The organism is Bacillus sp. GM2 (assembly GCF_056155945.1).
This window is the reverse complement of sequence record NZ_JBRKSZ010000008.1, coordinates 850,960-908,630: the sequence shown is the minus strand read 5'-3', so window position 1 is coordinate 908,630 and position 57,671 is coordinate 850,960. Positions and strand designations below refer to the sequence as shown.

The 57,671-nt window shown below is 47.0% G+C and carries 46 protein-coding genes, 11 tRNA genes, 6 rRNA genes and 1 pseudogene (1 of these 64 running past the window's edge); all 64 read left to right on the top strand.

What is annotated here, in order from left to right; translation table 11 throughout:
• The first annotated feature begins 15 nt into the window (after positions 1–15).
• On the top strand, positions 16–1,212 hold the full coding sequence (locus tag ACVC9U_RS19305) for a G5 and 3D domain-containing protein (RefSeq protein WP_075752589.1): 1,197 nt from the start codon (positions 16–18) through the stop codon (positions 1,210–1,212).
• A gap of 166 nt (positions 1,213–1,378) precedes the next feature.
• Positions 1,379–1,939, top strand: a complete 561-nt coding sequence (gene rnmV / locus ACVC9U_RS19300; protein ID WP_020449802.1) for a ribonuclease M5 — start codon at positions 1,379–1,381, stop codon at positions 1,937–1,939.
• Positions 1,932–2,810 carry a 16S rRNA (adenine(1518)-N(6)/adenine(1519)-N(6))-dimethyltransferase RsmA gene (gene rsmA, locus ACVC9U_RS19295; RefSeq protein WP_075752591.1) on the top strand — a complete coding sequence of 293 codons (879 nt, stop codon included), beginning with the start codon at positions 1,932–1,934 and terminating at the stop codon, positions 2,808–2,810. The genes rnmV and rsmA overlap by 8 nt, the downstream gene beginning before the upstream one ends.
• Before the next feature lie 159 nt (positions 2,811–2,969).
• Positions 2,970–3,851 carry a sporulation peptidase YabG gene (gene yabG / locus ACVC9U_RS19290; RefSeq protein ID WP_075752593.1) on the top strand — a complete coding sequence of 294 codons (882 nt, stop codon included), beginning with the start codon at positions 2,970–2,972 and terminating at the stop codon, positions 3,849–3,851.
• 224 nt (positions 3,852–4,075) lie between these two features.
• Positions 4,076–4,336, top strand: a complete 261-nt coding sequence (veg, locus tag ACVC9U_RS19285) for a biofilm formation stimulator Veg (protein ID WP_003178187.1) — start codon at positions 4,076–4,078, stop codon at positions 4,334–4,336.
• A 156-nt stretch (positions 4,337–4,492) separates the two neighbouring features.
• A complete protein-coding gene (locus ACVC9U_RS19280; RefSeq protein ID WP_003178189.1) occupies positions 4,493–4,678 on the top strand; it encodes a small, acid-soluble spore protein, alpha/beta type in 186 nt (61 codons plus the stop codon).
• A gap of 358 nt (positions 4,679–5,036) precedes the next feature.
• Complete coding sequence (gene ispE / locus ACVC9U_RS19275) at positions 5,037–5,906, top strand: 4-(cytidine 5'-diphospho)-2-C-methyl-D-erythritol kinase (RefSeq protein ID WP_025809574.1); 870 nt, start codon at positions 5,037–5,039, stop codon at positions 5,904–5,906.
• Positions 5,907–5,962: 56 nt separating this feature from the next.
• A pseudogene (purR, locus tag ACVC9U_RS19270) lies at positions 5,963–6,816 on the top strand (pur operon repressor); the annotation flags it as partial.
• Complete coding sequence (gene ridA / locus ACVC9U_RS19265) at positions 6,814–7,191, top strand: 2-iminobutanoate/2-iminopropanoate deaminase (protein ID WP_003178196.1); 378 nt, start codon at positions 6,814–6,816, stop codon at positions 7,189–7,191. The pseudogene purR and the gene ridA, both read left to right, overlap by 3 nt.
• 179 nt (positions 7,192–7,370) lie before the next feature.
• Positions 7,371–7,664: a septation regulator SpoVG gene (gene spoVG / locus ACVC9U_RS19260; protein WP_003178198.1), complete on the top strand. Its 294-nt coding sequence runs from the start codon at positions 7,371–7,373 to the stop codon at positions 7,662–7,664.
• Positions 7,665–7,968: 304 nt separating this feature from the next.
• Complete coding sequence (gene glmU / locus ACVC9U_RS19255; protein WP_003178200.1) at positions 7,969–9,339, top strand: bifunctional UDP-N-acetylglucosamine diphosphorylase/glucosamine-1-phosphate N-acetyltransferase GlmU; 1,371 nt, start codon at positions 7,969–7,971, stop codon at positions 9,337–9,339.
• A 20-nt stretch (positions 9,340–9,359) separates the two neighbouring features.
• Positions 9,360–10,310, top strand: coding sequence for a ribose-phosphate diphosphokinase (locus ACVC9U_RS19250; protein ID WP_003178203.1), 951 nt, complete (start codon positions 9,360–9,362; stop codon positions 10,308–10,310).
• An 80-nt stretch (positions 10,311–10,390) separates the two neighbouring features.
• Positions 10,391–11,017 (top strand): 50S ribosomal protein L25/general stress protein Ctc, encoded by a 627-nt coding sequence (locus ACVC9U_RS19245; protein ID WP_003178205.1) that lies wholly within the window; start codon positions 10,391–10,393, stop codon positions 11,015–11,017.
• Positions 11,018–11,133: 116 nt separating this feature from the next.
• Positions 11,134–11,700 (top strand): aminoacyl-tRNA hydrolase, encoded by a 567-nt coding sequence (gene pth / locus ACVC9U_RS19240; RefSeq protein ID WP_025809572.1) that lies wholly within the window; start codon positions 11,134–11,136, stop codon positions 11,698–11,700.
• A gap of 56 nt (positions 11,701–11,756) precedes the next feature.
• Complete coding sequence (locus tag ACVC9U_RS19235; RefSeq protein WP_003178210.1) at positions 11,757–11,987, top strand: anti-sigma-F factor Fin family protein; 231 nt, start codon at positions 11,757–11,759, stop codon at positions 11,985–11,987.
• Between the two features lie 64 nt (positions 11,988–12,051).
• Positions 12,052–15,585, top strand: coding sequence for a transcription-repair coupling factor (gene mfd, locus ACVC9U_RS19230; protein WP_441391394.1), 3,534 nt, complete (start codon positions 12,052–12,054; stop codon positions 15,583–15,585).
• Between the two features lie 137 nt (positions 15,586–15,722).
• The gene (gene spoVT / locus ACVC9U_RS19225) at positions 15,723–16,259 is read left to right on the top strand and encodes a stage V sporulation protein T (RefSeq protein ID WP_441391393.1); all 537 of its coding nucleotides are present in this window, start codon (positions 15,723–15,725) and stop codon (positions 16,257–16,259) included.
• 228 nt (positions 16,260–16,487) lie between these two features.
• Complete coding sequence (locus ACVC9U_RS19220; RefSeq protein ID WP_075752603.1) at positions 16,488–18,080, top strand: putative polysaccharide biosynthesis protein; 1,593 nt, start codon at positions 16,488–16,490, stop codon at positions 18,078–18,080.
• The gene (gene yabN, locus ACVC9U_RS19215; RefSeq protein WP_075752606.1) at positions 18,070–19,539 is read left to right on the top strand and encodes a bifunctional methyltransferase/pyrophosphohydrolase YabN; all 1,470 of its coding nucleotides are present in this window, start codon (positions 18,070–18,072) and stop codon (positions 19,537–19,539) included. Before ACVC9U_RS19220 ends, yabN begins: the two co-directional genes overlap by 11 nt.
• 6 nt (positions 19,540–19,545) lie before the next feature.
• Positions 19,546–19,809 (top strand): RNA-binding S4 domain-containing protein, encoded by a 264-nt coding sequence (locus ACVC9U_RS19210; protein WP_003178218.1) that lies wholly within the window; start codon positions 19,546–19,548, stop codon positions 19,807–19,809.
• 75 nt (positions 19,810–19,884) lie between these two features.
• Positions 19,885–20,193 carry a sporulation protein YabP gene (yabP, locus tag ACVC9U_RS19205; RefSeq protein ID WP_075752608.1) on the top strand — a complete coding sequence of 103 codons (309 nt, stop codon included), beginning with the start codon at positions 19,885–19,887 and terminating at the stop codon, positions 20,191–20,193.
• Complete coding sequence (gene yabQ, locus ACVC9U_RS19200) at positions 20,190–20,816, top strand: spore cortex biosynthesis protein YabQ (RefSeq protein ID WP_075752610.1); 627 nt, start codon at positions 20,190–20,192, stop codon at positions 20,814–20,816. Before yabP ends, yabQ begins: the two co-directional genes overlap by 4 nt.
• Before the next feature lie 16 nt (positions 20,817–20,832).
• The gene (locus ACVC9U_RS19195; protein ID WP_003178224.1) at positions 20,833–21,210 is read left to right on the top strand and encodes an FtsB family cell division protein; all 378 of its coding nucleotides are present in this window, start codon (positions 20,833–20,835) and stop codon (positions 21,208–21,210) included.
• A gap of 79 nt (positions 21,211–21,289) precedes the next feature.
• Positions 21,290–21,688 carry a S1 domain-containing RNA-binding protein gene (locus tag ACVC9U_RS19190; protein ID WP_003178226.1) on the top strand — a complete coding sequence of 133 codons (399 nt, stop codon included), beginning with the start codon at positions 21,290–21,292 and terminating at the stop codon, positions 21,686–21,688.
• Between the two features lie 150 nt (positions 21,689–21,838).
• A tRNA-Met gene (locus ACVC9U_RS19185) sits at positions 21,839–21,912 on the top strand.
• A gap of 10 nt (positions 21,913–21,922) precedes the next feature.
• A tRNA-Glu gene (locus tag ACVC9U_RS19180) sits at positions 21,923–21,994 on the top strand.
• Between the two features lie 209 nt (positions 21,995–22,203).
• The gene (gene spoIIE, locus ACVC9U_RS19175) at positions 22,204–24,693 is read left to right on the top strand and encodes a stage II sporulation protein E (RefSeq protein WP_441391392.1); all 2,490 of its coding nucleotides are present in this window, start codon (positions 22,204–22,206) and stop codon (positions 24,691–24,693) included.
• A 76-nt stretch (positions 24,694–24,769) separates the two neighbouring features.
• Complete coding sequence (locus ACVC9U_RS19170; RefSeq protein WP_003178231.1) at positions 24,770–25,507, top strand: vWA domain-containing protein; 738 nt, start codon at positions 24,770–24,772, stop codon at positions 25,505–25,507.
• Positions 25,476–26,510 carry a protein kinase domain-containing protein gene (locus ACVC9U_RS19165; protein WP_009330069.1) on the top strand — a complete coding sequence of 345 codons (1,035 nt, stop codon included), beginning with the start codon at positions 25,476–25,478 and terminating at the stop codon, positions 26,508–26,510. The genes ACVC9U_RS19170 and ACVC9U_RS19165 overlap by 32 nt, the downstream gene beginning before the upstream one ends.
• A gap of 102 nt (positions 26,511–26,612) precedes the next feature.
• The gene (tilS, locus tag ACVC9U_RS19160; RefSeq protein WP_016886275.1) at positions 26,613–28,043 is read left to right on the top strand and encodes a tRNA lysidine(34) synthetase TilS; all 1,431 of its coding nucleotides are present in this window, start codon (positions 26,613–26,615) and stop codon (positions 28,041–28,043) included.
• A complete protein-coding gene (gene hpt, locus ACVC9U_RS19155; RefSeq protein WP_003178236.1) occupies positions 28,027–28,566 on the top strand; it encodes a hypoxanthine phosphoribosyltransferase in 540 nt (179 codons plus the stop codon). The genes tilS and hpt overlap by 17 nt, the downstream gene beginning before the upstream one ends.
• 96 nt (positions 28,567–28,662) lie before the next feature.
• Positions 28,663–30,582, top strand: a complete 1,920-nt coding sequence (ftsH, locus tag ACVC9U_RS19150; protein ID WP_003178238.1) for an ATP-dependent zinc metalloprotease FtsH — start codon at positions 28,663–28,665, stop codon at positions 30,580–30,582.
• Positions 30,583–30,784: 202 nt separating this feature from the next.
• A complete protein-coding gene (locus tag ACVC9U_RS19145) occupies positions 30,785–31,561 on the top strand; it encodes a type III pantothenate kinase (protein ID WP_003178242.1) in 777 nt (258 codons plus the stop codon).
• 11 nt (positions 31,562–31,572) lie between these two features.
• Positions 31,573–32,442, top strand: coding sequence for an Hsp33 family molecular chaperone HslO (gene hslO / locus ACVC9U_RS19140; RefSeq protein ID WP_003178244.1), 870 nt, complete (start codon positions 31,573–31,575; stop codon positions 32,440–32,442).
• A gap of 52 nt (positions 32,443–32,494) precedes the next feature.
• Positions 32,495–33,385 carry a peptidyl-prolyl cis-trans isomerase gene (locus ACVC9U_RS19135; protein ID WP_003178246.1) on the top strand — a complete coding sequence of 297 codons (891 nt, stop codon included), beginning with the start codon at positions 32,495–32,497 and terminating at the stop codon, positions 33,383–33,385.
• A 75-nt stretch (positions 33,386–33,460) separates the two neighbouring features.
• The gene (gene cysK / locus ACVC9U_RS19130) at positions 33,461–34,384 is read left to right on the top strand and encodes a cysteine synthase A (protein ID WP_003178247.1); all 924 of its coding nucleotides are present in this window, start codon (positions 33,461–33,463) and stop codon (positions 34,382–34,384) included.
• 196 nt (positions 34,385–34,580) lie between these two features.
• Positions 34,581–36,014, top strand: coding sequence for an anthranilate synthase component I family protein (locus ACVC9U_RS19125; RefSeq protein WP_003178250.1), 1,434 nt, complete (start codon positions 34,581–34,583; stop codon positions 36,012–36,014).
• Positions 36,011–36,595, top strand: coding sequence for an aminodeoxychorismate/anthranilate synthase component II (pabA, locus tag ACVC9U_RS19120; RefSeq protein WP_003178252.1), 585 nt, complete (start codon positions 36,011–36,013; stop codon positions 36,593–36,595). Before ACVC9U_RS19125 ends, pabA begins: the two co-directional genes overlap by 4 nt.
• On the top strand, positions 36,592–37,452 hold the full coding sequence (pabC, locus tag ACVC9U_RS19115) for an aminodeoxychorismate lyase (RefSeq protein WP_441391391.1): 861 nt from the start codon (positions 36,592–36,594) through the stop codon (positions 37,450–37,452). Before pabA ends, pabC begins: the two co-directional genes overlap by 4 nt.
• Positions 37,453–37,464: 12 nt before the next feature.
• Positions 37,465–38,322: a dihydropteroate synthase gene (gene folP, locus ACVC9U_RS19110; RefSeq protein WP_003178255.1), complete on the top strand. Its 858-nt coding sequence runs from the start codon at positions 37,465–37,467 to the stop codon at positions 38,320–38,322.
• Complete coding sequence (gene folB, locus ACVC9U_RS19105) at positions 38,315–38,677, top strand: dihydroneopterin aldolase (protein ID WP_025805876.1); 363 nt, start codon at positions 38,315–38,317, stop codon at positions 38,675–38,677. The genes folP and folB overlap by 8 nt, the downstream gene beginning before the upstream one ends.
• Positions 38,674–39,174, top strand: a complete 501-nt coding sequence (gene folK / locus ACVC9U_RS19100; protein WP_003178260.1) for a 2-amino-4-hydroxy-6-hydroxymethyldihydropteridine diphosphokinase — start codon at positions 38,674–38,676, stop codon at positions 39,172–39,174. Before folB ends, folK begins: the two co-directional genes overlap by 4 nt.
• A complete protein-coding gene (locus ACVC9U_RS19095) occupies positions 39,126–39,335 on the top strand; it encodes a helix-turn-helix domain-containing protein (protein WP_003178262.1) in 210 nt (69 codons plus the stop codon). The genes folK and ACVC9U_RS19095 overlap by 49 nt, the downstream gene beginning before the upstream one ends.
• Positions 39,336–39,351: 16 nt before the next feature.
• Positions 39,352–40,353: a tRNA dihydrouridine synthase DusB gene (gene dusB / locus ACVC9U_RS19090; protein WP_441391390.1), complete on the top strand. Its 1,002-nt coding sequence runs from the start codon at positions 39,352–39,354 to the stop codon at positions 40,351–40,353.
• Positions 40,354–40,437: 84 nt separating this feature from the next.
• A complete protein-coding gene (lysS, locus tag ACVC9U_RS19085; protein ID WP_441391389.1) occupies positions 40,438–41,937 on the top strand; it encodes a lysine--tRNA ligase in 1,500 nt (499 codons plus the stop codon).
• Between the two features lie 295 nt (positions 41,938–42,232).
• A 16S ribosomal RNA gene (locus tag ACVC9U_RS19080) occupies positions 42,233–43,782 on the top strand.
• A gap of 174 nt (positions 43,783–43,956) precedes the next feature.
• Positions 43,957–46,886: ribosomal RNA gene (locus tag ACVC9U_RS19075) — 23S ribosomal RNA — on the top strand.
• A gap of 136 nt (positions 46,887–47,022) precedes the next feature.
• A 5S ribosomal RNA gene (gene rrf, locus ACVC9U_RS19070) occupies positions 47,023–47,138 on the top strand.
• 20 nt (positions 47,139–47,158) lie between these two features.
• Positions 47,159–47,234 (top strand) — tRNA-Val (locus tag ACVC9U_RS19065).
• 21 nt (positions 47,235–47,255) lie between these two features.
• Positions 47,256–47,331, top strand: a tRNA-Thr gene (locus tag ACVC9U_RS19060).
• A 35-nt stretch (positions 47,332–47,366) separates the two neighbouring features.
• Positions 47,367–47,442, top strand: a tRNA-Lys gene (locus ACVC9U_RS19055).
• A gap of 6 nt (positions 47,443–47,448) precedes the next feature.
• Positions 47,449–47,531, top strand: a tRNA-Leu gene (locus ACVC9U_RS19050).
• 15 nt (positions 47,532–47,546) lie between these two features.
• Positions 47,547–47,621 (top strand) — tRNA-Gly (locus tag ACVC9U_RS19045).
• Between the two features lie 9 nt (positions 47,622–47,630).
• Positions 47,631–47,716, top strand: a tRNA-Leu gene (locus ACVC9U_RS19040).
• 9 nt (positions 47,717–47,725) lie between these two features.
• Positions 47,726–47,802 (top strand) — tRNA-Arg (locus ACVC9U_RS19035).
• Between the two features lie 10 nt (positions 47,803–47,812).
• Positions 47,813–47,889 (top strand) — tRNA-Pro (locus ACVC9U_RS19030).
• 6 nt (positions 47,890–47,895) lie between these two features.
• Positions 47,896–47,971, top strand: a tRNA-Ala gene (locus ACVC9U_RS19025).
• 153 nt (positions 47,972–48,124) lie between these two features.
• Positions 48,125–49,674, top strand: a 16S ribosomal RNA gene (locus ACVC9U_RS19020).
• A 174-nt stretch (positions 49,675–49,848) separates the two neighbouring features.
• Positions 49,849–52,778, top strand: a 23S ribosomal RNA gene (locus tag ACVC9U_RS19015).
• 59 nt (positions 52,779–52,837) lie between these two features.
• Positions 52,838–52,953, top strand: a 5S ribosomal RNA gene (gene rrf / locus ACVC9U_RS19010).
• Together the 16S, 23S and 5S rRNA genes with 9 tRNA genes alongside form the textbook arrangement of a ribosomal RNA operon.
• Positions 52,954–53,128: 175 nt before the next feature.
• On the top strand, positions 53,129–53,593 hold the full coding sequence (locus ACVC9U_RS19005) for a CtsR family transcriptional regulator (protein ID WP_075752574.1): 465 nt from the start codon (positions 53,129–53,131) through the stop codon (positions 53,591–53,593).
• 14 nt (positions 53,594–53,607) lie between these two features.
• Positions 53,608–54,162 (top strand): UvrB/UvrC motif-containing protein, encoded by a 555-nt coding sequence (locus tag ACVC9U_RS19000; RefSeq protein ID WP_075752572.1) that lies wholly within the window; start codon positions 53,608–53,610, stop codon positions 54,160–54,162.
• Entirely contained in the window at positions 54,162–55,253 is a 1,092-nt protein-coding gene (locus ACVC9U_RS18995; protein WP_075752570.1) for a protein arginine kinase, read from the top strand. Before ACVC9U_RS19000 ends, ACVC9U_RS18995 begins: the two co-directional genes overlap by 1 nt.
• On the top strand, positions 55,250–57,671 hold the 5' portion of the coding sequence (gene clpC / locus ACVC9U_RS18990; RefSeq protein ID WP_441391388.1) for an ATP-dependent protease ATP-binding subunit ClpC. 11 nt of this gene lie beyond the right edge of the window; the window shows 2,422 of its 2,433 coding nt (coding positions 1–2,422); its start codon is at positions 55,250–55,252; its stop codon lies off the right edge, out of view. The genes ACVC9U_RS18995 and clpC overlap by 4 nt, the downstream gene beginning before the upstream one ends.

Below are 57,671 nucleotides of genomic sequence, written 5' to 3'. Positions count from 1 at the left end.
TTCATCATACAAAAAATGAAAAAGCTGTTTTCCGTAAAGCTTAGCAAAAGCAGATGGATACTGATTGCTGCTGGACTGCTTGTCGCAGGAAGCGGAACTGCTTACGGAGCACATGAGCTCGCTAAACAGCAAGTCACCATTTCGATAAACGGGAAAAAGCAGGATGTTCGCACGAATGCTGAAACCGTAGGTGAACTGCTGAAAAGCTTAGACATCGAGACGAGGAAAGAAGATCACATCTCTCCCGCTGAAGATACAAAATTAACGGCGAACATGAATGTTGAGTATGTTGCCGCAAAACCTGTTCATTTCGCGGTCGACGGACAGGAAAAAGAAATCTGGACAACAGCGGGTACTGTCGGCAAACTGCTGAAAGATTTAAATCTAGAGTTGGCGGAACACGATCAAATTGAACCCTCAGTTGATAAAGAAATAACGAAAGATATGAAGCTGACTTTGCAAAGGGCTTTTAAAGTAACCGTAAAGGATGCCGGTAAAGATAAAGATATATGGACGACTTCGACTACGGTCGCTGACTTTTTAAAACATCATAAGATCAGCATAAAAGGCGATGATGAAGTTAAGCCTGCGCTTGATAAAAAGCTGACAAAAGATCAGGCGATTCACATTACTCGTATCAAAAAAGTCACCGATGTAGTGGAAGAGAACATCCCTTTTGAAGTCCGGAAAAAAGAGGACGATTCACTTGAAAAGGGGAAAGAAAAAGTTGTACAGGACGGTAAACATGGCAAGCTTAAAAAGCACTATGCCGTTGTTATGAAAAACGGCAAGGAAGTTTCCAGAGAACTGGTTAAAGAGGAAACAGCAGCTGAAAGCAAAGCCAAAATCATCGCTGTCGGTACAAAGCAAGCCGCAGTGGCTACAGTCAGCGCGAATGTATCGCGCGGAAATCAATCCTCAGGAAAAGAATTTTATGTATCCTCTACAGCTTATACGGCAAGCTGCAACGGATGCTCTGGCCACACTGCGACCGGCGTTAACTTAAAAAATAATCCGGGCGCTAAAGTGATCGCTGTCGATCCGAGCGTCATTCCGCTGGGTTCTAAAGTACATGTAGAAGGATATGGCTACGCGGTTGCAGCCGATACAGGCTCAGCCATCAAAGGCCGTAAAATCGATGTATTCTTTCCGAGTAAGTCTACAGCTTACCGCTGGGGTAACAAAAGAGTTAAAATCAAGGTGTTGAACTAAATATCATTTATTACGCTCTTATATAAGCAGAGGGATTTTGCGCCCTCTGTTTTTTTGGTTATAATAGATCCATCTTGTTTTCTAATAAATTAGACGGTTTTATTACAAAAAGGTTTCAATAATTTTAAAAATGTAATAAAAGGTTTTTCACCATACGGAGGAAGAAATGAAGATTAAAGAAATCATTGTTGTCGAAGGCCGTGATGACACAGCAAAAATCAAATCGGCTGTTGATGCTGATACGATTGAAACGAACGGATCTGCCATAGGGGAAGACGTCATTAAACGGATTCGGCTTGCCCAGGAAACGCGCGGGGTCATTATTTTAACCGATCCTGATTTCCCGGGGGAAAAAATCAGAAAAACGATTGCAGAAAAAGTCCCCGGCTGCAAGCATGCATTTTTACCCAAGCATTTGGCAAAGCCTAAAAATAAGCGCGGAATCGGTGTTGAACATGCTTCGCTTGAGGCAATCCGCGAATGCTTAAAAACCGTTCAGGAGGAAATGGAGGCGACGGAACCTGAGATTGAGGCTCGGGATTTAATCGAAGCCGGCCTGATCGGAGGCCCTCTGGCAAAACAAAGGCGGGAGCGGCTCGGCGAGATATTGAATATCGGCTATACAAATGGGAAACAGCTTCAAAAGCGGCTGCAAATGTTTCAGATCAAAAAGAGTGATTATTTAAGCGCACTGGATGTTGTGCTGCGGGAGGAAGAGCATGAATAAAGATATCGCCACCCCAATTAGAACGAAGGAAATTCTCAATAAATACGGATTTTCATTCAAAAAAAGCCTGGGGCAGAACTTCTTGATTGACACGAACATATTGGATAGAATTGTCGACCATGCGGGGGTGACGGAGCGTACCGGCGTGATTGAAATCGGTCCGGGGATCGGGGCATTGACCGAGCAGCTGGCAAAGCGTGCGAAGAAAGTGACGGCCTTCGAAATCGACCAAAGGCTCCTGCCGATTTTAAAAGATACGCTTTCTCCGTATGATAATGTGACTGTCATTCACCAGGATGTCCTGAAAGCCGATGTCCGGGCGGTAATGGACGAGCAGTTTCAAGACTGCGATGAGGTGATGGTTGTCGCCAACCTCCCGTATTACGTCACGACTCCCATCATCATGAAGCTTTTAGAAGAAAATCTGCCGCTGAAAGGGATCGTCGTCATGCTTCAAAAAGAGGTGGCGGACCGAATGGCTGCGAAACCTTCTACAAAAGAATACGGGTCCCTTTCCATCGCGGTTCAGTTTTATACGGAAGCCAAAACGGTCATGAATGTGCCAAAGACTGTATTTGTCCCTCAGCCTAACGTGGATTCCGCGGTCATCAGGCTGACGCTGAGGGGAGAACCGGCTGTCGCGGTTCAAGATGAAGCCTTTTTCTTTCAAGTCGTAAAATCAAGCTTTGCACAGCGCCGAAAAACGCTTTTCAACAACCTCGTTAACAACCTGCCGAATGGCAAAGAGAAGAAATCAGAAATTGAAAGAGTGCTTCAGGATTCACAAATCGACGGAAAACGACGCGGAGAATCGCTGAGCATTGAAGAGTTCGCCGTCATATCTGACCGCTTGAGAGCAGTCCTTCTTTAATGGAGGGCTTTTTTTATTTGAAGCCGGGCTTTAAGCCTGATCAGGCTTGTCATCCGTTCACCACTTGAAGGGCGGGCACATAGGCTAAAGAAGCACCTTTACTTTTCATTGCTTTATATTCATCAGGATGGGGCTTAGTCTATGTGTGGAGTGAAAAGCATGCAATTTAAAATAGGCGATATGGTCGTCAGAAAATCTTATCGAAGAGATATCTTATTTCGAATTATACGAATTGATCAATCGGCAAATGGAGAACCTGTGGCCGTTTTGCACGGAGATGAGGTCAGATTAATCGCTGACGCATATTTAACGGACCTGGAGATGGTCCGCGAGGCTGAGCGGCAGATGAGAAAGCGGGAAGAAGAATCGAGAATGAAGGAATCCCTCGATCTTCTCCGCCAGGATTACAAACTCCTTCACAATAAACATGAGTACCGCGCCACAAACCAATATAACAATCAACAGCAGTACTTTCATATGCCCGGAAGAGTCCTTCATTTAGACGGGGATTCGGCTTATTTAAAAAAATGTCTGGCGCTCTATGAAAAGATCGGGGTTCCTGTATACGGCATTCATTGTTATGAAAAAAAAATGTCATCGGTCATCGAGGAACTGATCGATGAGTACCGCCCGGATCTTCTCGTCATCACCGGACACGATGCCTATTCTAAGCAGAAGGGTGATATTAACAATCTGGATGCCTACAGGCATTCAAAAGATTTTATCGAAACCGTTCAAAAAGCGAGAAAAAAAATTCCCCATCTTGATCAGCTTGTCATTTTTGCCGGCGCATGCCAGTCCCATTTTGAATCACTGATCAAAGCCGGTGCAAATTTTGCAAGCTCTCCGTCAAGAGTCAACATCCATGCGCTTGATCCGGTCTATATAGTCGCAAAAATCAGCTTCACTCCGTTTATGGACCGCATTAACGTCTGGGAAGTGCTCAGAAACACCATGACGAGGGAAAAGGGACTCGGAGGCATTGAGACGCGAGGCGTATTGCGAATCGGAATGCCATATAAAACAAAAGAAAACGATTAAACGAGCCCGCCGGATGGCGGGTTTTTGCCATGCAGCCGAATGTTTTTACCTTTTTTTAAAAAAACATACATAATGAAACGAAAAATGAGGAAAATAAGGGAAAGTTGGCGTATAATTTGTCACAAATATTTTATTGACAGAGGCTTATGAACGTTGATATAATTTAAATTTTATTTGACAAAAATGGGCTTCTGGTGTATACTGAATATAGTGAGGTGGATGCAATGGCGAAAACGTTGTCCGATATTAAAAGATCGCTTGATGGACATTTGGGAAAAAGGCTGACGTTAAAAGCAAACGGTGGCCGCCGAAAAACGATTGAGCGTTCGGGCATTTTAGCTGAGACGTACCCTTCTGTTTTTGTGATACAACTAGACCAAGACGAGAATTCGTTTGAAAGAGTTTCATACAGTTATGCGGATATTCTTACTGAGACGGTTGAATTGAGATTTTCTGATGATAAAACCAGCTCAGTAGCCCTTTAATAAGCAGTGGACTTTATGTTTGCTGCTTTTTGTTTTGCCTTTTTTTATCCAGAATTTTTCGGGGAAGTTCTGCACAAATCGAGCAAAGCTAATACATGTCACTTGTTTTATGATGAGTCAGACGGATGGTATGATACTTGAAAGGGGCTGTTTCGCATGGGCAGACGTCGAAGCATCATGTCAGAGGAATTCAAAAATGAATTGGCTAAGGATCTTGGATTTTACGACACGGTAAAAACCGAGGGCTGGGGCGGAATTCGGGCCAGAGACGCCGGTAACATGGTGAAGAGGGCCATTGAATTAGCCGAACAGCATATGGCTCAAAACCAGCAAAATCATTAAAACAGTGACATACGGAGGGCGCTTCTGTCCTCCGTTTTTTTCATTGATCTGTTTTCAGCCGACCAGGTGCTGCAAGCGCCTTGAGGATTCACGGCAGGGGGCAATCGCGATCTGCAGGAATGACCGTATGCTAAGGTCGCGGCGTCCTGCGCGGGCGCATGCATTTGTACTCGCGAGAAATGACCGCATGCTAAAGACGCGGCGTCCTGCGCGGGCGTATGCATTTGTACTTGTATGGAAAATGACCGCATGCTAAGGTCGCGAAGTCCTGCCGCAACGCATGCATTTGTACGTCCTGTACTTCAAAATATGTTACAATGTGGATACTTATGTTTAGATGGAGAAGTAGGTGAATGGATTGCGTATTTTAGAGAAGGCGCCGGCTAAAATTAATTTGTCGCTCGACGTTCGCCGCAAACGTCCAGATGGGTATCATGAAGTAGAGATGGTCATGACGACAATTGATTTGGCGGATCGGATTGAATTAACCGAGCTGGCAGAAGATAAAGTAACGGTTTCTTCGCATAACCGCTTTGTTCCCGACGATCAGCGAAACCTTGCTTATCAGGCTGCAATGCTCATGAAAGAACGATACGGCATTAAAAAAGGTGTTTCTATATTTATTACGAAAGTGATTCCCGTTGCTGCGGGGCTTGCGGGGGGAAGCAGCGATGCGGCTGCCGTCTTCAGAGGGCTGAACCGGCTGTGGGATTTGAAGCTTTCGATGAATGAACTGGCTGAGCTTGGCGCTGAGATCGGATCTGATGTCTCCTTTTGCGTACATGGAGGAACGGCTCTTGCAACGGGAAGGGGAGAGAAAATCCGTCATATCGAGACTCCGCCGCACTGCTGGGTTGTGCTGGCAAAGCCGACGATCGGCGTATCAACTGCAGAAGTGTACAAGCAGCTGAAAGTCGACGAGATTGAACATCCGGATGTTCAAGGTATGATTTCTGCGATCGAAGAGAAGAATTTTCAAAAAATGTGCGACAAACTCGGCAATGTTCTTGAATCTGTTACATTGAATATGCATCCCGAAGTCGCGATGATCAAAAATCAAATGAAGCGGTTCGGCGCCGATGCTGTGCTGATGAGCGGGAGCGGCCCCACTGTGTTCGGACTGGTTCAATACGAATCAAAAGTACAAAGAATCTATAACGGATTAAGAGGGTTTTGCGATCAGGTTTATGCGGTGCGGATGATCGGAGAACAAAATGAACTTGATTAAATCCGTATGTTAAGTTATATTATTTTTAAAAATATTCGGATTTTGGAGGTAAGTGCATGAAGTTTCGTCGAAGCGGCAGATTGGTGGATCTGACAAATTATTTGTTGACCCATCCGCATGTCTTAGTGCCATTAACCTTCTTTTCAGAACGGTATCAATCTGCTAAATCATCCATTAGTGAAGATTTAACCATTATTAAGCAGACCTTCGAGCAGCAGGGAATCGGGACGCTTCAGACCGTGCCGGGAGCAGCAGGCGGCGTTAAATACATTCCAAAGGTAAAACGCGATGAAGCGGAGGAATTTGTAAAGTCGCTCGGTGAGTCATTGATCGATTCGGAACGGATATTGCCCGGCGGATATTTGTATTTAACCGATATCCTAGGCAAGCCCTCTGTATTAACGAAGGTCGGCAAGATTTTTGCTTCAGCTTTTTCAGACAGGGAGATCGATGTCGTGATGACGGTGGCGACAAAAGGAATTCCTCTGGCATATGCGGTAGCCAGCTACCTTGATGTGCCGACGGTGGTCGTCAGAAAAGACAATAAGGTAACTGAAGGTTCAACGGTCAGCATTAACTATGTGTCTGGATCTTCCAACCGCATTCAGACGATGTCTCTTGCAAAACGCAACTTGCAGACGGGCTCGCGCGTTTTGATTATAGACGACTTTATGAAAGCGGGAGGAACGATCAACGGTATGATCAATCTTCTCGAGGAATTCAATGCCCATGTAGCGGGCATCGGTGTTCTTGTCGAGGCTCAGGGAGTCAAGGAGCGGCTGGTCGATGAGTATATGTCCCTTTTGACTCTTTCTGAAATTGATATGAAGGAAAAAAAGGTCGAAATACAAAACGGAAACTTTCAGCGTTTTTTTGCAGACAATGAATAGGAAATGGGGAGTTTGAGATGACAAAGGTTGTTCAGACAAAAGAAGCACCGGCGGCGATCGGACCGTATTCACAAGGAATTGTTGTCAATAATATGTTTTACAGTTCAGGGCAAATTCCGCTGACCCCGTCGGGTGAAATGGTGACTGGAGACATCACAGAACAGACGCATCAAGTTTTCCGCAATTTAAAAGCCGTGCTGAAAGAAGCGGGCGCCTCTCTGGAGACTGTCGTCAAAGCAACCGTGTTTCTGGCGGATATGAATCAATTCACAGAGGTGAATGAAGTTTACGGACAGTACTTCGATACCCACAAACCGGCGAGATCATGCGTTGAGGTGGCGAGGCTGCCGAAAGACGCGCTTGTTGAAATAGAAGTCATCGCATTAGTGAAATAGAAAGAACTCTTAAAAGATGGTTTTGGTCTCAAAATCATCTTTTTTGTTTGGAAAATTTGTCAATTCAGTGTTTTTTTATCCCAATATTACAAAAATATTTTTAATTATGCAGGAAAACAAAAAAAGCCGTTGAATAGTTACACTAATGTTTTTATATTGGGAAAAGGTGGTGAACTACTGTGGAAGTTACCGACGTAAGATTACGCCGCGTGAATACCGATGGTCGCATGAGAGCGATTGCATCCATCACGCTGGATCACGAATTTGTAGTGCATGATATTCGTGTAATTGATGGAAACAATGGTCTTTTCGTTGCGATGCCAAGTAAGCGTACACCTGATGGAGAATTTCGTGATATCGCTCATCCAATCAACTCAAGCACCCGCGGAAAAATTCAGGACGCGGTGTTAAATGAATATCATCGTTTGGGTGACGTTGAGGAAATAGAATATGAAGAAGCTGGAGCTTCTTAAAAAAGAAGGGCTTATGGATAAGCCCTTTTTGTTTTGAAAAAAAATGATCTTATCATAATAAAATGACAATATATGGTTTGTGTCTGCGTATAACAGTAGCAGGAAGGTAAAGCATGCGAACTCGGATAACAAAGCGCATGCAGAAGGAATCAATCCGTCTCCCTGATCAGTTAATCCTAAATATGCTCTAAACATCCAAAATATGCTGTCTTGATTTCCCGATTTCTCATTTTGGCTTGCTTGAAATCAACTCATATTTAGGATATATTTTTCTATGGATAATAGGGATAATGGAGGCCAATACATGGATAAGCGGTTTGCAGTTGTGTTAGCAGCTGGTCAAGGAACAAGAATGAAATCAAAGCTATATAAAGTTCTTCATCCTGTTTGCGGAAAACCTATGGTCGAGCATGTTGTCGATGAAGCTCGCAAGCTATCATTAGAAAAACTTGTCACAATAGTTGGACATGGTGCGGAAGATGTCAAAAAACAGCTCGGGGAAAAAAGCGAATATGCCCTGCAGGCTGAACAGCTCGGCACGGCCCATGCCGTCAAGCAGGCCAAGTCGATTCTTGGAAGCGAAAAAGGAACAACAATCGTCATCTGCGGAGATACCCCGCTTTTAACTGCCGAAACGATGGAAGCCATGCTCACGGAGCATCAGAAAAAAGCAGCAAAGGTGACGATTTTAACCGCTGTAGCGGAAGATCCGACAGGCTACGGACGCATTATTCGCAATGAAAACGGCGATGTTGCAAAGATTGTCGAACACAAAGATGCAACAGAAGAGGAAAGGCTTGTCAAAGAAATCAACACAGGCACCTACTGTTTTGACAACGAAGCTCTTTTTCAAACGATCGAGCAGGTTTCCAATGACAACGTACAGGGGGAATATTATCTTCCGGATGTCATTGAGATCTTGAAAAATCAAGGTGAAACTGTAGCCGCTTATCAGACTGGCAACTTCCAGGAAACGCTCGGAGTCAATGACAGAGTCGCCCTATCACAAGCGGAAATCTATATGAAGCAGCGGATCAATAAACGCCACATGCAGAACGGCGTCAGCTTAATCGATCCCGACAACACATACATTTCACCGGAAGCCGTGATCGGCAGGGATACCGTGATTTATCCCGGCACCGTCATTAAAGGGCGGGTTGTTATCGGTGAAGACGCGGTCATCGGACAGAACAGCGAACTGGAAAACAGTACGGTCGGCAGCAGAACGGTCATTAAGCAGTCCGTTATCGTGGACAGTGAAGTCGGCGACGATGTTACAATCGGACCGTTTGCTCATATCAGGCCCGACTCAAAGATCGGCAATGAGGTAAGGATCGGGAATTTCGTCGAAGTGAAAAAATCGGAATTTGGTGATCGCAGCAAAGCATCTCATTTAAGCTACATAGGGGACGCGGAAATCGGAACGGATGTCAATCTCGGCTGCGGGTCGATTACCGTAAATTATGATGGGAAACATAAGTTTAAAACGAAAATTGAAAATGGGGCATTTATCGGCTGCAACTCCAATTTGGTCGCTCCGGTGACAATCGGCGAAGGCGCATACGTAGCTGCGGGTTCAACGATTACCGACGATGTGCCAGGCCGGGCTTTGTCTATTGCCAGAGCAAGACAAGTCAATAAGGAAGACTACGCTGAGAACATACACAAAAAATAATCCTAAATCGGAGGTTTACCATGTCTAAATATGAAGACGACAATTTGAAGATTTTTTCTTTAAACTCAAATCCGGGTCTTGCGAAGGAAATCGCGGATATCGTCGGAGTTGAGCTGGGAAAGAGTTCTGTTAAACGCTTTAGCGACGGTGAAGTCCAAATTAACATTGAAGAAAGCATCCGCGGCTGCGACTGCTATGTCATCCAATCGACTAGCGCGCCGGTGAACGAGCATATCATGGAGCTTTTGATCATGGTGGATGCGCTGAAACGCGCGTCGGCGAAAACGATTAATATCGTGATGCCTTACTACGGCTATGCCCGTCAGGACCGTAAAGCGCGTTCCCGCGAGCCGATCACAGCCAAACTCGTGGCAAATCTGCTGGAAACCGCCGGAGCTACCCGTGTGATTGCACTTGACCTTCACGCGCCGCAAATCCAAGGTTTCTTTGATATACCGATCGATCATTTAATGGGTGTTCCGATTTTAGGAAATTATTTTGAAGAGAAAAATTTCAAGGATATCGTGATTGTGTCCCCTGACCACGGCGGTGTGACCCGTGCCCGCAAATTGGCGGACCGCTTGAAAGCGCCGATTGCGATTATCGACAAACGCCGACCTAAGCCGAATGTAGCCGAGGTTATGAATATCATCGGGCATATCGAAGGAAAAACAGCCATTTTAATTGATGATATTATTGATACTGCAGGAACGATTACGCTGGCGGCCAATGCGCTCGTTGAAAGCGGCGCAGAGGAAGTGTATGCATGCTGTACACATCCGGTTCTTTCCGGTCCGGCGATCGAAAGAATCGACAATTCCAAAATTAAAGAGCTCGTTGTGACCAACAGCATTGAGCTTCCTGAAGAAAAGAAAATCGCGAAATTCAAGCAGCTTTCTGTCGCACCGCTTCTGGCAGAAGCAATTATTCGTGTGCATGAGAAACAATCTGTCAGCTTCCTGTTCGATTAATTTGCTGATTCTGGTTTAAAGTTTTGTCGTTATGGGAATGGTTTTAGAAAGACCAATCTAACGATAGGATGGTGCTGAAAATGGCAATTTTAAAAGCGGAAGAAAGAACGGATTCCAGACGGTCTTCTTTAAGAAGAATTCGGCAATCCGGGTATGTGCCGGGTGTCATTTACGGAAGAAATCTGGAGAACAAATCCGTTGCGTTAGACAGTATCGAGCTTTTAAAAATCTTGCGCGCTGAGGGCAAAAATACGATTATCAACTTGGATATAAACGGTGACCAACACTCTGTTATGGTGACTGAGCTGCAGACGGATCCGTTAAAAGATTCAATCGTACATGCCGATTTTAAAGTGGTTGATATGGAAGCGGAAATGGAGGCGACGGTTCCTGTAAACCTTACGGGTGAAGCAGAGGGCATCAAACAGGGCGGTGTTCTTCAGCAGCCGCTTTACGAGCTGTCTGTCACAGCAAAGCCGAAGAACATTCCGCAGACGATCGAGGTTGATATTTCCAGTCTCGAAGTCAATGATGTTCTAACCGTCGGCGATATTCCGACCAAAGGCGATTATTCATACAACCATGAGCCTGATGAAGTTGTTGCATCCATTCTTCCTCCTCAAAAGCAGGAAGAAACAGAAGCCGAATCAGCCGCTCAAGACGTTGAGGAACCAGAAAAAGGCACTGAAGAGGAAAAAGAAGAATAAATACGTAAGACGTAATCCGCCCGCGGTTACGTCTTTTGTGCTAGAATGAGGGGAAATTAGGATGCTCCCCCTCAGTATGCTGAGGCAGGGTTTTGCTTAAGGGAGGATATAGAATAATGCTTGTGTTTGCAGGATTGGGCAATCCGGGTAAAACATATGAAAATACGAGACACAATGTAGGTTTTATGACGATTGACGAGCTCTCGAAAGAGTGGAACATTCCGCTTGATAAAACAAAGTTCAACGGACAATACGGAATCGGGTTTGTTTCCGGCAAAAAGGTTCTACTTGTTAAGCCGCTTACATATATGAATTTATCGGGAGAATGTTTGAGGCCGCTTTTGGACTATTATGAGATCCCTGTTGACAATTTGAAAGTGATTTACGATGACTTGGATCTTCCGACCGGAAGAATCCGTCTGAGGACGAAAGGAAGCGCAGGAGGCCATAACGGCATCAAATCGATGATTCAGCATCTGGGAACAACTGAGTTTAACCGGATCAGAATCGGAATCGGCCGTCCGGTAAACGGCATGAAAATCGTCGATTATGTGCTTGGCGCTTTTACAGATGAAGAAGAGCCGGCGATACAAGAGGCCGTCAGACAATCGGCCAAGGCCTGTGAAGCTTCTCTGGAAAAACCTTTTTTAGAAGTCATGAATGAATTTAACGCCAAGGTATAAGGCAAACGGGAACGGAACATACTAGTTTTAAAAAGACTCGGTATGGAGGTTCCTTTATGGCTTTACATTATTATTGCCGGCATTGCGGTGTTAAAGTCGGAAGTCTTGATCATTCTTATGTAAACAGTGAACAGTTGGGCTTTAACCACTTAACAAACGATGAAAGAAACGATATGATCTCTTATATGGATAATGGGGATTTACACGTGAAGACGATATGTGAAGATTGTCAAGAAGCGCTTGAGCGAAACCCGGATTATCACCAATATCATTCGTTTATTCAATAAATAGCTTTGGTGTAGAGACTAGACCAAAGCATTTTTCTATTTGAGGAAGAGAGGAGGGGCTCATTTGAACAATATTCAATCCTATATCACAAAAAGCGATGATTTTAAATCCATCGTCAACGGCTTGAACGAAGGGCTGAAGGAACAGCTGCTTGCGGGGCTCTCCGGATCTGCCCGGTCGTTATTTACAGCCGCACTTACAAAAGAAACGAGACGGCCGGTATTTTTAATTACGCATAACCTTTATCAGGCTCAAAAAATTACAGATGACTTGACAGGGCTGATAAAAGATCAGCCTGTCCTTTTATATCCTGTCAACGAATTGATTTCTTCTGAAATTGCGGTGGCAAGCCCTGAGCTTCGCTCGCAAAGGCTTGACGTCTTAAATCGGCTTGCAAGCGGTGAAACGCCTATCGTTATTGCTCCGGCAGCAGCCGTCAGAAGAATGCTGCCCCCTGTCGAAGTATGGCAAAACAGTCAGATTCGCATTGAGACGGGGCGCGACATCGACCCGGAACAGCTGCTTCAGAAGCTTGTTCAAATGGGGTATGAGCGTACGGATATGGTGGCGGCTCCAGGCGAATTCAGCATTCGCGGGGGTATTATCGATGTCTATTCATTGACCGAAGAAAACCCTGTCCGGATTGAATTATTTGATACAGAAGTTGACTCGATTCGTATATTCAATACGGATGATCAGCGCTCACTGGAAACGCGCGATGAAGTAACGATCGGCCCTGCGAAGGAACTGATCGTGCGGGATGAAGATCGGCAAAGAGCGCTTGAACAAATCGATAAAGGCCTTGCCAACAGTCTTAAAAAGCTGAAGCTTGATAAACAAAAGGAAATTCTCGACCAAAATATCGCGGAAGATAAAGAGCGCCTCAAGGAAGGGCATGTCGGCCAGGAAATGGTTAAATACCTTTCTTATTTCTATGAAAGGCCTGCTAGTTTACTAGATTATTTCCCGAAAAATACTTTGCTGATACTAGATGAAATCAGCCGTATTCATGAAATGGAAGACCAGCTGCAAAAGGAAGAGGCAGAATGGATTACGAGCCTGCTGGAAGAAGGGAAAATCCTTCATGATACTGCAATGTCATTTCCTTTTCACAGCCTCATTTCAAAACAGTCCCGCCCGATTTTGTATTACTCGCTGTTTTTAAGGCATGTGCAGCACACCAGTCCGCAAAACATCGTCAATGTTTCAAGCAAGCAAATGCAGAGCTTTCACGGACAAATGCATGTGCTCAAAAATGAGATTGAACGGTTTAAGAAATCGAAATATACAACGGTTTTTCTAGGGGACAGCAAAGAGCGCGTCGAAAAACTTGCGTCTGTATTGTCCGACTATGACATCGAAGCCGCACAGGCCGACCAGGATGCAGCGCTCGCCCAAGGCCAGATTTACATTATGGAAGGCGGTCTTCAATCCGGTTTTGAGCTTCCGATGATCAAGCTGGCCGTTATCACGGAGGAAGAGCTGTTTAAAAAGCGTGTCAAAAAGCAGGCGCGCAAACAAAAACTGACCAATGCCGAACGGATTAAAAGCTACTCGGAGCTTCAGATCGGCGATTATGTCGTTCATGTAAACCACGGTATCGGAAAGTATTTAGGGATTGAAACGTTGGAGATCAACGGCATTCATAAGGACTACCTGAATATTCACTACCAGGGAAGCGACAAGCTTTACGTACCGGTTGACCAAATTGATCAGGTGCAAAAATACGTCGGCTCCGAAGGCAAAGAGCCGAAGCTTTATAAACTCGGGGGAAGCGAATGGAAACGGGTTAAGAAAAAGGTTGAAAGCTCTGTCCAGGATATCGCCGATGACTTGATCAAGCTTTATGCCGAAAGGGAAGCAAGCAAAGGTTACGCGTTTTCTCCAGACCATGAAATGCAGCGTGAGTTTGAAGCCGCATTTCCTTATCAGGAGACAGAGGATCAGCTGAGATCGATCCATGAGATTAAAAGAGACATGGAAAAAGAAAGACCGATGGATCGGCTCCTTTGCGGCGATGTGGGCTACGGCAAAACCGAAGTGGCGATCCGTGCCGCCTTTAAAGCGATTGCAGACGGAAAACAGGTTGCGATTCTTGTGCCGACTACGATCCTCGCACAGCAGCACTATGAAACGATATTGGAACGCTTCCAGGACTACCCGATTAATATCGGTTTGCTCAGCCGGTTCCGGACGAGAAAAGAAGCAAATGAAACGATCAAAGGCTTAAAAAACGGAACGATTGACATCGTAATCGGCACTCACAGGCTGTTGTCCAAGGATGTCGTGTACAAAGATCTTGGACTGCTTATCATCGATGAAGAACAAAGGTTCGGTGTCACGCACAAGGAAAAAATTAAACGCATTAAAGCGAATGTCGACGTTTTGACGTTAACGGCAACTCCGATACCTCGAACCCTTCATATGTCCATGCTCGGTGTCAGAGATTTGTCAGTCATTGAAACACCTCCGGAAAACCGCTTCCCGGTACAGACGTACGTTGTCGAATACAACGGAGCTCTGGTCAGAGAAGCGATAGAACGCGAGCTGGCCAGAGGCGGTCAGGTTTACTTCTTGTACAACCGGGTGGAGGATATTGAAAGAAAAGCGGAAGAAATCTCAATGCTTGTGCCTGATGCCAAGGTGACGTACGCCCATGGAAAGATGACAGAAAACGAACTCGAATCGGTCATGCTGAACTTCTTAGAGGGAGAATCGGATGTACTAGTCAGCACGACGATTATTGAGACGGGCGTTGATATTCCAAACGTCAATACTTTGATCGTATTTGACGCAGACAAGATGGGGCTTTCCCAGCTGTACCAGCTGAGGGGCCGCGTCGGCCGCTCAAACCGTGTAGCTTACGCTTATTTTACGTACCGGAAGGACAAAGTCCTAACGGAAGTGGCTGAAAAAAGGCTTCAGGCGATTAAAGAATTTACAGAACTCGGGTCAGGATTTAAAATCGCGATGCGCGATTTGACGATCCGCGGCGCCGGAAACCTTTTAGGTGCGCAGCAGCACGGGTTCATCGATTCTGTCGGTTTCGATTTATATTCGCAAATGCTCAAGGAAGCAATAGAGGCGCGCAAGGGAGAGGCACCGCAAGCTGAAAAGTTTGAGCCGGAAATCGATTTGGAGCTTGACGCATATATTCCGCAGACGTATGTGACAGACGTCAAGCAAAAAATAGATATGTATAAACGGTTTAGAGCGATTTCAACCATTGAAGAAAAGAGCGAGCTTCAAGACGAGATGATCGACCGCTTCGGCGAATATCCGAAAGAAGTAGAATATTTATTCGCCATCGCTGAGGCGAAGGTATATGCCATCAAGGAACGCGTCGAGCTGATCAAACAGGATAAAGACGCCGTCAGACTGACAATTGACGAAAAAGCTAGTGCCGAAATTGACGGTCAAAAACTGTTTGAACTCGGCAGCAAGTACGGCAGACAGATCGGCCTTGGAATGGAAGGGAAGAAATTGAAAATCTCGATTCAAGTGAAAAACCGAAAACCGGAGGAATGGCTGGAAACGCTTCTCGACATATTGAAGGGCCTTCAAAACGTTAAAAAGCAAACGATCGCTTCATCATAAAAATTTGTTGTTTCTCGCGTATATTACATTTGATGTGAAGGATACTAAAACCAATCAAGAGTGGAGAGTGTTACATAAGTACACAGCTCTGTTTATATCCACCAGATATATCATCAAATGAAAGAGAGGCAGCAGAGATGAAAGCAACTGGTATCGTACGTCGAATTGATGATTTAGGCCGGGTCGTGATCCCGAAGGAAATCCGCAGAACTTTGCGCATTCGTGAAGGAGACCCTTTGGAAATATTTGTGGACCGGGATGGGGAGGTTATTTTAAAAAAGTATTCTCCGATCAGCGAGCTCGGCGACTTTGCAAAAGAGTATGCAGATGCGCTTTATGACAGCATGGGCCATTCCGTGCTGATTTGCGACCGGGATGTGTATATCGCAGTATCCGGGGGGTCTAAAAAAGACTATTTAAACAAATCGATCAGCGACATGGTCGAAAAGGCGATGGATCAGCGCACTTCTGTTTTGGAAGGAGACGCGAAGACAATTCAGCTTATTGATGGTATTGACGAAGAGGTTGCTTCTTATACCGTCGGTCCGATTGTTGCAAACGGCGATCCGATCGGAGCGGTTGTCATTTTTTCGAAAGATCAGTCAATCGGCGAAGTGGAACATAAAGCGGTTGAAACCGCCGCAAGTTTTTTGGCCCGTCAAATGGAACAATAGGTCTCATTCCTTTTATTTTGACATTCCTGCTCGAACGAATGAGCTGGAATGCCGAAAGCGTTTTTCTCAGCTTGAATCAGCATCAGCAGTTGGAACAGCACCTTTTGGGCTGTTCTTTTTTAGTTCACAGTTGCAGGCGGGGTATGAGCCCTGAATATGGTATAATAAGCACGTTTCGTGCGCTTTTTAGAAAGCTGAGAGAAAGCGCATTGGAAGGAGCTTAAAGGAATGGGGTTTGTAAAAGGTCAAAGACAGTGGATTTGGCAAGGTGCCTTTGTATTATCATTGGCGGGGATATTATCAAAGATATTAAGCGCTGTATATAGAGTGCCTTTTCAAAATATAGTTGGAGATGTCGGTTTTTATATTTTTCAGCAGGTGTATCCGATGATCGGAATATCTGTGATGCTTGCCACCTCCGGGTTCCCGGTCATCATTTCAAAGTTGTTGAATGATTACGGGACGGCAAACCGGGCAATAATTCTCCGGGTGTCTATGCTTTTTTTGTCGGCTGTGGGCCTTGGCTTTTTTCTTCTCTTGTTTGCCGGAGCCGAAGCCATCGCAGGGTTTATGGGTGATCCCGACCTTACCGGGGTGATCCGCACCGTGTCGTTTTCTTATTTGCTGCTGCCGTTTGTGTCTTCGCTGAGAGGCTATTTTCAAGGAGGCGAACGGATGCTTCCGACGGCACTTTCTCAAATTGGAGAACAGACACTCCGGGTCGGGGCGATCCTCATTTTGACGTGGTGGCTCGTCAAAAACGGCTTTTCCTTATATGACGCCGGGGCAGGGGCTGCTTTTGGCTCCCTTGTCGGCGGCCTTGCGGCGTTTTTCATTCTCGCCGTGTTTTGGGCCAAGCGTGAAAAGCATCCCGCTGCCGCCGGGATAGAGGCCGGTACAGGCGATATTTTGAAACAGCTGTGTCTGTACTCGGTTACGATTTGCACCGCCGGCCTCATGCTGATTCTCATCCAGCTTGTCGACGCATTGAACTTGTATTCATTGCTGGCCGGACAAGGAATGGACGAACTTCAGGCGAAACATACAAAAGGGGTGTATGACAGGGGACAGCCGCTTTTGCAGCTTGGAACCGTTTTTGCTGCGAGCATTGCGACAGCTCTTGTCCCGTCCCTTACAAAAGCGAAGAAAAAGGGAGAAACGGCGGTTCTGGAGGAAAAGATCCGGTATTCGCTAAAAATGAGCTTCGTCATCGGGACTGGAGCAGCCGCCGGTCTGATATGCATTTTGGAGCCGGTGAATGTCATGCTGTTTAAGAACAGCGATGGAACGGCTGCGCTTCAAATTTTCAGCGTGTCGATTCTGTTTGCATCGTTGGCGATCACGATGACTGCTGTTTTGCAAGGACTCGGCAATACATGTCTACCAGCTGTTTCCGTCTGCTGCGGCTTTTTTGTGAAAGCCGTATTGAACGAGCTCCTGATCCCCGGTTTCGGCATTTCCGGCGCCGCTTTTGCGACTATGATGTCATTCGCCGCTGTCGCTGGGCTCAATTTTTTTCAGCTGAAAAGGAAAGGCTGGATCAAGCTGCCGGAATACAGGATAGCGGGTGTTTTGCTGTCGGCTGTGATCATGTCGGCCGCTCTGGCGGTGTGGCTTTTTGCTTTTGAAGCGGCCATACCTCACGAAAACAGATGGATCGCGGCGGCGGAAAGCCTTAGCGCCGTTTTCGTCGGCGGCGTTGTCTTTTTGTCCGGTATCTTCACATTACGAGTGTTTTCAGAAAAAGAACTTGAGCTTGTACCTTTTGGCAGCAAGCTCCTGACATTAAAACGAGAAAGGGGCGGCAGGCATGGCCGGTAAAATCACGGTAGTCGGCCTGGGGGCAGGCGATATGAATCAATTAACCCTCGGTGTTTATAAACGGCTTACACAAGCGGAGGTTCTTTTTGTCAGGACGAAAGACCATCCATTAATAGAGGACCTGAAAAAAGAAATAGCGGAGATTCATTTTTTTGATGAGGTCTATGAAAAGCATGATCAATTCGAAGATGTTTACGAGGAGATCGTAGATAGGCTGTTTGAGGAGGCGAAGCAGCGCGATGTGCTCTATGCCGTTCCGGGACATCCGTTCGTCGCTGAAAAAACGGTCCAGCTTTTGCTTGAGAGGCGGGGCGCTCATCAGGCCGACGTCGTTGTCGAGGGAGGTCACAGCTTTATTGATGCGACGTTAAATGCTTTGCAGATCGATCCGATTGACGGGTTTCAGTTTGTCGACGCCGTCCGGTTTTCCGCTGACGAAGTCGAGCTCCGTCATCATTTGATTATTTGCCAGGTATATGATCAAATGACGGCATCAGAGGTCAAACTGACGTTGATGGAAAAGCTTCCTAATGACTATGAAGTCGTCATTGTCACAGCGGCAGGAAGCAGCATGCAAGACATTCGGACAGTGCCTCTTTACGAATTAGACAGAAGTGTCGGCATCAATAATTTAACGAGCGTCTACGTTCCGCCGGTCAAAGACGAGGAGGTTCTGTACCAGGAATTTTCGATGTTCCGCAGCGTCATCAGGAAGCTGCGCGGACCGGACGGCTGCCCGTGGGATCGGAAACAAACCCATGAATCGCTCAAAAAATACTTAATTGAAGAATGCTATGAGGTGCTCGAGGCGATTGATGAAGAAGATCCCGACCACCTTGTTGAGGAGCTCGGCGATGTGATGCTCCAAGTTCTGCTGCATGCGCAGATCGGCGAGGATGACGGTCTTTTTGCAATTGACGATGTGATTCGCGGCATCACCGCAAAAATGATCAGAAGGCATCCGCATGTCTTCGGAGAAGTATCTGTTCGTGATGAGGCCGACGTCATGGTAAACTGGGAAGAGATCAAGAAGCAGGAGAAACAAGCGGACGATCCATCCCTCCTCGACGACATTCCAAAGCCGCTTCCCGCTTTGTCAAAAGCGAACAAGCTTCAGAAAAAGGCGGCAAAGACCGGATTCGACTGGTCGAATGTCCAGGATATTTGGGATAAAGTCCACGAGGAAATGAAAGAATTTTCTTCAGAAATTTCCGAAGCCGAACAGACCAGCAAAAAAATGAAAGAAGAGTTCGGCGACCTTTTATTCGCTCTCGTCAACATCGGCCGGTTTTATAAAATTGAACCGGAAGAGGCCCTTGCGATGACAAATGCCAAGTTTTACAGAAGGTTCAGGCATATTGAACAATCTGCAAAGCGCATGGGCAAGGATCTGGAAAGTATGACGCTTGAAGAAATGGACGAATTGTGGAATGAAGCGAAAGACATTGAAAGGAGCTGACAAGTGATGAGACTCGACAAATTTCTCAAAGTATCAAGGCTGATTAAAAGACGGACGCTTGCAAAAGAAGTGGCTGACCAGGGAAGAATTTCGATCAATGGCCAGCAGGCGAAAGCAAGCTCTGTTGTCAAAGCGGGAGACGAGCTTGCGGTGCGTTTCGGCCAAAAGCTTGTAACCGTCAAAGTCAATGAATTGAAGGATACGACAAAAAAAGAAGAAGCCGCTGATATGTATACCGTTCTCAAAGAAGAGAAGCTGGGAGGAGAATAGGCTTGTTCTAAAAAAATCCCCCGTCTCATACAATGCAGTATCGAATCTTAGTATGAGGATATGGGGGATGAATCGATGAATGTATATTATGATCAGCACAACCCTTCCAGCGGGGCATCTGGTCCTGAACATAATGTGACGATGAAGGGCCGCAAGCTGCTGGATATATCCGGTGTCAAACAGGTCGAGAGCTTTGACAATGAGGAATTTTTACTTGAGACGGTCATGGGCATGCTGGCGGTCAGAGGCGAAAACCTGCAGATGAAGAATCTCGATGTGGAAAAAGGCGTTGTCTCCATCAAGGGAAGAGTGCTTGATCTCGTCTATTTGGATGAGCAGCAGGGGGAGAAAGCTAAAGGATTTTTTAGCAAGTTGTTTAAATGACGCTGACCACTCAGTTCTATACGATGCTGGCCATGGCCGGAATGGGGGCATGGCTTGGCGCTTCTCTTGACACCTACACCCGTTTTGTCGTCCGCTCGAAAACAGCAAGGTGGCTGTTGTTTCTCCATGATTTTTTGTTTTGGGTGGTACAAGGTCTCCTTTTTTTCTATGTTTTGCTGAGCGTGAATGAAGGGGAATTCCGAATTTATATCTTTCTGGCGGTCATGCTTGGATTTGCCGCTTATCAAAGCCTTTTTAAGCAGATCTATATCAAGCTTTTGGAATGGATGATTTCCTTTTTCATATTCATCTCCAGGCTGGTCTCAAAGATGATGCAGATGATGGTGTTTCGGCCTGTTGTATGGACGTTTCAAGCTATTTTAGCCATCATTCTCTTTACAATGAGAAATATCTATGTTCTTTTTCGTTTTTTTGCGGTATGTTTATATAAGATATTAAAATTTGCAGGATATCCGATTTATTTTATACTATATCAATGCTGCAGGCTTCTTCCCGCCCCGGTTCGGGGATTGTTGAGACGCTTTTTGCAAAAAGGAGCAGGATTTTTCGAAAAGGGGAAGAAACTATTCATAACCATTAAGGCAAAACTTATAAAAAAATGAGGGGAGGCCGTCTGGAATGAATGATCCCACGAGACGCAACATATCGCAAATACAGAACGAATACAAAGAGCAGATGGAGCGAAAACAGCAGCAGCTGAAAAGAAAAAGACGCGGTCTATACAGACGGTTGATGGTTTTCGGCGCCGTTGTGCTGCTGTCGGCGATTGTGATTGTCAGTTCGCTTTGGTCGCAGACTTCGGATATCAGCGCGAAGCAAGAGAAGAAAGCAGAGCTTTTGAAACAATTGGAACAACTGGAAGCAAAAAAATCGGATTTGAAAGATGAGATTGTGAAATTAAAGGATGAGGACTACGTTGCAGAGCTTGCCAGAAAGGATTATTACCTCTCAAAAGATGGCGAAATCATCTTCAAGTTTGAAGATAAGAGCAAGTAGCCTTGTTGACACTTAATTTTTTCTTTATGTATAATTAAACAAATGATCTTTTTTAAGTCTAAGGAGGAGCACTTTTTTTATGTCGATTGAAGTTGGCAGCAAGTTGCAAGGGAAAGTAACAGGTATTACAAATTTCGGAGCGTTTGTTGAACTGCCTGGAGGATCAACAGGTCTTGTTCATATCAGCGAAGTAGCCGATAACTACGTGAAGGACATTAATGATCATCTGAAGGTCGGTGATCAAGTAGAAGTTAAAGTTATTAATGTTGAGAAAGATGGGAAAATCGGCTTATCGATCAAAAAGGCTGTAGACCGTCCTCAATCATCAAGACCTGCGAGACCTAAAAATGATTTCCGCTCTAAAGAAACGTTTGAACAGAAAATGAATAAGTTTTTAAAAGACAGTGAAGATCGCTTATCGTCTCTAAAACGCAACACGGAATCAAAACGTGGAGGGCGCGGAGCAAGAAGAGGTTAACTTGCTGCTTTCTATATAAACGAAAGGCATTCGTCTTATCCCAACGGATGCCTTTTTATTTTCTAATAAAATTTTTATTAAAATTTCTATTGACGGATAGGGCAATCCTTTGTAATATAGAAATTGTGCGTTAAAAGAAATCAACAACATGGCGGTGTAGCTCAGCTGGCTAGAGCGTACGGTTCATACCCGTGAGGTCGGGGGTTCGATCCCCTCCGCCGCTACTTATATGAAGGCCCGTTGGTCAAGTGGTTAAGACACCGCCCTTTCACGGCGGTAACACGGGTTCGAATCCCGTACGGGTCATTCCGGAAACCGGCTTCTTCTGAAGCCGGTTTTTTGCTGCATAAAAATATGCAAAATAACGGGAATGGACTCGACTTATCAAGAGTGATTGAAGCATGCTACAAAAAGCGTCGAACAGTTCTTTGAATTCGTTACCTTCTTTTGACAAAATCCTATTTCATCTTTCGCTATAATGGCAAGCAACGAATAAACGAGTGGGAGATGAGAGCATGGAAAAAGCGGAAAGAAGAGTGAACAGCCCAATAGCTGGACCTGCTGTTCAAAAATTGTATTCATGGTTTGGCAGCATGACGAAGCTTATGATGCAGCATTTATATTCCCTCTTTTTTTATAAAGGGCTGATCTATATGGTCATCGGTTTTTTATTGGGACGAGCCTTCATTCTGTCAGAGGTCATTCCCTTTGCTCTTCCATTTTTCGGAGCGATGCTTTTAATCAAAAAAGATAAAGCTTTCCTTGCATGCCTGGCGCTTCTTGCCGGAGCTCTGAGCATATCGCCTCAGCATTCGCTGTTCGTGCTTGCGGCTCTGTTTGCATTTGCGATATGTTCAAAAATGACGTCCCTTATTATAAAAGACCGTGTCAGAACGCTGCCTGTCGTCGTCTTTTTGGCGATGGCTGTGACAAGATGCGGATTCGTATATGCCGAATACGGAACGGTTTCAGGTTATCACTATATTATGGCTTTCGTTGAAGCCGGATTATCGTTTATCCTCACATTGATTTTTCTGCAAAGCCTGCCGATTGTCACATCAAAGCGGGCGAAACAGTCGCTGAAAATTGAAGAGATCATTTGTTTTATGATTTTAATCGCTTCCGTTCTCACGGGCTTGACAGGCGTTTCATTTCAAGGCATGCAGGCTGAACTGATATTGGCCCGTTATGTCGTGCTCGCTTTCGCGTTCATCGGAGGCGCAAGCATCGGCTGTACAGTCGGGGTTGTGACCGGGCTGATTCTCAGCCTCTCAAACATCGGCAATTTATATCAGATGAGCCTGCTGGCTTTCTCAGGCCTTCTCGGCGGTTTGCTAAAAGAAGGAAAAAAGTTCGGCGCAGCGGTCGGCTTATTGATTGGATCTCTATTGATTTCTCTGTACGGAGAAGGTTCGGCTGAATTAGTGCCGACGCTTTATGAATCTCTGATTGCAATCGGCCTGTTCCTTTTAACCCCTCAGTCGATTACGAAAAAAGTGGCCAAGTATATACCTGGAACGACTGAGCACGCCCAGGAACAGCAGCAGTATGCAAGGAAAATCCGCGATGTCACCGCCCAAAAAGTCGATCAGTTTTCGAACGTTTTTCACGCTTTATCCGAAAGCTTCGCTACCTTTTATCATTCAGCTCCGGACGATGAAGGAAAAGAAAAAGAGATCGATCTGTTTTTGAGCACGGTGACAGAACATTCCTGTCAGTCATGCTATAAGAAAAACAAGTGCTGGGTTCAGAACTTTGATAAAACATATGATTTGATGAAACGGGTTATGCAGGAAACGGAAGAAAAGCAATATTTTAAAAACCGCAAGCTGAAAAAGGAGTTTCATCAGCACTGCTCCAAATCAAAGCAAGTAGAAGCGCTGATTGAAGACGAGCTGACTCATTTTAGGGCGAACCAGACATTAAAACAAAAGGTGCATGACAGCAGACGTCTCGTTGCAGAGCAGCTTCTCGGTGTTTCTCAGGTTATGGCGGACTTTTCTCGGGAAATAAAAAGGGAAAGGGAGCAGCATTTTATTCAAGAAGAGCAAATTCGGGATGCGCTGCAGCACTTCGGCATCGAGATTCAGCAAGTCGAAATATACAGCCTTGAGCAGGGAAACATCGATATTGAAATGAGTATCCCGTATTGCAACGGCCATGGAGAGTGTGAAAAAATCATCGCTCCGATGCTGTCCGATATTTTGGAAGAACAAATTATCGTCAAAGCAGAACAGTGCGCCGGCCATCCGAATGGATATTGTCATGTTGCCTTCGGTTCGGCGAAGTCATACAGGGTGGTGACAGGAGCCGCGCATGCAGCAAAAGGCGGAGGGCTTGTCTCCGGCGACAGCTACAATATGATGGAGCTCGGCACCGGCAAATATGCCGCCGCCATTAGCGATGGTATGGGAAATGGCGCAAGGGCCCATTTTGAAAGCAATGAGACGATCAAGCTGCTGGAAAAGATTCTTCAGTCGGGCATCGACGAAAAAGTGGCGATTAAAACGATTAACAGCATTCTTTCATTAAGGACAACAGATGAAATTTATTCGACATTGGATTTATCGGTCATCGATCTTCAGGATGCGAGCTGCAAGTTTTTGAAAATCGGCTCCACCCCGAGCTTTATTAAAAGAGGCGATCAAATTATAAAAGTGCAGGCCAGCAATCTGCCGATCGGCATCATTACAGAATTCGATGTCGATGTTGTCAGCGAGCAATTAAAAGCGGGAGACCTTTTGATCATGATGAGCGACGGAATCTTTGAAGGGCCGAGACATGTGGAAAATCATGATCTGTGGATGAAGCGCAAATTGAAATCGCTGAAAACCGAGGAGCCGCAGGAAATCGCCGACTTAATCATGGAAGAAGTGATCCGGACAAGGTCGGGTCTGATTGAGGACGACATGACGGTGATTGTCATCAAGCTGGACCATAATACGCCAAAGTGGGCCTCCATTCCGGCGCCGGCTTTTTTCAAAAAGAATCAAGAGATTTCTTAGCATTCGTATAAATCAAATTTCTTCTGGCGATGATGGAACTAAATCAAGATATCTTTGTCCAGGAGGAATAAAAACGATGAAAAAGGGGCATTTGAATCAAATCCTGCTTTTGACGGACGGCTGTTCAAACCGCGGCGAAGACCCGCAGGCCATGGCTGCCTTTGCGAAAGAGCAGGGAATTACCGTGAATGTGATTGGGATTATGGACGAGCATGAAATGGATCAGGAGGCGATGAAAGAAGTCGAAGGGATCGCTCTCGCAGGCGGAGGAGTTCACCAGTTGGTTTACACGTCGCAGCTGTCGCAGACCGTTCAAATGGTGACAAAAAAGGCGATGACGCAAACCATTCAAGGCGTGGTCAACAGTGAGCTCAAACAAATTCTCGGCAAGCATACCGAAATGGATGAACTGCCTCCTGATAAACGCGGTGAAGTCATGGAAGTCGTTGACGAGCTTGGTGAGACCGTGCATCTTCATGTACTGGTTCTTGTCGATACAAGCGCAAGCATGAATCCGAAGCTTCCGACCGTTAAAGAAGCGTTGATAGATCTTTCCATCAGTCTCAATTCAAGAATCGGCGAAAACGAATTTGCGATGCTTATATTTCCCGGGAAAAAACAAGAGGTCGAACTTGTGCTCGATTGGACCCCGAAGTTTGAATCTCTTTCTTCAATATTTTCCAAGCTTTCAGCCGGTGGCATTACACCGACAGGACCCGCAATACGAGAGGCGATTCAGCATTTTAACAAAATCGGCTCAAGAAGGAGAATGTTAGAAGACGATGAAAAACGCTTCGACGAGTTTGGCGGCTAGTCTAAAGCCGGGTGCAGCCGTTGTTGGAAAGTGGAACAATCATTCCTACAAGATCATCAGACAGCTTGGAAAAGGGGCAAATGGGGTTGTTTATCTGGCCGATTCAAGAAAGGGCCGGGTTGCATTAAAAGTGAGCGATGACAGCCTGTCCATTACCTCGGAAGTGAATGTTCTGAAATCTTTCTCAAAGGCCCAGGCAAAAGCAATGGGGCCTTCTTTTTTTGATGTGGATGACATGATGGTTACAGGCACCGGCAAAAAACTTTCATTTTATGTCATGGAATATATTGAAGGTCCGCTTCTTTTAAGATATGTAAACGAAAAAGGCGAGGAATGGACTCCGGTGCTGATCAGCCAGCTTCTCTCAAGCCTGTCGGCGATTCATCGCGAAGGATGGGTGTTTGGAGATTTAAAGCCCGAGAATTTAATCGTGACGGGTCCTCCGCCGCAAATCCGCTGCATTGATGTGGGCGGGACGACAAAAGAGGGCCGGGCAATTAAGGAATATACGGAGTTTTTTGACAGAGGCTATTGGGAATTCGGCACTCGTAAGGCTGAGCCGTCGTATGACCTGTTTTCAGTCGCCATGATTATGGTGAACTGTGCGGTGAAAAAAGAATTCAAGAAGACAGCAAGGCCTCAGGAGCAGCTCATGTCAGTCATTGACGGACATCCGTTTTTAAAACGGTATAAACCGGTTCTTGCTTCTGCTTTAAAAGGAAGCTATCGAACAGCTGATGAAATGAAGGGAGATCTTCTGGAAATCGGCCGGCCGCCACGAATGCAAAGCAGCCGCCAGTCGAGAACAGCCCGTTCCTCATCGGCATCTGCCCCGTCGCAAGGCCTGCGGCATAAGCGGGGGACGCCTCAGCAGCAAAGGTTAAGGAGCGGGCGCAGAAAGCAAAGAAACCCTTCTAAATCCGGCGGTGTTTTTGAAACGCTGTTGATCGTCGTAAGCGTTCTTGCCCTTTACTTTGCGTATATCGTTCTCTTTTTTATTTAGCTGTGCATTCTCGGCGGATAGCTCTTCTTTGCAGGGACCGATTGAAAGTGTTAGGATATTTATATCTTTTGAAATACACCCTGCTCTTAGTGGGAGGACATTGTGAAAAGTATTGAAGATTTCATGAAAAAATACGAACTGTCATTTGATGGAGTGACGCTGATTGCAGGTGTCTCCGGCGGACCTGATTCGATGGCGCTTTTGCATGCTCTGCACCATACGGTTCCCGCTTCTGCAACGCTGATTGCCGCACACGTCGATCATATGTTCAGAGGCGAAGAGTCCGAGCGTGATATGCGGTTCGTTCAGGACTACTGCGAGGCGGAAGGCATACAATGCGAGGCGGTGCAAATCGATGTCCTGGCATTTGCCGCTGAAAACAATCTGAATAAACAGGCTGCTGCGAGAGAATGCCGGTATGCGTTTTTTCAAGAGTTAATGAAAAGGCACCGGGCCGAATACCTGGTTCTGGGTCATCATGGAGATGATCAGGTGGAGACGATGCTGATGAAGATGGCAAAAGGCACTGTCGGAATCGGGCTTGCCGGAATTCAGCCAAAGCGCCGTTTTGACAGCGGCTGGCTGCTCAGGCCGTTTCTGAGGCTGTCAAAGGATGATCTTTTGGCTTACTGCAAAGAGAATCGAATACCGTTTAGAACCGATCCGAGCAACAGTGAGGATGATTACACCAGGAACCGGTTCAGGCACCATGTTCTCCCTTTTCTGAAGAAAGAGTCGGAAGATGTCCATAAAAGGTTTCAATCCGTCAGTGAATTCCTGACAGAAGACGAATTATACTTACAGGCATTAACGAAAGACAAAATGAATACAGTAATCACAAGCAAGTCAAGTTCAGGCGTGGAAATCAGCATCGAACGACTTCTTGCGCTCCCTATGCCTTTACAAAGAAGGGGAGTTCATCTAATATTAAACTATCTTTATGAAAACGTTCCATCAGCGTTTTCAGCCCATCATATTCAAGTGTTTCTGGATTGGATTTCACAAGACGGACCATCCGGTTCCCTTGATTTTCCGAATGGGTTAAAAGTCGCAAAATCTTATCATACATGTTTGTTTACATTTCAGCGTTTACAATGTGAAAATGTTTCCTATCATTATGAAATAAGCGGGGCAGGCGAAGAAGAACTGATACTTCCCGGCGGCTCCTCCCTTCATGTGAGCGGACCCGGTTCAACCCGGAAGCTGCAAGGAAATGATGTTTTTGCAACAAGTCCCAAGCAGGTTCAGTTTCCCCTTTACGTACGGACAAGGCAAAACGGAGACCGAGTCAAACTTAAAGGGATGAACGGCTCAAAAAAGGTTAAAGATATATTTATTGATGAAAAAGTGCCTCTTTCAAAAAGAGACAGCTGGCCCATTGTAACAGACGCGGTTGGAAACATTATCTGGATACCTGGTCTGAAAAAAACCATTTTTGAGGAACTTGATGTTACAAACAACGATCGCATTGTATTACAATATAGACAGCATGAAAAGTGTAGGGGGCTAGCAAAGAATGAAACAGGATATTGAAAATATCTTGATCTCGGAAGAAGAGATCCAAAAGAAAGTCAAGGAGCTGGGCGCGACTCTGACAGAAGAGTACAGCGGCAAGTTTCCGCTGGCAATCGGTGTGTTAAAAGGAGCCATGCCGTTTATGGCTGATCTTTTAAAGCATATTGATACATATCTGGAAATGGATTTCATGGATGTATCAAGCTACGGCAGTTCCACGGTTTCTTCCGGAGAGGTGAAAATCATAAAGGATTTGGACACATCTGTAGAGGGCCGTGACATCTTAATTATTGAGGATATCATCGACAGTGGGCTGACCTTGAGTTATCTTGTAGAGCTTTTCCGATACCGCAAAGCAAAATCGATTAAGATCGTAACCCTTCTTGATAAACCAAGCGGACGAAAAGCGGATATCAAAGCGGATTACGTCGGCTTTGAAGTTCCCGATGCTTTCGTTGTCGGATACGGTCTCGATTATGCTGAACGCTATCGTAATCTTCCGTACATCGGAGTGCTGAAACCTGCGGTTTATGAGAGCTGATACGGGCTTGTCAGCGAAAGGGATATCTGTTGTATTGGAACGATTTTCTATGATACTATTGAACATAGTTGTGCTTACTGTGGGAGGAGGTAAGGAATGAATCGGGTCTTCCGTAATACCATTTTTTATTTACTTATTTTATTAGTTGTGATCGGAGTTGTGAGCTACTTCCAAACCGCAAATCCGAAAACAGAAAATATGACGTATAGTGACTTTGTTTCAAACCTAGAAAACGGGAAGGTTGAAAATGTCTCCATCCAGCCTGTCAGGGGTGTGTACGAGGTTCGGGGGCAGCTGACGACCTATGAGAAAGATCAGTATTTCCTGACCCATGTTCCTGAAGGAAAAGGGGCAGATCAAATCATTGATCAAGTGAAAAAAACGAAGATACAAATAGAACCTGCGCAAGAAGCAAATGGATGGATGACGTTCTTTACCACCATCATCCCTTTTGTTATTATCTTCATTCTTTTCTTCTTCCTGCTTAATCAGGCTCAAGGCGGCGGCAGCCGTGTTATGAACTTTGGAAAAAGCAAGGCGAAGCTCTATACAGAAGAAAAGAAACGCGTCAAATTCAAAGATGTGGCAGGAGCGGATGAAGAAAAGCAAGAGCTTGTGGAAGTCGTTGATTTCCTCAAGGATCCCCGCAAATTCGCCGAGCTCGGTGCAAGAATTCCGAAAGGCGTGCTTTTGGTCGGACCTCCGGGTACCGGTAAAACATTGCTGGCGAAAGCATGTGCCGGTGAAGCAGGGGTGCCTTTCTTCAGCATCAGCGGATCTGACTTCGTTGAAATGTTCGTCGGGGTTGGTGCATCACGTGTTCGCGACTTGTTTGAAAACGCCAAGAAAAATGCGCCGTGTCTGATTTTCATCGATGAGATTGATGCTGTCGGACGCCAGCGGGGAGCAGGCCTTGGCGGAGGTCACGATGAACGTGAACAGACGCTCAACCAGCTTCTTGTTGAAATGGACGGATTCAGCGCCAATGAAGGAATCATCATCATCGCTGCGACAAACCGCGCCGATATTTTAGACCCTGCATTGCTGCGCCCGGGACGTTTTGACCGTCAAATTACTGTTGACCGCCCGGATGTCAAAGGCCGTGAAGCTGTACTTCAAGTACACGCAAGAAACAAGCCTCTTGATGAATCCGTAAACCTAAAAGCGATCGCGATGCGGACGCCAGGGTTCTCGGGTGCAGACCTTGAAAACCTTTTAAATGAAGCGGCTCTTGTGGCGGCGCGTCAAGATAAGAAAAAGATCGATATGCGAGACATCGATGAAGCGACAGACCGCGTCATCGCCGGACCTGCAAAGAAAAGCAGGGTGATCTCGAAAAAAGAACGCAATATCGTGGCTTATCACGAGGCGGGACACACCGTTATCGGACTTGTCTTGGATGAGGCGGATATGGTGCATAAAGTAACGATTGTACCGCGCGGCCAAGCAGGCGGATATGCCGTCATGCTTCCTAAGGAAGACCGTTATTTCCAAACCAAACCCGAACTTCTCGATAAGATTGTCGGCTTGCTTGGAGGCCGTGTAGCTGAGGAAATCATCTTCGGCGAGGTCAGCACGGGCGCCCATAATGACTTCCAGCGCGCTACAGGCATTGCCAGACGAATGGTAACCGAATTCGGTATGTCTGAAAAGCTCGGTCCTCTTCAATTCGGACAATCGCAAGGCGGGCAAGTATTCTTGGGTCGAGATTTCAACAATGACCAAAACTACAGCGACGCGATTGCGTATGAAATCGATAAAGAAATCCAGCGCTTCATTAAGGAATGTTATGAACGTGCAAAAACAATCCTTACTGAAAATCGCGACAAACTTGAGCTGATCGCTCAAACATTGCTGGAAGTTGAAACGCTCGACGCTGAGCAAATCAAGCATTTGTCTGAGCACGGAAGACTTCCTGATCGAACATACTCTGATGATCAGGAGAAGACAGATGATGTGAAAGTCAACATCAATAAACGAGATGACGAAGAGAAAAACGAGGATGAAAAAGAGTAATGACGCTTTTTCGTCTCTTCAGGAAAACTGCCAAGCTCTGCTTTTGGCAGTTTTCTTTTTTTATGGCTGAAAAAATCCGCTTTGGAAAATCTTTCTCCTCACCGGTTTGATTCGTTTACAAACAGAATCGGCATCGTGTATTGTATGATGGTAGAATGTTTTATGTCCAAGTAAGAGAAACTAGTCAAAAGTGGTGATCAGAATGTTGCTTGTTATAGATGTAGGAAATACAAACACCGTCCTTGGCATCTACCACGAAGGAGAGCTCGAATATCATTGGCGGATTGAGACAAGCCGCCATAAAACGGAAGACGAATTCGGCATGCTTCTTCGTTCTTTATTTGATTATGTCGGACTGATGTTTGACCAGATCGAGGGGATTATTATTTCATCAGTTGTACCACCGATCATGTTCTCCCTCGAAAGAATGTGTATCAAATATTTTCAGATCGAGCCTCAGATTGTCGGTCCGGGAATGAAAACAGGATTAAACATAAAATACGACAATCCGAAAGAAGTCGGAGCAGACCGGATTGTAAATGCAGTGGCGGCTATTCATCTCTATGGGAGCCCCCTGATTGTCGTTGATTTTGGAACCGCTACGACGTACTGTTATATTAACGAGCGCAAGGAGTACATGGGCGGTGCGATCGCGCCGGGCATCACGATTTCAACTGAAGCGCTTTATTCAAGAGCTGCCAAGCTTCCCAGAATTGAAATTGCACGGCCTGATCATATAGTCGGCAAAAGTACGGTCAGCGCGATGCAGTCCGGAATTCTTTACGGCTATGTCGGACAGGTTGAAGGCATTGTCAAACGGATGAAATGGCAGTCCAAGAAAAATCCGAAAGTCATAGCGACGGGCGGCCTTGCTTCCTTGATTGCAGACGAATCGGACTGCATCGATATTGTTGACCCGTTCCTTACGTTGAAGGGGCTAGAGCTCATTTATGAACGGAATCGTGTTGAAAGTGTATAGGAGGATGAGGTATGGATTATTTAGTGAAAGCCATTGCATATGACGGCAAAGTGAGGGCATATGCAGCGAATACAACAGAAACGATTCATGAAGCCCAAAGAAGGCATAACACATGGCCTACCGCTTCCGCCGCTTTAGGAAGAACGATGACGGCGGCTGTCATGCTCGGCGCCATGCTGAAAGGCGAAGACAAGCTCACCGTTAAGATTGAAGGAGGCGGACCGATCGGCGCGATTGTCGCTGACGGAAATGCAAAAGGAGACGTCAGGGGATACGTGTCCAATCCGCACGTTCATTTCGACTTAAATGAACACGGCAAACTTGACGTCAGAAGAGCCGTCGGTACGTCAGGAACGCTAAGCGTAGTAAAAGATCTCGGTCTCCGCGATTTATTTACAGGCCAGGTTGAGATCGTTTCCGGAGAAATCGGCGAGGATTTTACTTATTATCTCGTGTCCTCTGAACAGGTTCCTTCTTCGGTGGGTGTAGGGGTGCTCGTCAACCCCGACAATACGATTTTAGCTGCAGGCGGATTTATCCTGCAGCTGCTGCCGGGAACGGACGACGAAACCATCACGAAGCTTGAAACAAACCTTTCACAAGTGGAGCCAATTTCAAAGCTGATTCAGAAAGGTTTGACACCTGAGGAAGTGCTGGCTGCGGTATTGGGAGAAGAACCGGAAGTACTGGAAACCGTTCCTGTCCGATTTACATGCAATTGTTCAAAAGAACGTTTCGCAAGAGGCATCATCGGTCTTGGCAAGGATGAAATTCAACAGATGATTGATGAAGATGGCCAAGCCGAGGCTCAATGCCATTTTTGCAATGAAACGTATCTGTTTACAAAGGAAGAGCTTGAAGCGCTTCGAGATGAAATATAAGCCCGCTATCCAGTAGCGGGTCTTTTACAATGGGGAAAGGGGAGACACCATATTGAAATCGAGAACACTTTGGCCGATTATTTTAGGTGCGATCTTCGTCAATTGCATTGTGATCGCGTATGTTCTGACGAAAGCGCAGACCGCTTCTTCATCGTCAGCTCAAGAAGTCATTGCCCATATCGGAAAAAACGGCATCACGCGTGAAGAATGGCTGAGCGAAATGGAAGAGCGCTACGGAAAATCAACCCTTGAAGATATGATCAACGACCGCGTAGTTACCCAAATGGCCGAAAAAAACAAGATCAAAGTGTCTGATGATGACATTGAAAGAGAATTTCTGCTGATTAAAGCTGTATACAATTCCTTCTACGAAGACGAAAACACAACAGAAAAAGAATGGAAAGAGCAGATCAAGCATAATATTCTTCTTGAAGAGCTCCTGACAAAAGACATTGTCATTTCTGACAGCGAATTGAAGTCATTCTATAACAAAAATAAGGACTTATATAAATTCGATGATTCTTATCGCCTCAAGCATATCGTTGTCAAAGATAAAGATGAAGCAGAACAAGTTCTTAAAGAACTGAAGGAAGGGTCCAGTTTTGAAGCGGCCGCAGCCGAACACTCGACTGACCGGTATACGGCTCCTTACGGCGGCGACCTCGGTTTCGTCAATGATCAGCATGAAAACGTTCCGGCCGAATATTTGGAGAAAGCTGAACAACTAAAGGAAAATCAATGGGTGGATGAACCGATTAAAACAAGCCAGGGCTATGCGATTATCCAGCTCAAAGAAAAGCTCCCGGGGCAAGCTTTCACTTACAGCGAAGTGAAAAATCAAATCAGAAGGCAGATCGCGATGGATCAATTAGGCGATAAAGCTTCTGTCAAGACGCTCTGGAAAGATGCGAAAGTGTCTTGGTTTTATGACGATAAAAAATAAAGATTGACAAAATATTTTGATATTGATAAATTAGATATAATCCCAATAAAATTACTCGGAAATTGAGGTGTTCAAATGGTTCGCGTTGCAAACTCTGTTTATGACTTAATCGGAAATACACCTGTCGTTAAATTAAATCGACTAGTTGATGAAGACAGTGCTGAAGTATATGTGAAACTGGAGTATATGAACCCTGGAAGCAGCGTAAAAGACCGGATTGCGCTTGCTATGATAGAAGACGCTGAAGAGAAAGGCCTTCTGAAAGAAGGAGATACACTGATTGAACCGACAAGCGGAAATACAGGAATCGGACTTGCCATGGTCGCTGCAGCGAAAGGCATCAAAGCGATTCTTGTTATGCCTGATACAATGAGTTCTGAGCGCCGCAACCTTCTGCGTGCATATGGAGCTGAGCTTGTGCTGACTCCAGGTGCTGAGGGAATGAAAGGCGCGATTAAAAAAGCGGAAGAACTGGCTGAGGAACACGGCTATTTTATGCCTCAGCAATTTAACAACCCTGCGAACGCAGAAGTTCACCGCCGCACGACGGGAAAAGAAATCGCTGAACAATTCGGAGACGGTTTAGATGCTTTCATTGCAGGTATCGGAACCGGCGGAACGATAACGGGTGCCGGAGAAGTTCTGAAAGAAAAAAATCCGTCCATCAAGATTTTCGCGGTGGAACCGACTGATTCTCCTGTTCTTTCCGGAGGAAAACCAGGGCCGCACAAAATTCAGGGAATCGGAGCGGGATTCGTTCCGAAAATCTTGAATACGGAAATTTACGATGAAATCATCACAGTGAAAAACGAAGAAGCCTTTGAATTTGCCCGTAAAGCGGCGAGAGAGGAAGGAATTCTCGGAGGAATTTCTTCAGGCGCAGCCATCTGTGCTGCTCTTCAAGTTGCTAAAAAGCTTGGAAAAGGCAAAAAAGTTCTCGCTGTGCTTCCTAGTAACGGAGAGAGATACTTAAGCACGCCTCTTTACCAATTTGAATAGGCTCCAGCTGAAACAGGAGGCTGCCGACGATGTCGGCGGCCTTTTGTTTGTCATGGAGCGCAGCCCTTTTAAAAGCTCGGTGTCCTTGAGTGAACATGCTCAAGGGCTTTTTTCTGTATTGGAAATGAAATTCTCTTTTCCTAGAAAAAAGATATGCATTACAATAAGGACATTAGACTAACGGCAGAGGAATGATATGATGAGACAACGAAGGCCTGTAGCCAGAGCGTTCCCATTTTCCAATCAACAGTTTTTGCAGCAATATGAAAGCCTATCGAAAGGAAAAGAATACCACGTTCTGCTGGAAAGCGCGAGAGGCGGAGAATACAGCATAGCCGGACTCGACCCTGTCGCAATAGCGAAAGGGAAAGACGGTATCACGACGATTCAATATAAAGGGGACGTCATATTCAAAGAGGGGGATCCGTTTCTGCAGTTTTCTCAATGGTTTGAAACGCTGAAAACGGAGACAGTTGCAGATTTTCCCGACTTTCAGGGCGGGGCTGTCGGTTTTCTTAGCTATGACTATGCCCGGTATATTGAGAAATTCAAAATCCTGTCTATTGATGATCTGCAAACGCCGGATTTATTCTTTCTCGTATTTGATGATATAGCCGTCTATGACCATGAGCAGCAGCAGCTTTGGGTGATTACCCACACTGATGAAGAAACGCCGGCCGCTGCGGAAGAGAAATTGGACAGGCTTGAGCAAATGTGGAAGACGGAACATCCGAAGGCCGCTGGAGGTCATCAGCCGAATGATAACAAAGGCCCGGCATTCGCGGCCTCATTTACAGAAGCCGGCTTTTCTCAGGCTGTTGAGAAAGTGAAGCAATACATCGCAAGCGGTGACGTATTTCAGGTGAATCTTTCTGTTCGCCAGTCGGAGCGCCTTTCTGCGCCTCCTTATGAGGTGTATAAGATGTTAAGAGAAATCAACCCTTCGCCGTACATGGCCTACTTGGAAACCCCGGATTTTCAAATCATCTGCGGGTCGCCTGAACTGCTCATTAAGAAAAAGGGCACCAGGCTTGAAACAAGGCCGATTGCCGGAACGCGATCCCGCGGGGCGGATGAAGCGGAGGATGAAGCGCTCGCGAACGAATTGATCATGAATGAAAAAGAGCGCGCCGAACATGTGATGCTCGTTGATTTAGAGCGTAATGACCTCGGCAGGGTCTCCAAGTACGGTTCGGTCCGGGTCGATGAATTCATGGTGATTGAGAAGTATTCCCACGTCATGCATATTGTCTCAAATGTGTGCGGTGAACTAAGGGATGAATGCGATGCCGTTGATGTCATCCATGCCGTGTTTCCCGGAGGTACGATCACCGGAGCGCCGAAAGTCAGAACGATGGAAATTATTGAGGAGCTTGAGCCAACGAGACGGGGGCTTTATACTGGTTCTATAGGGTGGTTCGGATATAATCAGGATATGCACTTTAATATCGTCATCCGAACGATTTATGTGAAAGCGGGCCAGGCGTTCATGCAGTCGGGAGCGGGAATCGTCATCGATTCAAATCCTAGGCATGAATATAAAGAGTCAATTAAAAAGGCCCTGGCGATGAAAAAGGCGCTGCAGTTGAGTGAAGAAGAGAAAAAAGAGCAGAGGAGAGCTGAGATATGATTCTAATGATCGACAATTACGATTCGTTTACGTACAACTTGGTTCAGTATTTAGGCGAGCTTGGCGAGGAGTTGGTCGTCAAGCGGAACGATGAGATCACCCTTCAGGAAATAGAGGACATGTCGCCTGACTTTTTGATGATTTCTCCCGGGCCTTGCAGTCCGGATGAGGCCGGGATCAGCCTTGAAGCGATCCGCCATTTTGCCGGGAAGATACCGATTTTCGGGGTTTGCCTCGGACACCAGTCGATCGCCCAGGTTTTCGGCGGCGATGTCGTCAGGGCAGAGCGGCTAATGCATGGGAAAACTTCCGAGATTTCGCACGACGGGCTGACGGTTTTTAAAGGCCTGGAACATCCGCTCACGGCCACGAGGTATCATTCTTTGATCGTCAAACCGGATACACTGCCCGATTGTTTTGAGACATCGGCTTGGACGGAAGAAGGGGAGATTATGGCCATCAGGCATAAAGAACTGCCGGTTGAAGGCGTTCAGTTCCATCCAGAGTCGATTATGACCGCTTACGGAAAAGAGATGCTGAAGAATTTTATTGAGACTTACCGAAAGAAAGTGAACGCATGATCATTTACCTAAACGGTCAGTATGTAAAGGAGGAGGAAGCAAGACTTTCTCCTTTTGACCATGGTTTTTTATACGGAGTCGGGGTATTCGAAACGTTCCGGCTTTATGAAGGGAAGCCCTTCCTTTTAGACTGGCATATGGACAGATTGAACAACGCTTTGGAACAGCTGAAAATTGAGCTTGAGCTGACAAAAAGCGAAGTGCTTGCCATTCTTGACAGGCTGCTTCAGTTGAATCAGCCCCCGAATATGGATGCCAAGGTCCGGTTAAATATATCTGCCGGTCCCGGCGGCTCAGGCCTTTTTCCTGATTCATACAAAAAACCCGGTGTTATGGTGATGATGAATCCTTTTCATCCTGCATCGGTTCCGGTTGAAAAGGAGGGCGTCATCTTACAGGTCCGCCGCAATACGCCAGAAGGTCCGTTCCGCTTGAAATCACATCACTTTTTAAATAATTTGTTCGGAAAAAGGGAGCTCGGATCCGACGCTGCCAAAGAAGGGATTTTTCTTACCGAAGGAGGAGCTGTAGCCGAAGGGATCATTTCCAATATTTTTTGGCAAAAAGACGGTTGTGTGTATACACCTTCTCTTGATACCGGCATATTAGGCGGTGTCACACGCCGCTACGTCATCGAGCGCCTTGCAGATATGGGAATCGAAGTCATAGAGGGGGTATACCCCTTGGAAGAGCTTCTCTTTGCGGACGAAGCATGGATGACCAATTCCGTTCAGGAAATCGTTCCATTCCGGAGAATCGGCAGCACTGAATTTCCGGGAAAGGATGGAAATTTGTCGAAACGTCTGCAAGAGGCATACACTAATGATAGGAAAGCAGCAAAAGAATATTTGAGTTAAAGGGTGAAGGATATGGCGCTTCAAACAGCGGTGCGTTCAAAGCAACTGATCGCAAAGCAATACACGTTGTCTTATGAAGATAAAACATTGATCATGGGAATTTTAAATGTGACGCCCGATTCTTTTTCAGACGGCGGAAAATATAACAGCATCGATCGCGCCGTCATTCATGCAAAACAAATGATCGAAGACGGCGCCCATATCCTTGATATCGGAGGAGAATCGACGAGGCCGGGGGCGGAAAAGGTTTCTCTTGATGAAGAGCTGTCAAGAGTCATACCTGTAATTGAAAAACTTGTTCAGGAAATCGACGTCCCGATTTCCGTTGACACTTATAAAGCGCAAGTGGCAGATGAAGCCATTAAGGCCGGTGCAGCCATCATCAATGATGTCTGGGGAGCAAAAGCAGATCCTGACATGGCCCGAGTTGCGGCCGCTCATAATGTGCCGATTATCTTGATGCATAACCGCGAGGAACGGAATTATAAGGATTTGATCCCGGACATGCTGTCTGATTTGATGGAATGTGTGAGCATTGCAAAATCAGCAGGCGTTCAGGATCATCACATCGTACTTGATCCCGGCATCGGCTTTGCCAAAACGTATCATGACAATTTGGCGGTCATGAATCAGCTCGAGAAGTTCAGCGAACCGGGATACCCGGTTTTATTGGGGACGTCACGAAAAAAATTTATCGGCCGAGTCCTGGATCTGCCGCCTGAAGAAAGAGCGGAAGGCACGGGGGCGACAGTATGCCTCGGTATTCAAAAGGGGTGCGATATCGTCAGGGTGCATGACGTCAAGCAAATCTCCAGGATGGCAAAAATGATGGATGCCATGATTGATAAAGGAGGCGTTTATCATCGATAAAGTGCATGTAGAGGGCATGGAGTTTTACGGATATCACGGTGTTTTCAAAGAAGAAAACAAACTCGGCCAGAGATTCCGCGTTGATCTGACAGCATTTCTAGATTTAAGCGAAGCCGGGAAAACGGATAATATTGAGGCCACCATTAATTATGCAGAGCTGTATAAGCTGTGCAAAGAGGTTGTGGAGGGAGAGCCGGTCAACCTTGTGGAGACCCTCGCGGAAACGATTGCCGCACAAGTGCTGGAGAATTTTGAAGCGGTTCAGGAATGTACGGTTAAAGTCGTCAAGCCTGATCCTCCTATACCTGGTCACTATAAATCGGTGGCCATCGAGATGACGAGAAAGCGAAAATGAACAACACGGCATATATAGCGCTCGGCTCGAATATCGGCCGGCGGGAAGAATATTTAAAAAAAGCTGTCTCTCTCCTCCATCAACATCCGTCTGTAGAGGTGACAGACATCTCGTCAATTTACGAAACTGATCCTGTCGGTTATACAGACCAAGATCTATTTTTAAACATGGCTGCAGCTGTTAAAACATCTCTTTCACCGTTTGAATTGCTCGATTTGACTCAGCGTATTGAAAAAGAACTCGGCCGCAAACGCGACATTAGATGGGGGCCGAGGACTGCAGACCTTGACATTTTGTTGTATAATCGTGAAAATATTGAGACAGAGCAACTTATCGTTCCTCATCCTAGAATGCATGAACGTTTGTTTGTACTCATCCCGCTGCTGGAGATTTATCCGGATCTTGAGGGAGCTGTCAATCATGCAAAAAATCAAGAAGGTGTAAGAGTATGGAAGCAGAAATCTGGGGTAGACGAATTCGTGCATATCGAAAGCTGAAGGGTTATACTCAAGAAGGGTTTGCCAAAGCATTGGGTATATCCGTTTCTGTGCTTGGTGAAGTAGAACGCGGGAATCGTATGCCGACGGAGAGCATGCTCAGGGATGTAGCCAATACTTTAAATATAACAGTGGAGGAACTATCTCCATCAGAAGAATAAGAAAGGAGGACTAAAAATGTTTAAAATCGGTGATATAGAATTAAAAAACAGGGTTGTGCTCGCGCCGATGGCCGGTGTCTGCAACTCAGCCTTCCGCTTGACGGTTAAGGAATTCGGAGCGGGTTTGGTCTGCGCCGAAATGGTCAGCGATAAGGCGATCCTTTACAATAATGCGAAAACGATGGGAATGCTTTATATCGATGAACGTGAAAAACCGCTCAGCCTGCAGATCTTCGGCGGAGAAAAAGAAACGCTTGTCGAAGCGGCGAAGTTTGTTGACCAAAACACAACTGCGGATATTATTGATATAAACATGGGATGTCCAGTGCCAAAGATCACAAAATGTGATGCAGGAGCCAAATGGCTGCTTGATCCGAATAAAATTTATGAAATGGTTTCAGCTGTCGTGGAGGCTGTTGACAAGCCTGTGACCGTGAAAATGAGAATGGGTTGGGACGAAGACCATATCTTTGCTGTTGAGAATGCGAGAGCTGTAGAACGAGCAGGCGGAAAAGCGGTCGCTCTTCACGGACGGACCCGCGTGCAAATGTACGAAGGAACGGCGAACTGGGATATTATCAAAGAAGTGAAGCAGTCCGTTTCAATCCCTGTAATCGGAAACGGTGATGTCAAAACTCCGCAAGATGCAAAACGCATGCTTGATGAAACAGGGGTGGACGGCGTCATGATCGGCCGTGCAGCGCTGGGTAACCCGTGGATGATTTACCGTACGGTTCACTATTTGGAAACAGGCGAATTGAAAGATGAGCCGAAAGTGCGTGAGAAAATTTCTGTCTGCAAACTTCACCTTGACCGATTAATCGTGCTGAAAGGCGAAAATGTTGCGGTTCGCGAAATGAGAAAGCACGCAGCCTGGTATCTAAAAGGCATAAGAGGAAACGCAAAGGTCCGGAATGAAATCAACCATTGCGAAACGAGAGATGAGCTCGTTCAGCTTTTAGACGCGTTTACGATTGAAGCCGAGGCAAAAGAGCTTCAGGATGCAAAAGTAGGATAAATCCGACCTCTGCTCACTGCCAGTTTTCACTGGCAGTTTTTCTGCTTTTTTCCTGAAAGACTAAAAGTAACGGAGTGATATATGATGAGCCATGAAGAGCATAACCATGAAGAATTAAACGACCAGCTGCAAGTCAGACGCGATAAAATGAATCAGTTGAGAGAAAGCGGAAAAGATCCTTTCGGACAGCGTTTTGATCGCACCCATCAATCAACTGATCTCATTGAGTCGTATAATGAATTCTCAAAAGAAGAATTAGAGGAAAAAGCAATTGAAGTAACGATTGCCGGCCGGATGATGACAAAGCGCGGAAAAGGGAAAGCGGGATTCGCGCATATTCAGGATTTAAAGGGCCAGATTCAGATCTATGTCAGAAAAGACAGTGTCGGTGAAGAGCAGTACGAATGGTTTAAAAGCTCTGACCTCGGGGACATCGTCGGCGTTACAGGCGTCATGTTTAAAACGAATGTAGGCGAATTGTCTGTAAAAGCAACATCTTTTGATTTATTGACAAAAGCCCTTCGTCCGCTTCCGGACAAATATCATGGATTAAAGGACATCGAGCAGCGCTACCGTCAGCGTTATTTGGATTTGATCGTAAATCCGGAAAGCAAAAATACGTTTATTACACGAAGCAAAATCATTCAATCCATGAGAAGATACTTAGATGACCACGGATACTTAGAAGTTGAAACGCCTACGATGCACGCGATTCCGGGTGGCGCATCTGCCCGTCCGTTCATTACACATCATAATGCGCTGGATATGCCGCTTTACATGAGGATCGCTATCGAGCTCCATTTGAAAAGGCTGATCGTCGGCGGGTTGGAAAAAGTCTATGAAATCGGACGTGTATTCCGAAATGAAGGGGTCTCCACACGGCACAATCCTGAATTTACGATGATCGAACTTTACGAAGCTTATGCTGACTATAAGGATATTATGAGATTGACGGAAAATCTCATTGCTCATATTGCACAAGAAGTGCTCGGCACTACGACCGTTCAATATGGAGATTATGAAGTCGACCTCAAGCCTGAATGGAAGAGACTCCATATGGTCGATGCTGTTAAAGAAGCCACCGGTGTAGACTTCTGGAAAGAAGTATCGGTAGAAGAAGCAAGAGCATTCGCGAAAGAACACGGAATTGAAATTTCTGAAAGCATGTCAGTAGGACATATCATTAATGAGTTCTTCGAGCAAAAAGTTGAAGAAACGTTGATTCAGCCTACTTTTATATACGGACACCCTGTGGAGATTTCTCCGCTTGCTAAGAAAAACCCTGAAGACCCTCGATTTACAGACCGTTTTGAGCTGTTTATCGTAGGCCGTGAACACGCGAATGCATTTACTGAATTAAATGATCCTATCGACCAAAAAGAACGCTTTGAAGCGCAATTAAAAGAACGTGAAGAAGGAAACGATGAAGCGCATATGATGGATGAAGACTTTGTCGAAGCACTGGAGTACGGAATGCCTCCTACCGGCGGTCTTGGAATCGGCATTGACAGACTGATTATGCTTTTGACGAATTCTCCTTCAATCAGGGACGTTTTACTATTCCCGCAAATGAGACATCGTTAAATGACGTTTGCGCAGCAGCCGCGTAACAAGCGGCTGCTGCCCATTTAAAACAAATTAAATTTTTTCTCAAAAAAGTATTGCACAATCATAAATACGGTGGTATATTATTATTCGTTGCCGCAAAACGGCGGCGAAAGAAAAAAAGAACTTAAAAAAAGTTCTTGACTTAATATCCGATATTGGATATAATATAAAAGTCGCTTTAATAATGATCTTTGAAAACTAAACAAGACAAAACGTACCTGTTAATTCATTAAATAAATCGCACATTTATTGTGCGTAGTCATTATCAAACTTCATGGAGAGTTTGATCCTGGCTCAGGACGAACGCTGGCGGCGTGCCTAATACATGCAAGTCGAGCGGACCGACGGGAGCTTGCTCCCTTAGGTCAGCGGCGGACGGGTGAGTAACACGTGGGTAACCTGCCTGTAAGACTGGGATAACTCCGGGAAACCGGGGCTAATACCGGATGCTTGATTGAACCGCATGGTTCAATTATAAAAGGTGGCTTTTAGCTACCACTTACAGATGGACCCGCGGCGCATTAGCTAGTTGGTGAGGTAACGGCTCACCAAGGCAACGATGCGTAGCCGACCTGAGAGGGTGATCGGCCACACTGGGACTGAGACACGGCCCAGACTCCTACGGGAGGCAGCAGTAGGGAATCTTCCGCAATGGACGAAAGTCTGACGGAGCAACGCCGCGTGAGTGATGAAGGTTTTCGGATCGTAAAACTCTGTTGTTAGGGAAGAACAAGTACCGTTCGAATAGGGCGGTACCTTGACGGTACCTAACCAGAAAGCCACGGCTAACTACGTGCCAGCAGCCGCGGTAATACGTAGGTGGCAAGCGTTGTCCGGAATTATTGGGCGTAAAGCGCGCGCAGGCGGTTTCTTAAGTCTGATGTGAAAGCCCCCGGCTCAACCGGGGAGGGTCATTGGAAACTGGGGAACTTGAGTGCAGAAGAGGAGAGTGGAATTCCACGTGTAGCGGTGAAATGCGTAGAGATGTGGAGGAACACCAGTGGCGAAGGCGACTCTCTGGTCTGTAACTGACGCTGAGGCGCGAAAGCGTGGGGAGCGAACAGGATTAGATACCCTGGTAGTCCACGCCGTAAACGATGAGTGCTAAGTGTTAGAGGGTTTCCGCCCTTTAGTGCTGCAGCAAACGCATTAAGCACTCCGCCTGGGGAGTACGGTCGCAAGACTGAAACTCAAAGGAATTGACGGGGGCCCGCACAAGCGGTGGAGCATGTGGTTTAATTCGAAGCAACGCGAAGAACCTTACCAGGTCTTGACATCCTCTGACAACCCTAGAGATAGGGCTTCCCCTTCGGGGGCAGAGTGACAGGTGGTGCATGGTTGTCGTCAGCTCGTGTCGTGAGATGTTGGGTTAAGTCCCGCAACGAGCGCAACCCTTGATCTTAGTTGCCAGCATTCAGTTGGGCACTCTAAGGTGACTGCCGGTGACAAACCGGAGGAAGGTGGGGATGACGTCAAATCATCATGCCCCTTATGACCTGGGCTACACACGTGCTACAATGGGCAGAACAAAGGGCAGCGAAGCCGCGAGGCTAAGCCAATCCCACAAATCTGTTCTCAGTTCGGATCGCAGTCTGCAACTCGACTGCGTGAAGCTGGAATCGCTAGTAATCGCGGATCAGCATGCCGCGGTGAATACGTTCCCGGGCCTTGTACACACCGCCCGTCACACCACGAGAGTTTGTAACACCCGAAGTCGGTGAGGTAACCTTTTGGAGCCAGCCGCCGAAGGTGGGACAGATGATTGGGGTGAAGTCGTAACAAGGTAGCCGTATCGGAAGGTGCGGCTGGATCACCTCCTTTCTAAGGATATTATACGGAATATAAGACCTTGCGGTCTTATAGACAGGTGCGTTTAGATCTTGTTTAGTTTTGAAGGATCATTCCTTCAAAACGTGTTCTTTGAAAACTAGATAACGAAAGTAGACATTCACATTCAATTGTAATGCAAGATATCACGTAGTGATTCTTTTTAACGGTTAAGTTAGAAAGGGCGCACGGTGGATGCCTTGGCACTAGGAGCCGATGAAGGACGGGACGAACACCGATATGCTTCGGGGAGCTGTAAGCAAGCTTTGATCCGGAGATTTCCGAATGGGGAAACCCACTGCTCGTAATGGAGCAGTATCCATATCTGAATTCATAGGATATGAGAAGGCAGACCCGGGGAACTGAAACATCTAAGTACCCGGAGGAAGAGAAAGCAAATGCGATTCCCTGAGTAGCGGCGAGCGAAACGGGATTAGCCCAAACCAAGAGGCTTGCCTCTTGGGGTTGTAGGACACTCTGTACGGAGTTACAAAAGAACGAGGTAGATGAAGAGGTCTGGAAAGGCCCGCCATAGGAGGTAACAGCCCTGTAGTCAAAACTTCGTTCTCTCCTGAGTGGATCCTGAGTACGGCGGAACACGTGAAATTCCGTCGGAATCCGGGAGGACCATCTCCCAAGGCTAAATACTCCCTAGTGACCGATAGTGAACCAGTACCGTGAGGGAAAGGTGAAAAGCACCCCGGAAGGGGAGTGAAAGAGATCCTGAAACCGTGTGCCTACAAGTAGTCAGAGCCCGTTAACGGGTGATGGCGTGCCTTTTGTAGAATGAACCGGCGAGTTACGATCCCGTGCAAGGTTAAGTTTGAAAAGACGGAGCCGCAGCGAAAGCGAGTCTGAATAGGGCGCATGAGTACGTGGTCGTAGACCCGAAACCAGGTGATCTACCCATGTCCAGGGTGAAGTTCAGGTAACACTGAATGGAGGCCCGAACCCACGCACGTTGAAAAGTGCGGGGATGAGGTGTGGGTAGGGGTGAAATGCCAATCGAACCTGGAGATAGCTGGTTCTCTCCGAAATAGCTTTAGGGCTAGCCTCAAGGTAAGAGTCTTGGAGGTAGAGCACTGATTGGACTAGGGGCCCCTACCGGGTTACCGAATTCAGTCAAACTCCGAATGCCAAAGACTTATCCTTGGGAGTCAGACTGCGAGTGATAAGATCCGTAGTCGAAAGGGAAACAGCCCAGACCGCCAGCTAAGGTCCCAAAGTATACGTTAAGTGGAAAAGGATGTGGAGTTGCTTAGACAACCAGGATGTTGGCTTAGAAGCAGCCACCATTTAAAGAGTGCGTAATAGCTCACTGGTCGAGTGACTCTGCGCCGAAAATGTACCGGGGCTAAACGTATCACCGAAGCTGCGGACTGTTCTTACGAACAGTGGTAGGAGAGCGTTCTAAGGGCTGTGAAGCGAGACCGGAAGGACTCGTGGAGCGCTTAGAAGTGAGAATGCCGGTATGAGTAGCGAAAGAGGGGTGAGAATCCCCTCCACCGAATGCCTAAGGTTTCCTGAGGAAGGCTCGTCCGCTCAGGGTTAGTCGGGACCTAAGCCGAGGCCGAAAGGCGTAGGCGATGGACAACAGGTTGATATTCCTGTACCACCTCCTCACCATTTGAGCAATGGGGGGACGCAGGAGGATAGGGTAAGCGCGGTATTGGATATCCGCGTCCAAGCAGTTAGGCTGGGAAATAGGCAAATCCGTTTCCCATAAGGCTGAGCTGTGATGGCGAGCGAAATATAGTAGCGAAGTTCCTGATTCCACACTGCCAAGAAAAGCCTCTAGCGAGGTGAGAGGTGCCCGTACCGCAAACCGACACAGGTAGGCGAGGAGAGAATCCTAAGGTGTTCGAGAGAACTCTCGTTAAGGAACTCGGCAAAATGACCCCGTAACTTCGGGAGAAGGGGTGCTCTGTTAGGGTGCAAGCCCGAGAGAGCCGCAGTGAATAGGCCCAGGCGACTGTTTAGCAAAAACACAGGTCTCTGCGAAGCCGTAAGGCGAAGTATAGGGGCTGACGCCTGCCCGGTGCTGGAAGGTTAAGAGGAGCGCTTAGCGTAAGCGAAGGTGCGAATTGAAGCCCCAGTAAACGGCGGCCGTAACTATAACGGTCCTAAGGTAGCGAAATTCCTTGTCGGGTAAGTTCCGACCCGCACGAAAGGCGCAACGATCTGGGCACTGTCTCAACGAGAGACTCGGTGAAATTATAGTACCTGTGAAGATGCAGGTTACCCGCGACAGGACGGAAAGACCCCGTGGAGCTTTACTGCAGCCTGATATTGAATGTTGGTACAGCTTGTACAGGATAGGTAGGAGCCTTGGAAACCGGAGCGCCAGCTTCGGTGGAGGCATCGGTGGGATACTACCCTGGCTGTATTGACCTTCTAACCCGCTGCCCTTATCGGGCAGGGAGACAGTGTCAGGTGGGCAGTTTGACTGGGGCGGTCGCCTCCTAAAAGGTAACGGAGGCGCCCAAAGGTTCCCTCAGAATGGTTGGAAATCATTCGCAGAGTGTAAAGGCACAAGGGAGCTTGACTGCGAGACCTACAAGTCGAGCAGGGACGAAAGTCGGGCTTAGTGATCCGGTGGTTCCGCATGGAAGGGCCATCGCTCAACGGATAAAAGCTACCCCGGGGATAACAGGCTTATCTCCCCCAAGAGTCCACATCGACGGGGAGGTTTGGCACCTCGATGTCGGCTCATCGCATCCTGGGGCTGTAGTCGGTCCCAAGGGTTGGGCTGTTCGCCCATTAAAGCGGTACGCGAGCTGGGTTCAGAACGTCGTGAGACAGTTCGGTCCCTATCCGTCGCGGGCGCAGGAAATTTGAGAGGAGCTGTCCTTAGTACGAGAGGACCGGGATGGACGCACCGCTGGTGTACCAGTTGTTCTGCCAAGGGCATCGCTGGGTAGCTATGTGCGGACGGGATAAGTGCTGAAAGCATCTAAGCATGAAGCCCCCCTCAAGATGAGATTTCCCATTCCGCAAGGAAGTAAGATCCCTGAAAGATGATCAGGTTGATAGGTCTGAGGTGGAAGTGTGGCGACACATGGAGCTGACAGATACTAATCGATCGAGGACTTAACCTAAATACTTTTGTGAATCGTCTGACCGTTATCTAGTTTTGAGAGAACACCTCTCAGAAAGCCAAAGGCAAGGAAACTCGGCTAAAAGCCCTCACATCCTGTGAGGAACGCCCAGTACCTTCGTCCTGAAGGCAAATAGTTTGGTGGCGATAGCGAAGAGGTCACACCCGTTCCCATGCCGAACACGGAAGTTAAGCTCTTCAGCGCCGATGGTAGTTGGGGGCTTCCCCCTGTGAGAGTAGGACGCCGCCAAGCTGTTGCACGCAAGTGCAAACGGAGGATTAGCTCAGCTGGGAGAGCATCTGCCTTACAAGCAGAGGGTCGGCGGTTCGATCCCGTCATCCTCCACCATTATAATATTTTGTTGATTAAGCCGGTGTAGCTCAATTGGTAGAGCAACTGACTTGTAATCAGTAGGTTGGGGGTTCAAGTCCTCTTGCCGGCACCACTTTTTTATGATATAATATATAAGTCTCTTTTAAAGAGCCATTAGCTCAGTTGGTAGAGCATCTGACTTTTAATCAGAGGGTCGAAGGTTCGAGTCCTTCATGGCTCACCATTTTATGCGGGTGTGGCGGAATTGGCAGACGCGCTAGACTTAGGATCTAGTGTCTTTACGGCGTGGGGGTTCGAGTCCCTTCACCCGCATTATAAAAAAGATTTGCGGAAGTAGTTCAGTGGTAGAACACCACCTTGCCAAGGTGGGGGTCGCGGGTTCGAATCCCGTCTTCCGCTCCAACCATCCACGCCGGGGTGGTGGAATTGGCAGACACACAGGACTTAAAATCCTGCGGTAGGTGACTACCGTGCCGGTTCAAGTCCGGCCCTCGGCATTGACATATGCGCCCGTAGCTCAATTGGATAGAGCGTTTGACTACGGATCAAAAGGTTAGGGGTTCGACTCCTCTCGGGCGCGCCATTATGTATAACGGGAAGTAGCTCAGCTTGGTAGAGCACATGGTTTGGGACCATGGGGTCGCAGGTTCGAATCCTGTCTTCCCGACCATTCTTTGGGGCCTTAGCTCAGCTGGGAGAGCGCCTGCTTTGCACGCAGGAGGTCAGCGGTTCGATCCCGCTAGGCTCCACCATTTATTTTTTAAAAAGCACTTGACTATTTATCCCGAAAGAGATATAATAATAGAGTTGCTTTAATAATGATCTTTGAAAACTAAACAAGACAAAACGTACCTGTTAATTCATTAAATAAATCGCACACATGTTGTGCGTAGTCATTATCAAACTTCATGGAGAGTTTGATCCTGGCTCAGGACGAACGCTGGCGGCGTGCCTAATACATGCAAGTCGAGCGGACCGACGGGAGCTTGCTCCCTTAGGTCAGCGGCGGACGGGTGAGTAACACGTGGGTAACCTGCCTGTAAGACTGGGATAACTCCGGGAAACCGGGGCTAATACCGGATGCTTGATTGAACCGCATGGTTCAATTATAAAAGGTGGCTTTTAGCTACCACTTACAGATGGACCCGCGGCGCATTAGCTAGTTGGTGAGGTAACGGCTCACCAAGGCGACGATGCGTAGCCGACCTGAGAGGGTGATCGGCCACACTGGGACTGAGACACGGCCCAGACTCCTACGGGAGGCAGCAGTAGGGAATCTTCCGCAATGGACGAAAGTCTGACGGAGCAACGCCGCGTGAGTGATGAAGGTTTTCGGATCGTAAAACTCTGTTGTTAGGGAAGAACAAGTACCGTTCGAATAGGGCGGTACCTTGACGGTACCTAACCAGAAAGCCACGGCTAACTACGTGCCAGCAGCCGCGGTAATACGTAGGTGGCAAGCGTTGTCCGGAATTATTGGGCGTAAAGCGCGCGCAGGCGGTTTCTTAAGTCTGATGTGAAAGCCCCCGGCTCAACCGGGGAGGGTCATTGGAAACTGGGGAACTTGAGTGCAGAAGAGGAGAGTGGAATTCCACGTGTAGCGGTGAAATGCGTAGAGATGTGGAGGAACACCAGTGGCGAAGGCGACTCTCTGGTCTGTAACTGACGCTGAGGCGCGAAAGCGTGGGGAGCGAACAGGATTAGATACCCTGGTAGTCCACGCCGTAAACGATGAGTGCTAAGTGTTAGAGGGTTTCCGCCCTTTAGTGCTGCAGCAAACGCATTAAGCACTCCGCCTGGGGAGTACGGTCGCAAGACTGAAACTCAAAGGAATTGACGGGGGCCCGCACAAGCGGTGGAGCATGTGGTTTAATTCGAAGCAACGCGAAGAACCTTACCAGGTCTTGACATCCTCTGACAACCCTAGAGATAGGGCTTCCCCTTCGGGGGCAGAGTGACAGGTGGTGCATGGTTGTCGTCAGCTCGTGTCGTGAGATGTTGGGTTAAGTCCCGCAACGAGCGCAACCCTTGATCTTAGTTGCCAGCATTCAGTTGGGCACTCTAAGGTGACTGCCGGTGACAAACCGGAGGAAGGTGGGGATGACGTCAAATCATCATGCCCCTTATGACCTGGGCTACACACGTGCTACAATGGGCAGAACAAAGGGCAGCGAAGCCGCGAGGCTAAGCCAATCCCACAAATCTGTTCTCAGTTCGGATCGCAGTCTGCAACTCGACTGCGTGAAGCTGGAATCGCTAGTAATCGCGGATCAGCATGCCGCGGTGAATACGTTCCCGGGCCTTGTACACACCGCCCGTCACACCACGAGAGTTTGTAACACCCGAAGTCGGTGAGGTAACCTTTTGGAGCCAGCCGCCGAAGGTGGGACAGATGATTGGGGTGAAGTCGTAACAAGGTAGCCGTATCGGAAGGTGCGGCTGGATCACCTCCTTTCTAAGGATATTATACGGAATATAAGACCTTGCGGTCTTATAGACAGGTGCGTTTAGATCTTGTTTAGTTTTGAAGGATCATTCCTTCAAAGCGTGTTCTTTGAAAACTAGATAACGAAAGTAGACATTCACATTCAATTGTAATGCAAGATATCACGTAGTGATTCTTTTTAACGGTTAAGTTAGAAAGGGCGCACGGTGGATGCCTTGGCACTAGGAGCCGATGAAGGACGGGACGAACACCGATATGCTTCGGGGAGCTGTAAGCAAGCTTTGATCCGGAGATTTCCGAATGGGGAAACCCACTGCTCGTAATGGAGCAGTATCCATATCTGAATTCATAGGATATGAGAAGGCAGACCCGGGGAACTGAAACATCTAAGTACCCGGAGGAAGAGAAAGCAAATGCGATTCCCTGAGTAGCGGCGAGCGAAACGGGATTAGCCCAAACCAAGAGGCTTGCCTCTTGGGGTTGTAGGACACTCTGTACGGAGTTACAAAAGAACGAGGTAGATGAAGAGGTCTGGAAAGGCCCGCCATAGGAGGTAACAGCCCTGTAGTCAAAACTTCGTTCTCTCCTGAGTGGATCCTGAGTACGGCGGAACACGTGAAATTCCGTCGGAATCCGGGAGGACCATCTCCCAAGGCTAAATACTCCCTAGTGACCGATAGTGAACCAGTACCGTGAGGGAAAGGTGAAAAGCACCCCGGAAGGGGAGTGAAAGAGATCCTGAAACCGTGTGCCTACAAGTAGTCAGAGCCCGTTAACGGGTGATGGCGTGCCTTTTGTAGAATGAACCGGCGAGTTACGATCCCGTGCAAGGTTAAGTTTGAAAAGACGGAGCCGCAGCGAAAGCGAGTCTGAATAGGGCGCATGAGTACGTGGTCGTAGACCCGAAACCAGGTGATCTACCCATGTCCAGGGTGAAGTTCAGGTAACACTGAATGGAGGCCCGAACCCACGCACGTTGAAAAGTGCGGGGATGAGGTGTGGGTAGGGGTGAAATGCCAATCGAACCTGGAGATAGCTGGTTCTCTCCGAAATAGCTTTAGGGCTAGCCTCAAGGTAAGAGTCTTGGAGGTAGAGCACTGATTGGACTAGGGGCCCCTACCGGGTTACCGAATTCAGTCAAACTCCGAATGCCAAAGACTTATCCTTGGGAGTCAGACTGCGAGTGATAAGATCCGTAGTCGAAAGGGAAACAGCCCAGACCGCCAGCTAAGGTCCCAAAGTATACGTTAAGTGGAAAAGGATGTGGAGTTGCTTAGACAACCAGGATGTTGGCTTAGAAGCAGCCACCATTTAAAGAGTGCGTAATAGCTCACTGGTCGAGTGACTCTGCGCCGAAAATGTACCGGGGCTAAACGTATCACCGAAGCTGCGGACTGTTCTTACGAACAGTGGTAGGAGAGCGTTCTAAGGGCTGTGAAGCGAGACCGGAAGGACTCGTGGAGCGCTTAGAAGTGAGAATGCCGGTATGAGTAGCGAAAGAGGGGTGAGAATCCCCTCCACCGAATGCCTAAGGTTTCCTGAGGAAGGCTCGTCCGCTCAGGGTTAGTCGGGACCTAAGCCGAGGCCGAAAGGCGTAGGCGATGGACAACAGGTTGATATTCCTGTACCACCTCCTCACCATTTGAGCAATGGGGGGACGCAGGAGGATAGGGTAAGCGCGGTATTGGATATCCGCGTCCAAGCAGTTAGGCTGGGAAATAGGCAAATCCGTTTCCCATAAGGCTGAGCTGTGATGGCGAGCGAAATATAGTAGCGAAGTTCCTGATTCCACACTGCCAAGAAAAGCCTCTAGCGAGGTGAGAGGTGCCCGTACCGCAAACCGACACAGGTAGGCGAGGAGAGAATCCTAAGGTGTTCGAGAGAACTCTCGTTAAGGAACTCGGCAAAATGACCCCGTAACTTCGGGAGAAGGGGTGCTCTGTTAGGGTGCAAGCCCGAGAGAGCCGCAGTGAATAGGCCCAGGCGACTGTTTAGCAAAAACACAGGTCTCTGCGAAGCCGTAAGGCGAAGTATAGGGGCTGACGCCTGCCCGGTGCTGGAAGGTTAAGAGGAGCGCTTAGCGTAAGCGAAGGTGCGAATTGAAGCCCCAGTAAACGGCGGCCGTAACTATAACGGTCCTAAGGTAGCGAAATTCCTTGTCGGGTAAGTTCCGACCCGCACGAAAGGCGCAACGATCTGGGCACTGTCTCAACGAGAGACTCGGTGAAATTATAGTACCTGTGAAGATGCAGGTTACCCGCGACAGGACGGAAAGACCCCGTGGAGCTTTACTGCAGCCTGATATTGAATGTTGGTACAGCTTGTACAGGATAGGTAGGAGCCTTGGAAACCGGAGCGCCAGCTTCGGTGGAGGCATCGGTGGGATACTACCCTGGCTGTATTGACCTTCTAACCCGCTGCCCTTATCGGGCAGGGAGACAGTGTCAGGTGGGCAGTTTGACTGGGGCGGTCGCCTCCTAAAAGGTAACGGAGGCGCCCAAAGGTTCCCTCAGAATGGTTGGAAATCATTCGCAGAGTGTAAAGGCACAAGGGAGCTTGACTGCGAGACCTACAAGTCGAGCAGGGACGAAAGTCGGGCTTAGTGATCCGGTGGTTCCGCATGGAAGGGCCATCGCTCAACGGATAAAAGCTACCCCGGGGATAACAGGCTTATCTCCCCCAAGAGTCCACATCGACGGGGAGGTTTGGCACCTCGATGTCGGCTCATCGCATCCTGGGGCTGTAGTCGGTCCCAAGGGTTGGGCTGTTCGCCCATTAAAGCGGTACGCGAGCTGGGTTCAGAACGTCGTGAGACAGTTCGGTCCCTATCCGTCGCGGGCGCAGGAAATTTGAGAGGAGCTGTCCTTAGTACGAGAGGACCGGGATGGACGCACCGCTGGTGTACCAGTTGTTCTGCCAAGGGCATCGCTGGGTAGCTATGTGCGGACGGGATAAGTGCTGAAAGCATCTAAGCATGAAGCCCCCCTCAAGATGAGATTTCCCATTCCGCAAGGAAGTAAGATCCCTGAAAGATGATCAGGTTGATAGGTCTGAGGTGGAAGTGTGGCGACACATGGAGCTGACAGATACTAATCGATCGAGGACTTAACCTAAATACTTTTGTGAATCGTCTGACCGTTATCTAGTTTTGAGAGAACACCTCTCAAATTAGTTTGGTGGCGATAGCGAAGAGGTCACACCCGTTCCCATGCCGAACACGGAAGTTAAGCTCTTCAGCGCCGATGGTAGTTGGGGGCTTCCCCCTGTGAGAGTAGGACGCCGCCAAGCACTTAAAAAGACCAGCTTATATAAGCTGGTCTTTTTTCTTGTTCCCTAAGGTTTTATGATAGCCAAAAGTGGAAATAATAAAGGACGAAGAGCAATTAGTTGAAAAAAAAACGAAAACCACTTATAGTAAAGTTAAAGTCAAATATAGTCAAAGTCAAGTGAAGGAGGGGGCTGAGTGGGGAAAAATATTTCTGACATAATCGAACAGTATTTGAAACAAATATTAGAACAGAACGGGAAAGAAATATTAGAGATTAAACGGAGCGAAATAGCCGATAAATTTCAGTGTGTTCCTTCTCAGATCAATTACGTGATCAATACGCGTTTTACGAGTGAGCGCGGATACATCGTCGAAAGCAAAAGAGGCGGCGGCGGTTATATCCGAATTATTAAAATTAAAATGAACGATAAAATTGATTTGATTGACAACATTATGAATCAAATCTATACAAGGCTCTCCCAGGCTGCTTCGGACGATATCATTTTAAGGCTGTTAGAAAATGGTGTCATTACAAAAAGTGAAGCAAAATTGATGGTCAGTGTCATGGATCGTTCTGTATTATATATTGATTTGCCTGAACGAGACGAATTAAGAGCAAGAATGATGAAAGCCATGCTTACGTCACTTAAATTTAAGTAAAGCGGGTGAGAAGCGTGATATGTCAAGAGTGTAAAGAAAGACCAGCAACTTTTCACTTTACGAAAGTCATTAATGGCGAAAAAAAAGAAATGCATATCTGTGAACAATGTGCGAAAGAAAACAGTGAGTCATATTCTATGAATGAAAGCGGCGGATTTTCCATCCATAATTTGTTATCCGGGCTGCTGAATTTTGACTCCTCTTTTAATAACAGCAGCGAGGCTCAGCTTTTTCAACAGCCGGACCAGGTTCTGAGATGCAAAAAATGCAATATGACGTTCCCGGAATTTCGAAAAACAGGCCGATTTGGATGTTCGGAATGTTATAAAACCTTCCATTCCTATATCACTCCGGTTTTAAGGAAAGTTCACAGCGGGAACACGGTCCATGCCGGTAAAATACCAAAGCGGATCGGCGGTAACCTGCATGTAAGAAGACAAATTGAAGCATTGAAAAAAGAGCTGAAAGAATTAATTCAGCAGGAGGAATTTGAAAAAGCAGCCAACATTAGAGACCAGATCAGGTCGCTTGAACAAAACCTGAATGCAAACAAGGAGGAGGAGGACTGATGTCACTGCAGCATTTTATTCAGAATGCTTTAAGCAATTGGATGCGGCAGGAAGGCCCTGAAAGTGACATCGTGCTTAGCAGCCGGATCCGTCTTGCTCGCAATTTGGATAACGTTCGTTTTCCAACGCTTTTTTCAAATGAAGAGGCTTCAGCGATTATTACATTGTTTGAAGAACAATTCACAGGCTATGAAGTGCCCGGTATCGGGAAATTTGAGCTTGTGAAAATGGAACAGGTGCAGCCATTGGAAAAAAGGGTTCTTGTAGAAAAACATCTGATCAGTCCGCATTTGACGGAAGCTTCCTTTGGCGCATGCCTTCTTTCTGAAAATGAAGAAGTGAGTATTATGCTGAATGAGGAAGATCATATTCGAATTCAATGTCTGTTCCCGGGATTTCAGCTTTCAGAAGCATTGAAAGCAGCAAATCAGGTGGACGATTGGATTGAAGAACGGATTGACTATGCTTTTTCAGAACAAAGAGGCTACTTGACCAGCTGTCCTACAAATGTCGGAACCGGGCTTAGAGCTTCTGTCATGATGCACCTTCCTGCTTTAGTGTTAACTAGGCAAATAAACAGAATTATTCCGGCAATTAATCAATTGGGCCTTGTTGTTAGAGGAATTTACGGTGAAGGCAGCGAAGCATTAGGGAATATCTTTCAAATTTCCAACCAAATTACCCTCGGTAAATCGGAACACGACATTGTCGAAGATCTGAACAGCGTCGTTGCTCAGTTGATCGAACAAGAGCGTTCAGCAAGAAAGGCGCTTTATCAGACTTCGCAAATCGAGCTTGAAGACCGCGTCTACAGATCTTACGGCGTACTGTCCAATTGCCGGATGATCGAATCGAAAGAAACAGCAAGATGTCTTTCAGACGTTCGTCTTGGAATTGACCTGGGGATAATAAAAGGTCTTTCCAGCAATATACTTAATGAGTTGATGATCCTCACGCAGCCTGGATTTCTCCAGCAATATTCAGGAGGAGTCTTAAGACCAAACGAGAGGGACATCAGGCGGGCTGCTCTTATCAGGGAGCGTCTGAAATTAGAAAACAACGGCAATAGACAGGAGGATGAAACGATATGATGTTTGGAAGATTCACCGAAAGAGCACAAAAAGTATTGGCGCTTGCTCAAGAAGAAGCTCTGCGTCTGGGCCATAATAACATTGGAACAGAACATATTCTCCTCGGCCTTGTCCGCGAGGGAGAAGGGATTGCTGCAAAGGCGCTGCAGGCATTAGGACTCAGCCCTGACAAGATTCAAAAAGAAGTTGAAAGCCTCATCGGCCGAGGGCAAGAGATGTCACAATCGATCCCTTACACACCGAGAGCCAAAAAAGTGACTGAACTGGCGATGGATGAAGCAAGAAAGCTTGGTCACTCTTACGTTGGAACTGAACACATCCTCCTCGGCTTGATCCGAGAAGGGGAAGGTGTTGCGGCAAGGGTGCTGAATAATTTAGGCGTCAGCTTAAACAAAGCGAGACAGCAAGTATTGCAGCTGTTGGGCAGCAATGAGAGCGGTGGCGCTGCTTCAGGCGCCAATAGCAATGCCAACACACCAACCTTAGACAGTCTTGCCAGGGATCTCACGGCGATTGCAAAAGAAGACAGCCTTGACCCCGTAATCGGCAGAAGCAAAGAAATTCAGCGCGTAATTGAAGTGCTGAGCCGCAGAACGAAAAACAACCCTGTGTTAATCGGGGAGCCCGGTGTCGGTAAGACAGCAATTGCCGAAGGCCTGGCTCAGCAGATCATCAATAACGAAGTACCGGAGATTCTCCGCGATAAGCGAGTTATGACGCTTGATATGGGAACGGTTGTAGCCGGTACGAAATACCGCGGTGAATTTGAAGACCGCCTGAAAAAAGTGATGGACGAAATTCGTCAAGCGGGAAATATCATCCTCTTTATCGATGAGCTGCATACTCTCATCGGAGCCGGGGGAGCGGAAGGCGCCATCGATGCCTCCAATATCCTTAAACCGTCGCTGGCGCGCGGAGAGCTGCAATGCATCGGGGCGACAACCCTTGATGAATACCGCAAATACATTGAAAAAGATGCTGCACTAGAACGGCGTTTTCAGCCGATTCAGGTTGACCAGCCGTCTCCTGAAGAAAGCATTCAAATATTGAAAGGGCTCAGAGACCGCTATGAAGCCCATCACCGCGTATCGATTACGGATGAAGCGATCGAAGCGGCAGTAAAGCTGTCAGACCGCTACATTTCGGACCGTTTTCTGCCTGACAAGGCGATCGACTTAATCGATGAAGCCGGCTCAAAGGTTAGACTGCGTTCATTCACAACGCCTCCTAACTTAAAAGAGCTTGAACAAAAGCTTGATGAGGTAAGGAAAGAAAAAGATGCCGCTGTTCAAAGCCAGGAATTCGAAAAAGCAGCGTCTTTACGTGATACGGAGCAGCGCTTGCGTGAACAGGTCGAAGAAACCAAGAAAACCTGGAAAGAAAAGCAAGGTCAAGAAAATTCCGAAGTGACCGTCGACGATATTGCAATGGTTGTATCAAGCTGGACCGGAGTGCCGGTTTCCAAAATTGCGCAGACCGAAACAGACAAATTGCTGAACATGGAGAGCATTCTTCATTCCCGCGTTATCGGCCAGGATGAGGCTGTCGTTGCAGTTGCAAAAGCAGTCAGACGCGCGCGTGCCGGCTTAAAAGATCCAAAACGTCCTATCGGTTCGTTTATTTTCCTTGGCCCAACAGGCGTAGGGAAAACGGAGCTTGCCCGTGCACTTGCCGAGTCCATTTTCGGCGATGAAGAAGCAATGATTCGCATCGATATGTCCGAGTACATGGAAAAACATTCAACATCAAGACTCGTCGGTTCACCTCCTGGATATGTCGGCTATGATGAAGGCGGACAGCTCACTGAAAAAGTGAGAAGAAAACCGTATTCCGTCGTCTTGCTTGATGAAATCGAGAAAGCTCACCCAGATGTCTTCAATATTTTGCTGCAGGTGCTTGAAGACGGCCGTCTGACTGATTCAAAAGGGCGCACGGTTGACTTTAGGAATACGATTTTGATCATGACATCAAACGTCGGTGCGAGCGAACTGAGAAGAAATAAATACGTCGGGTTTAATGTGCAGGATGAAACCCAGAATTATAAAGATATGAAAGACAAAGTCATGGGTGAACTAAAACGCGCCTTTAGACCTGAATTTATCAACCGGATTGATGAGATCATCGTCTTCCACTCTTTGGAGAAAAAACATTTGAAAGATATTGTATCCCTCATGTCAGACCAATTGACCAAGCGTCTGAAAGAACAGGATCTTTCAATTGAGCTGACTGAAGCGGCTAAAGAAAAAATCGCCGATGAAGGCGTGGATCTCGAATACGGAGCGCGCCCTCTCAGAAGAGCAATCCAAAAACACGTGGAAGACCGGCTGTCAGAAGAGCTCCTAAAAGGCCATATTCAAAAAGGCCAGCATATTGTTTTGGATGTAGAAGACGGAGAATTTGTCGTAAAAACCGAAGCTA

Excerpts from the sequence above, each read along its gene's own strand:
- ACVC9U_RS19220 (WP_075752603.1), top strand. The coding sequence starts at position 16,488 with ATGGGGTTTGTAAAAGGTCAAAGACAGTGGATTTGGCAAGGTGCCTTT.
- hslO (WP_003178244.1), top strand. The coding sequence starts at position 31,573 with ATGGATTATTTAGTGAAAGCCATTGCATATGACGGCAAAGTGAGGGCA.
- rnmV (WP_020449802.1), top strand. The coding sequence starts at position 1,379 with ATGAAGATTAAAGAAATCATTGTTGTCGAAGGCCGTGATGACACAGCA.
- spoVT (WP_441391393.1), top strand. The coding sequence starts at position 15,723 with ATGAAAGCAACTGGTATCGTACGTCGAATTGATGATTTAGGCCGGGTC.
- ACVC9U_RS19210 (WP_003178218.1), top strand. The coding sequence starts at position 19,546 with ATGAGACTCGACAAATTTCTCAAAGTATCAAGGCTGATTAAAAGACGG.
- yabG (WP_075752593.1), top strand. The coding sequence starts at position 2,970 with ATGCAATTTAAAATAGGCGATATGGTCGTCAGAAAATCTTATCGAAGA.
- ACVC9U_RS19305 (WP_075752589.1), top strand. The coding sequence starts at position 16 with ATGAAAAAGCTGTTTTCCGTAAAGCTTAGCAAAAGCAGATGGATACTG.
- ACVC9U_RS19190 (WP_003178226.1), top strand. The coding sequence starts at position 21,290 with ATGTCGATTGAAGTTGGCAGCAAGTTGCAAGGGAAAGTAACAGGTATT.
- ACVC9U_RS19195 (WP_003178224.1), top strand. The coding sequence starts at position 20,833 with ATGAATGATCCCACGAGACGCAACATATCGCAAATACAGAACGAATAC.
- pabA (WP_003178252.1), top strand. The coding sequence starts at position 36,011 with ATGATTCTAATGATCGACAATTACGATTCGTTTACGTACAACTTGGTT.
- ACVC9U_RS19145 (WP_003178242.1), top strand. The coding sequence starts at position 30,785 with ATGTTGCTTGTTATAGATGTAGGAAATACAAACACCGTCCTTGGCATC.
- yabN (WP_075752606.1), top strand. The coding sequence starts at position 18,070 with ATGGCCGGTAAAATCACGGTAGTCGGCCTGGGGGCAGGCGATATGAAT.
- pabC (WP_441391391.1), top strand. The coding sequence starts at position 36,592 with ATGATCATTTACCTAAACGGTCAGTATGTAAAGGAGGAGGAAGCAAGA.
- ACVC9U_RS18995 (WP_075752570.1), top strand. The coding sequence starts at position 54,162 with ATGTCACTGCAGCATTTTATTCAGAATGCTTTAAGCAATTGGATGCGG.
- cysK (WP_003178247.1), top strand. The coding sequence starts at position 33,461 with ATGGTTCGCGTTGCAAACTCTGTTTATGACTTAATCGGAAATACACCT.
- ftsH (WP_003178238.1), top strand. The coding sequence starts at position 28,663 with ATGAATCGGGTCTTCCGTAATACCATTTTTTATTTACTTATTTTATTA.
- ACVC9U_RS19235 (WP_003178210.1), top strand. The coding sequence starts at position 11,757 with ATGGCTTTACATTATTATTGCCGGCATTGCGGTGTTAAAGTCGGAAGT.
- dusB (WP_441391390.1), top strand. The coding sequence starts at position 39,352 with ATGTTTAAAATCGGTGATATAGAATTAAAAAACAGGGTTGTGCTCGCG.
- ACVC9U_RS19245 (WP_003178205.1), top strand. The coding sequence starts at position 10,391 with ATGGCAATTTTAAAAGCGGAAGAAAGAACGGATTCCAGACGGTCTTCT.
- ACVC9U_RS19250 (WP_003178203.1), top strand. The coding sequence starts at position 9,360 with ATGTCTAAATATGAAGACGACAATTTGAAGATTTTTTCTTTAAACTCA.
- folK (WP_003178260.1), top strand. The coding sequence starts at position 38,674 with ATGAACAACACGGCATATATAGCGCTCGGCTCGAATATCGGCCGGCGG.
- ridA (WP_003178196.1), top strand. The coding sequence starts at position 6,814 with ATGACAAAGGTTGTTCAGACAAAAGAAGCACCGGCGGCGATCGGACCG.
- hpt (WP_003178236.1), top strand. The coding sequence starts at position 28,027 with ATGAAACAGGATATTGAAAATATCTTGATCTCGGAAGAAGAGATCCAA.
- folP (WP_003178255.1), top strand. The coding sequence starts at position 37,465 with ATGGCGCTTCAAACAGCGGTGCGTTCAAAGCAACTGATCGCAAAGCAA.
- ACVC9U_RS19280 (WP_003178189.1), top strand. The coding sequence starts at position 4,493 with ATGGGCAGACGTCGAAGCATCATGTCAGAGGAATTCAAAAATGAATTG.
- yabP (WP_075752608.1), top strand. The coding sequence starts at position 19,885 with ATGAATGTATATTATGATCAGCACAACCCTTCCAGCGGGGCATCTGGT.
- pth (WP_025809572.1), top strand. The coding sequence starts at position 11,134 with ATGCTTGTGTTTGCAGGATTGGGCAATCCGGGTAAAACATATGAAAAT.
- glmU (WP_003178200.1), top strand. The coding sequence starts at position 7,969 with ATGGATAAGCGGTTTGCAGTTGTGTTAGCAGCTGGTCAAGGAACAAGA.
- veg (WP_003178187.1), top strand. The coding sequence starts at position 4,076 with ATGGCGAAAACGTTGTCCGATATTAAAAGATCGCTTGATGGACATTTG.
- ACVC9U_RS19165 (WP_009330069.1), top strand. The coding sequence starts at position 25,476 with ATGAAAAACGCTTCGACGAGTTTGGCGGCTAGTCTAAAGCCGGGTGCA.
- ACVC9U_RS19170 (WP_003178231.1), top strand. The coding sequence starts at position 24,770 with ATGAAAAAGGGGCATTTGAATCAAATCCTGCTTTTGACGGACGGCTGT.
- spoIIE (WP_441391392.1), top strand. The coding sequence starts at position 22,204 with ATGGAAAAAGCGGAAAGAAGAGTGAACAGCCCAATAGCTGGACCTGCT.
- yabQ (WP_075752610.1), top strand. The coding sequence starts at position 20,190 with ATGACGCTGACCACTCAGTTCTATACGATGCTGGCCATGGCCGGAATG.
- ACVC9U_RS19095 (WP_003178262.1), top strand. The coding sequence starts at position 39,126 with ATGGAAGCAGAAATCTGGGGTAGACGAATTCGTGCATATCGAAAGCTG.
- lysS (WP_441391389.1), top strand. The coding sequence starts at position 40,438 with ATGAGCCATGAAGAGCATAACCATGAAGAATTAAACGACCAGCTGCAA.
- ACVC9U_RS19125 (WP_003178250.1), top strand. The coding sequence starts at position 34,581 with ATGATGAGACAACGAAGGCCTGTAGCCAGAGCGTTCCCATTTTCCAAT.
- rsmA (WP_075752591.1), top strand. The coding sequence starts at position 1,932 with ATGAATAAAGATATCGCCACCCCAATTAGAACGAAGGAAATTCTCAAT.